The organism is Paraburkholderia sp. SECH4, assembly GCF_030511745.1.
Taxonomy (GTDB): Bacteria; Pseudomonadota; Gammaproteobacteria; order Burkholderiales; family Burkholderiaceae; genus Paraburkholderia; species Paraburkholderia madseniana.
Genome location: NZ_JALOCP010000010.1, coordinates 171,664 through 228,881 on the forward strand (window position 1 = coordinate 171,664; position 57,218 = coordinate 228,881).

Genomic DNA, 57,218 nt, shown 5'->3' on the forward strand with positions numbered 1-57,218 from the left:
AGAAGTTACGCTTCGTTGCAAATCGTCTAAAGTTTTCCGTCCCCCTTTTTGTATTCTTCGACCACCAAAAACAAGGGGGCGTTGTTTCACCATGAGGACGATTCTGAAGACATTGACCGGTTTGCTGGCTGTGCCAGTGATGCTGTCCGGATGTGGCGGCGGTGGTGGAGACGGAGCAGGCCCGGCGACAGGTACGCCTTCACGTCGCAATGACCGATGCGCCGTCCTGTGGCTTCGACCACGTCTACGTGACGGTCGACAAAGTGCGCGTCAACGCCAGCTCGACAGCCGGCGATACTGACAGCGGCTGGACCGACATTGCGCTGCCGGCACCGCAGAAGGTCGATCTGCTGTCGCTGACCAACGGCGTTCTGACCGATCTCGGCCGCGCGCCGCTGGCGGCAGGCCAGTACCAGCAATTGAGGCTGGCGCTTGCGCAGAATCAGGGCAATACCCTCGCGAACTCAGTGGTCGTCAGCGGCACCACGACCGCCTGTCTGGGCTGCTCCGATTGGCGGCACGGCGTCGTTTATCGATGGCAGCGCCTCCTTTGGCGCTGCAGCGGTGGCAACAGCGGCAGGCTGGGCGGAGTCGGCCTTCAGGTAGTGATCGACTAGCGCGAAGAAACGCTGATAGAAAACGCCGGCAGGAATCGTCTCGCTCGCAACCTTCACCATCGAGTCATCGCTCGAGCCGATCGGCAGCGACAGCGATCCGAATACGCTCAGTCCGACGCTAGCCGACGTGTTGCTCTTCTTCAGCGCATAGCGATCCTGCACCGCGTTCACGTACGCCGTACTGCTGGTGCTTTTCGGGTCGTCGGTTGTGCAGACCACGTGGATTTCAATCACTGCGTGCGAATCGCTGGTGGGCTGGAAATTTTTCGATCCATCGACCGAATCGGGCCTCGTCGAACTGGCGATATATCCCTGGCTGAGCAACGCACGGCGGGCGGCTTCACAAGCGGGTTCCGCCTTCGCGTCGAACCTGTGCATATAGGGGCTATCGCCTGCGTCGAACTGTTCTTGCTGGTAAAGCGGCTTCGGCGTCGAGCACGCAGACAGTGCGCTCGCTAGCGCAAGCACGAAAGCCGCGGAGGAAAAGCGGAACTGAGTATGCATGGCTGAATACGATGGATCGGCTTGAGCGGAGCAGCGGGTCTGATGCCAGAAGGTCAGGACGCCCAATGCTCTTTCGCAGCATGAGAGGGACACATCATGCGGCCGATCCGAAAATGAATGGGCCTCGCCATTATAATTTTATTTCCCTACAACAACCTTCGACGTTGTCGTGAGCGCAGGTCCGTCACGTGTACGGCGGATGTGGCAAGCCGATACGAGGAGACGCATGATGCGGATCATACGATCGAGAAAAGGGCGCCGTACCTTTCTGTGTGAGACCTGGACTGAAGCGGATGCGCGACCGAAGGCCACGCGTGTCCTTCGGCGTCCATCGTGCGCCAGGCAGGTGGGATGCGCCCGACAATTAGGTGGGCGCAGGGGTCAATCACGCGCCCGTCAATGCGCAAAGCGCGACTTGAGCGGACTAATCTCAGTTTTTTTTAGTAGTGCATACTGGATAGGTTCGCTGCTTGCCCCAAACTGGACAGCAAGCCATTGACAACGGCGGGTTAATACCATGACCGACATGATTTCGCGGATCGTCCTGGTCCAGACTGGGGCAGCAGCTCTGTTCCCTGACGCTGATACAAGCCAGCGGGAACCACCGCTAACGCATAGCGCCGAGTTTCGAAACCATCGACGCTGAACGCGCGGGGAGAATGCTTCGGATCGCAGCAAGAGACTCTTCGGCCACCGGACTGGGAGTTTGGTGTGGAACGGAAAACACCGGGGTCTTGACACCCAGGTGTTTGCAAACGGCAGAGAGATAAGGTTTGCCGGATCCGGCAAACCGTTCGACTGTAACTGCAATCGCGGAATCACCGACGTGCCGACGCAGCCATTCGAGCGTTCGGCGGTCGCTTTCGGTGTAGACCCTGACCAGATGCTCCATCATCCCGCCAGTGCTGTACAAAAATACAGTACTGTATTTTTGTACAGCTCGCGGGCCAGGAGCAAGGCTTTTCGCTGATAGGACCAGGCCGTCGAGTACGACTTGTCAGCATGAAAAATAGGGCGGGATGTTGAACTCGTTGCATCAGAAGTTAAGAGGGCGGAATTGACCGCGCGTGGGCCAGTCGGCTGAGCATTTTCCGGTCCAGGTTGACACACGCCGGCGGATGGTCCACGTGCCCACAGGACGATTTCTGCCGAAGGGAGGTGGGAGTGAGGCATCTCCGATACGCTGTGTGACAGCGTTTGCGGGGAAGGCGCAGGCCTTCAGGCGATTCGCCACAGTCAATTTATTGTTTTACAATAGAAACTATTGGAAACTCATAATTGAGGCATCAATGACCGCAACAGCGACAACCCGGACCCTGACTGCGCAGGTACCCGTGGCGTTGGCCGAGGAGGTTGACGCCCTGGCCGAGCAGATCGAACGCCCGAAGCAATGGATCATTAAGAAAGCCTTGATCGCGTATTTGGCGCGTGAAAAGGAAAGGCGACGTCTGATCCAGGAGGGCCTGGACGACGTTGACGCAGGCCGTGTGGTTTCGATGGAGCAAGCCGAAGGGTGGGCGGATAGCATCGGGACGCAAAACGAACGGCCGGTGACGCGTGCATGACCGTGCCTGTTGAACTGACCAGCAAGGCCATGTCCGACCTCGGTCAAATCGCTGATCACGTCAAGCTTTACAACGACGTCACAGTGGCGCGAAAGGTAGTAAAGGCACTGTTGGCCGAAGCGAAGAAGCTGGGTGAGGACCACCACCATCGGCTCGGGGAAGAACTGGACGGGTACGACGGCCCGCCGCCCCGCGAGGTTCACAGGTGGGTGTGCCTGGGCGGACGATACGAAATCCATCTCGAAATCAAACCCGCATACGCCGATCCCCCCACCACAATCTTCGTGCTCCGGGTATGGGACACGAGGCAGGACCGCTGACCAACGGGCACGACAAAGCGGGGCATTTGCCCGCTTGCGCGGTGCGTGACCGGGGCAAGTTACCTTGCACCCGCTCATGCGGGCGTAGCCACACTTCGCACATATTAGTGAGGACCCGGGCCCGAGACGATGCCACTGAATGGCATGGGGCCTGTAAGATCGGCGCTGGTGAGCATGCCGACACTTGCGGCGTGGCGTTCATCAGGCCCCCCAAAGAAAACGCCCGCGCTATTCACGCAGGCGTTTCCGTGGCCCCGCTACCGCGCCCCAATGAACGATTTCTCGTCCGTTTCTGCTTCAGGGGCCGGCTTCCGCGCGGCTCCCTTTTAGTATAGGACGCGCAGCAGGATATCCAAGTGGGCGAAACTGGCCTCCAAGAACCGCTGCGTTCCGCAGTTGGACCGTCGTTGGTTCGCATAATTTTGTTCCCGCGCGTGGCCTGTCGAATTGCGGCTGACAGAAACATCGCGAACAAGTTTGCTTCAGGAGGTTTTGCAGAAAGTTGTTCGTCAGACCAACATTTGAGGCGATTTTGCGGCTTTTCCGGAAGGCCCTAAATGCAACGCCGAGTTGAATACTGATGAAAGCACCTGCTGAGGTTGCTGGCGCAATGCGGGAGAAGGTAGGCCTTTGGCATCACGCGGTGCTTGGTTCAGGTCTGGATGCCAGGAACAAAATTCTGCAAAAAACGGGAACAGTTTTATGGAAAACAGCGGTCGAAATAGCTTGACGCCATCTCCAGCATTCGACTTTACATAACATAATTTGTCGTTCGAGCGACGTCTGGGCTAGGTTCAAATGTCCGGTGCCAGCCGCGATAACATCGGTTGAACGAAGCCGCTGACGCGGTAGCGGTTGGTCGGCCGCAGCGATCGTTGATGCCTCAAGGCGTCAAGGCTGGTATGGGCTCCTCAACTGACGATGATCAACCGGTCCGGACGAACGACCGCTTTGAACGTCGCCAGGCGGCAGTGCATGAGTTCTATCAGTCTATTCCGCCCGATCGCAAAACAGCGGCGACTATGGATATACGAACCACGCCAGAGCCTGCAAGAATGCGAGGGCAGCAAGCGCGCCACGATCCGATCCCGCACGGCGCCCCGCAACCTGAGCCAGTAGTAGGAGGACGTCCATGGGCAGCCCTGCCGGATCCCCTGCAGGCAACTGGAGAGCGCGACAGTGCCTGATAGCCACGATGCTGGCGGTGTTCTGCTGCCTGTGCCAGAGCGCCTTCGCGCAATCGGCCGACAATGCGGCGAGCCTGCGCAACAGATACCGGAGTCTGACGCAACAGCTCGCGCACAATCAGTTCCAGCGACCGCTGCACCTCGAATCGCAGGAGTTGCCCTCGGCACTCAAGGGCGATATTTACGGTGTGGTCAACTATCCGTTCGCGACGGTCAACGGCACGCTCAATGAGCCGACTCAGGGCCCCGCAAACTGGTGTGACGTGCTGATCCTTATTCAGGATCAACTTAGGATCGCGAAGAGCCTTGCTGGTCGGGACTTTATGGCTCATTGCTGAGTGACAATATGAATTTCTACCCGCAATTTACCCGCAGATCGCTACCGATGCCTGTAGCGGCGCTTTGAAGGTCCGGCCCGCTCTGATCAAGCATTTTCGAGCGTTGCGAGTCAGCTGTGGGACCGCTGGGGGCAGCGGATAATCAATTCGCAGCCAGCCAGGCGTGTTCGCGCGCATCCGGCCCGCACGTGGCGGGTGGTGGGTTCGGTGCACCTGCAATTGATCCGGTCGCCGCGGAATGGGATCGCCTGCTGCTGGTGATTGCGTGAAGGCGCGCCGATCGGGTAGGGTGGCGACAACACAACCGGTTCTGTCGCAATAAGGCGGTCCGCTATGATGTGCGGAACAAGATTAATGACTAAAAGCTTGATGAAGACGCTGAATCCGGCCGTGGCTCGAGTGCTCAAACGCCTGCATTACCCACTTGATGTAATCCTGACGTGCGTGCGTTGGTACGTGTCTTATGCGCTAAGCCTGCGAAACCTGGAAGAAATGATGGAGGAGCGAGGCATCTCGGTCGATCATTCAACCGTGCATCGCTGGGCCCTCAAGCTGTTGCCGGTGCTGGCGAAAGCGTTTCGCCGTCACAAACGCCCTGTCGGCAAGAGCTGGCGCGTCGACGAGACCTACATTAAGGTCAAGGGCCAATGGAAATACCTGTATCGCGCCGTCGACAAGGACGGTAACACCATCGATTTTCTGTTGCGGGCCCATCGGGATAAGGCCGCGGCGCGCCGGTATTTCGAAAAATCGATCGCCCAAAATGGCGAACCCGAGACGGTGACGATCGACAAAAGTGGCGCCAATCTGGCTGCGCTGGAAGCCATCAACGCCGAGCGCGAAACGCCCATCAAGATCCGCCAGACGAAGTACCTGAACAACGTCATCGAACAGGACCACCGCGCGATCAAGCGGCGCACCCGACCCATGCTCGGGTTCAAGAATTTTCGGTGCGCCCGCATTCTGCTTGGTGGTATCGAGGTGGCGCACATGATCGCCAAGGGGCAGATGAAAGACAACGGCGCCCGACAAATTCCTGCTGAGCAGTTCTATTCGTTGGCTGCATAGGTAGTCCTGTTCACATCAGACTTTGCTCACCTTGAAATCGTTATCGCGACAAAGCCGCCTACAACGTGACAACCCCCACGTGTGTTCAGGTCACCGGACAGTTGACCGTTTTCACATGCATGTCTTGGCAGGGATATGCGTGTGGCCGGCGCGGCGTTTCGTTGCGAGCGGAGGAGTAGGCCGCTCCATTCGGCGAATCTGCGCACCCTGCGATCGATGCGATCGATGCGAGCAGAGCCGAGATGACAATCAGACGGTTTAATGTAGGTAGTCGCGATAACATCAATTGAACCCCAATGGACTGAGTTGACGGACCGCGTCGATTGTTTCCACTGTCGAAAAAGATCGACGATTCCGTTTTTTCCATTGTTGCGTCGTACGCATGAACCCGACATGGCCCGAAAATGACCTTTTGGTAATGTGTGACGTGACCTGGCAGGGTGTTGAAAAGCATCTTGTGGCCGTCGTCCGCAGAGGGGTAAACGCCATCGAATACGACAACATGGTGCACAACGTTGTGTCCATCGATGCCATTCTCGCGGATAGCAGCGAGGCGCGCTTCGAGTCGTTGAAGAATCCCGCACACGGTGCGCGTCTCGAGCGGAGATGATTTATCAAAACCTCATATGGGCTCCGTGTGACGCGTGCAGGGTCCGCGGATACAAGCAGAGGGGCGATTTCACATGCATATTCTGATTGCGGCAGGGCACGCCAGCGTAGTCGACTACGGTGCCATCCGATGTCTGTCGGTTCGAGGTGAGATGGCGCGATTGCGACTGGGTCGCGCAACCGGCTAGCACGATCGCAAACGCAAAAATCGTACAAAGTCGTTTCATGATCTGTTTTATCGCGGTTGGTTTGACGGGAACGTCGAGACGAGTGAATCGGACCGATTCCACCAGCCGCCGCCCACGGCCTGGAACAAGGCTGCGGTATCCGCCAGTCTGGCGGCCCTTGCCTGTATCGACGCAATGCGCGCCATTTGCCAGGTCTGCTCCGCGGTCAGCACTGACAGATAAGACGCTTCGCCTGAGCGCAGCTTTTCACGTTCGATAGCCACACTGCGCGAGGCAGCCTGCTCCGCATTGACGGTCGCCTGCAACGTCTTCGCGTCCGCCTGCACGCTCTGCAATACATCGGCAACGTTCTGAAATGCGTTGATCACCGTTGAGCGGTATTGGGCGCTGGCCTGATCGAATGCCGCCTGCGCCGCGCGCTGGCGATGCAGCAGCGCTCCACCCTGGAAGATCGGCTGGGCGACCTTCCCGACAATGGTGAAGAACTGGTTGTACGGCGTAAATGCGTTCGCGATGGCACTGGGCGAAGTTCCCAGGGCGGCTGTCAACGAAATTTGCGGCAACCGATTGGCGATCGCGACACCCACCTGCGCGCTAGCCGCATGCAATGCCGCAGACGCGGCAAGAATGTCGGGCCGGCGCTCCACGAGGGTCGATGGCAGACTGACGGGAAGATCCTCGGGTAGGTGCAAGGAGGACAGGTCGAAATCGGCCGCGACATCCTCGTTCGGAAAGCCGCCCATGAGCGCGATCAACGCGTCGCGCTGCAGCGCCAGTTGTTTCTCGAGCGGCGGTATCGCGGCCTGCGCCTGCGCAAGCACTGCTTCCTGTTGCAGGACGTCCGCCTCGGCAATTTCACCGAGCATGCTTTCGCGCCGGAGAATGTCGAGGAGTTCGACATGGGCTTTGATCACCTCCTGCTGCGCAGCGATCTGCCCGCGCAGCGAAGCAACGTTGAACGCTGCAAGCGCGAGATTGCTGCTCAACGTCAGATAGGCCGCTTCCAGTTCGAAACGCTGATTGTCGGCTTGCGCGGATACTGATTCGATCATGCGGCGATTCAAGCCGAATGCGTCGAGTGAATACGACACGGTCAGCTCGCCCGTGTAGAGCGAGTAAATGCGCTGGTTGTTCGCGGCGACGGGTGCAAGGCTCGCCGTGGCCGTTTCATTTCTGCTGCCTGACGCGTCGACGCCGATGCTCGGAAAGAGCGTCCCCCTCTGGCTCAGCATGTTCTCACGGGCCACGGCAAGCGCGGACTGTGCGGCAGCGATGGTTGGGCTCGCCTTGAACGCGCGGTCGATCATCGTGTTGAGCTCCGGCGACTGGAACAGCGTCCACCATTGGCCCGGAATATCGCCGCCAACAGCGAATTGCTGCGCCTCTCCCACTGCGCCGGGGGCCGCAGCGGTCTTCGAAGGCAGCGGAGCCTGCGTGTAACCCGCGCCGCTTGGGGCGGCCGGCTGCCTGAAGTCAGGACCTACCGCGCAGGCCGCCAGCAGTAGTGGGATCAACAGCGTGGATGAACGTTTGAGAGCGATCACGTTATAGCCTCCTTCTATCATTCTGCGAATTGCGTTTCGCGCTCGGGGACGTGCGCAAGACGCGCCGTGCTTTTGCGGCGATCGAACCAGGGATAAACGGTTGGCAAAACCAGCAGTGTCAATAAGGTCGCCGACACGAGACCGCCAATGACGACTGTCGCAAGTGGACGCTGAACTTCCGCCCCGGAGCTCATCGAGAAGGCCATCGGCAGGAAGCCGAGGCTCGCTACGGTTGCCGTCATGAGGACAGGCCGCAGCCGGGTCGCGGCAGCGTGTTTCGCAGCCTCGACGGCACTCAGGCCGCGAGCGCGCGATTCGACGATGCTGCTGACCAGCACGACGCCGTTGAGCACGGCAATACCGAAGAGCGCGATAAAACCGACCGCAGCGGAAATACTGAACGGCAGCCCGCGTATCCAGAGGGCGAAAATGCCGCCGATTGCTGCAAACGGCACGTTGCAGAAGATGAGCGCTGCAAGGCTGGCACTGCCGAACATCAGGTAGAGCAACGCAAAGATCGTGACAAGCGAGATGGGCACCACGACGTAAAGGCGCGCCATTGCGTCCTGCAGGTTCTTGAAGCTGCCGCCCCACGAAACCGTATAGCCGGGCGGAAGCTTGACCTGCGTCTCGACCGCACGTTGTGCGGCGACGACGAAGCCGGCGAGGTCGCGCCCTCGCACGTTGGCCTGAACGAGGATGACGCGCCGGCCCTCTTCGCGTTCAATGGTCGATGGTCCCGGCTCCATGCGGATGTCCGCCACCTCCGACAACGGCACTTCACGGCCATCGCCATTGCTGATGCGTAGCGCACCGATTCGCGTCACATCGTTGCGATCCTGCGACTGCATGCGAACCCGGATGCTGAACTGGCCCTCACCGTCGACAATCGTCCCAACCGTGCGCCCGCCCAGCGACTGAACCATATCGAGCACCTGGCTAGCATTCAGCCCGTACCGCGCAACCGCGTCGCGCCTGACGATGACACGCACGTAAGGCTGGCCTATCGTCTGCTGCGCCTGTACATCAGCCGCGCCCGGCACTCGTGAAATCACGGCCGCCACCCGCTCGCCCGTATCGTGCAGCGTTTGCAGATCGTTGCCATGAATCTGCACGGCAACATCGGCCTGAACGCCCGCGATCATGTCGTCCATGCGCATCTGGATCGGTTGCGCCCAATTGAGCGCCAAGCCCGGAACAGCGCGATCCAGCGCCGCGGAGTACTCGGCGACGAGCCCGTCCTGGGTTTGCGCCGTCTTCCACTCGGACTGCGGCTTCAGCATGATGAAGGTGTCGCTTTGCTCCACGCCCATCGGGTCGGTCGGAATCTCCGAGCTGCCGCCGAGCGTGACAGCCGACTGCACTTCGGGAAAGTGCATCAGCGTGCGTTCGACCATGGATTGGGCCTGGACCGCCGACGGCACGGATATGCCGGGCAGTTTCGTCGTCGTGACGGTCAGCGCCCCTTCGTCCAGGCGCGGTAAAAATTCAGCGCCCAGCCTCGTGGCGGCGAAGGCCGCGACCGCGAGCAACGCGACGGCGAGCCCCATCGTTAGCGCAGGCTGTTGCGCGGCACGCGCGAGAATCGGCTCATAGCGCAGGCGCACCCAGTGAAGGATGCGGCTCTCGCGCTCTGCGACCTTGCCGCGCAGCAACAGGCTAGCGAGCACCGGCATGACCGTCAGCGTGAGGACGAGCGACGCGAGCAGCGCGAAGATAACGGTCATCGCCATCGGCCGGAACATTTTGCCTTCAATACCCTGAAGGCTCAGTATCGGCAGGTAGACGGCCGTGATGATGAGGACCGCGAACGTCACAGGCCGGGAGACTTCTTTTGCTGCCTCCTGCACGAGCGGGCGTAACGGCTGATTCGGCGCTTCGGAACGCCGCCGCACGACGTTTTCGATCATCACCACTGCGCCGTCGACAAGCAGGCCGAAATCGATCGCGCCGAGACTCATCAGATTGCCCGACATTCCCGTACCGTACATGGCGATGACGGCGACGAGCATCGACAGCGGAATCGCCATTGCGACGATCAGCCCTGCACGCGCATTCCCGAGCAGCAAAAGCAGCACCGCGATGACGAGCACGGCACCCTCGACCATGTTGTGAGCGACCGTATGCAGCACCCGGTCCATCAGGTCCGCACGGTTGTAGTAGGGCGCAACCTCCACGCCGGGCGGCAGCGTCCGGTTGATCTCCTTGATTGCGTCCTGCACGCGCTGTGCAACGACGCGCGTGTTTTGCCCGATGCCCATCAGCACGACGCCGACGACGGCTTCGCCTTTGCCGTCACGCGTGACCGCGCCGAGCCGAGGCATTGGCGCTTCGTCGATATGCGCCACGTCATGAACGTAAAGCGGCGCACCGCCCGCAGCGGTACGAAGCACGATGTTGCCGATGTCGGTCGTGTTACGCAGCAACCCCTCGCCGCGGATGATCGATTCTCCGCCGTTGTGCTCGATTGTCGCGCCGCCTGTTGCGCCGTTGTTCATCTGAACGGCATTGAAAATGTCGCCGACCGACAGGCCATAACGCGTGAGCGCATTGTCGTCGACCTGCACTTCGTAGGTCTTCAGGAGGCCGCCGTTCACATTTACGTCGACCACGCCTTCCACCTGGCGCAGCTTCGGTGAGATCTGCCAGTCGAGCAGCGTGCGCAACGTCATCAGCGACTGGCCGTGGCCACGTACCTGAAACTGATAGATCTCGCTCAGGCCATCCGACAGCGGCCCCATCTGCGGCGCGCTGGTGCCGGGTGGAAGCTGTATCGTCTGCAACCGCTCACCGACCAGATTGCGGTCGAGGTACAGGTTCGTATCGTCGGCGAATCGCACGTAAATCACGGAGAGACCGTAACGCGAAATTGAGCGCAGGCTCTGCATGCTAGGCAAGCCCTGCAGCGCGAGCTCGACTGGCGCCGTGATCGAGCGCTCGACATCGACTGGCGCGAGCCCGGGCGCCTGGGTCGTCACCAGCACCTGCTGCGGCGAGATGTCCGGCTCCGCATCGAAAGGCAGCCGTTGCATGCTGTATAGCCCGGCTACAATCAGGACGGCAACGAGAATCAACACGGCGGCGCGATTTCGCAGTGCTGCCTCGACAAGTTTGGTAATCATGGCATACGCTCGCGGATTAGCCTTCGTCTGGAATGGAGCCCTTCATGAGCGCAGCCTTCAGCCAGTAGCTGCCGTCGGCGACGACGGACGTGCCGGCCGACATGCCACTGAGAATCTGCGTCATGCCGTCGGCGGCGTAGCCGGTGCGAACGGCGCGCCACGTGAAACGGCCGTTGCCGGAAGGAATGAATACGGCTGTCTGTCCATTCACATCCTGGAGCGCCGTGTCGGGCACAAGCGTCGTGTCCCGACCGAGCGGCGACTGGATCTCGACCGTGCCGAACATGTTTGCGCGAAGTGAGCCATCACCGTTAGGCAACTCGCAGCGGACCGCTACGGTGCCGGTGTTGATGTCGACCTGGTCGGCGACATCGATGACACGGCCGGTGAACTGTCGATTGCCATACGCATCAATGTGGACAAGCACCGTTTGACCGGGGCGTACGTCTGCGGCCTCGCGCTCAGGGACGTTGGCTTGGACCCACATTGTCGAAAGATCGGCCAGCGTCGCAATCGGCGACGACGTGTCGACTATGTCGCCGGCGGCCGCGCCCACGTTGCTGATGACACCGTCGAACGGCGCGACGAGCGCACCTAACGAATCGCCCGGGCTCAGTCGGGCCAGCGTGGCCGTTCCATTGCTTCGATTCGCCGGCGCACCGATCGGCATCAGGCGCTGCTGCATGCCCTGCCACTTCTGCAGGTCTGCTTGCCGCGACTTCAGCATGGCCTGTGCATTGACCACGGCAGCACGGCGGCGGTCGAGCTCGCTCTGCGCGATACCGCCTCCGGTGACGAGCTCGGTGCCGCGCTGCAGTGCTGCATTGGCCGCATCGGCTGCAGCCCGCGCGTCCGCCACCGCGGCGGACGCGCTTGCGACCTGACTACGTACGTCGCTCAGGTCGAACTCGTCGAGCGTGGCGAGCCGTTGCCCCGCACGCACATGGTCACCCGCGGCGACATCGACAGCAACGACCCTTGCCTTTGAAGGAGAGCCTAGCTGCGCGAGCCGCTTCGCGTTGAATGCGACAATGCCGGTAGCGGCAATGGTATGCACACCGGGCCGAAGCTCCGCTTTCGCGAACTGCAATTTGACGTTCGCGAGCGCCTCGGGTGAGAGGTCTACGGTAGTGGGCAACGGCGGAGCCTGATCGACTGCCGTAGCTGGCAGCGCTGACTCGGTAGCCGCGGGGGAAGTCCGCGAGTGAAGGGAAAGCAGGGCACCGCAAAGAATGAGGATGCCCGCTCCCCCGACAGACAGCTGCAGACGCTTGCGATAGCGAATGTTCACGATAGCTCTCGATGTTTGAACAGACCTTAGGACTCTGAGGTATGGCGACGGCTTCCCTCAGTGCTGGAGAGCGTATTGTCGTGTTGCGCGTCTGATTACGAGGTGGCGGGAAGATGTCATTTCGGACACCTTGGGAAGGCACGCGCAGAATGCGCCGTTGGCTTGCCGACGGAAGGCGGACGCGGGCGCGCCATCTTGCGCGGTTCAGCTAACGGAACTCTGGGAGAAAAGGATGCCGCGTGATTGCGCGGAACGGCGACTCAGGGTGTCACGCGGTAACGGAAGGAAAGTAAAGCGTGAAGGTCGTCAAGCCGGCGCGGCTCACGACGTCGACTCGGCCACGATGCAACTCCATGATCGATCGTACGATGGCGAGGCCCAGCCCCATGTTCTTCGCCGACCCTTGCCGCGCAGAATTGATACGATAAAAGCGGTCGAAGATCTTGCCGATATGCTCCGGCGGGATGGTTTGACCGTTATTCGTGACTTCCACGGCGACGTACTCGCCAGACCGGTAGGCACGCAGCGCGATCTCCGATTCGGCGTCGGCATGCGCAAGCGCGTTCGATACGAGGTTGCTGACGGCGCGTCGAAGCATCGACGGATCGGCGCGAACCTGGATTGCGCCGTCGATGCCGAAATGGACGCCCTTGTTTTCGGCCACTCCTTCAAAGTACGAGGTGAGCCTTGCGAACTCTTCATGGCAATCGAGTACGTCCAGCCGAAGCGGTTCCTTTGAGTGGTCCGCTCGCGCGAGGAACAGCATGGTCTCGATCATCCGTTGAAGGCGCTGGCATTCTTCGATGTTCGAGTCGATAAGCGCTTCATATTCCTCGGTGGATCGCTGACGCGAAAGCGTGATTTCGGATGCGCTGATCATGTTGGCGAGCGGCGTGCGCATGTCGTGCGCCAGATCGGACGAGAACTGCGAGAGTCGCTCAAATGCACGTTGAAGCCTGTCGAGCATCCGGTTCACTGGACCCGCGATGTCATGGAGTTCGACGGGACCACCGCCTATATCGAGGCGCTCGCCAAGATTGTGGGCTTCGATGCGCGAAATTCGCTGGCCGATGGTTTTGACCGGAGACAATCCCCGCTTTGCGATGGCGTAGCCAAGCAAACCCATCAGCGCGGAACCACCGAGGAGCACGAGCCATACATCGCCTTGATACTCGCGAAGAACGGAGTCGCGCGTCGCCGCTTCATGTGAGAGCAGCACGCGTATCGCTTCGCCTGAAGGCAGCGTTTCGTCGCCGAATACGCAGCGCGAAGGCCCGATGGACGGGGGAGAGCATGAATAAGGCTGTTGTTCTGCCGGATTGCCCGACCCAATCGACCGCAAGCGCTGGTCCCGCCGGCCCGAGTCGGCCAATATCCTTCCTTGACTATCCAGTATGGCGAATGAGATTGCGGGATGCGCGAGCAATTCCTCTCGAAACAGGTCGCTATTGCTGCCAATCGCCTCCGCCGAGCCGTATCTGCGAGCGGCCGCCAGAAACTCGTCGAGCTTGACCGAAATCTCGCTGTCGTCGCGTTGCCTGAGTTGGCTGGAGAGCGAATGATAGAGGAGGCCGCCGGCCATCGAGAGCACCAATATGGCGACGATAGTAAAAGCGAGACTCAGACGCCTGAGCAGCGAGTACGCTCCATCCACGGCAGTCATGGTCGCTCTTCCATCACATAGCCCATGCCACGGACCGTATGGATTAGTTTCTTCTCGAATGGGTTGTCGATCTTTGTGCGCAGACATTTGACAGCCACTTCAACAACGTTCGTATCGCTGTCAAAGTTCATGTCCCAGACCTGTGACGTGACGATTGTGCGCGTGACCACTTCGCCCTGCCTCTCGGCGAGCAGTTTCACAAGCGTGAATTCCTGCGCAGTCAGGTCGATGCGTACGTTCCCGCGACGCACACGGCGCCTGACGAGGTCGATTTCCATATCGCCGACACGCAGCACGGTGTCGACCGATTGCGTGGGTCTGCGCAGCACCGCGCGAATTCGCGCAAGAAATTCGGAGTAGACGAACGGCTTCGCCAGATAGTCGTCCGCCCCTGATTCAAGTCCGGCGACCTTGTCTTCGACCGCATCGCGCGCGGTCAGGAGGAGCACAGGTGTGCGTTTTTGCGCGCGTAAGCGCTTGAGCACCTCAAACCCGTCGAGGCCCGGGAGCATGACGTCGAGTACGATGAGATCGTAGTCTTCATGGAGCGCGAGAAACAAACCGTCGTTGCCATCGTTAGATACATCGACGATGAAGCTTGCCTCCATTAAGCCTTTGCGAAGATACGAGGCCATCTTCGGTTCGTCCTCGACGATCAGGATACGCATGATGAAAACCCTCTCGCACAGCAAGTCGTGCATTCAATGCAGATAGTACATGACGCTAATTGCGTCTGCACAGCGTATCGCGCTGAGGCAGAGTCAATCAAATGCCGATGCTGGCAACTCTCTTGGCATCGCCTCGGCAGTGCTCTTCGAAATGGCAGACAGATAATTATAGAAAGACATCCTTGCGTCAAGATGGACGGGAAATGACAAAAAAGTCATGAATCGGGACACTTATCCGGTCATGGCTCAAGCGTAGTTGACGACGATAAAGCAGGGACAGGGGCTGGTGGCAATATTACGGCTCCAGTGCCGCAATGAGGCCTGTCCGCTGTCGCAATCAGACTGACATTCGCGGTTGGGCGCTTGCGGCAGGGGCATGATGGTGATCGTCAATCACCGCCACCATCGCGTTGTTGTCACTCGTCACTACGTCTGGTACGAAAAGCCAAACGCATAAATTCACGGCTTTCCGGCCTCGGAGTCAGCCACACAACCAATTTTCTGTCGACAGTTCGTCGGCCTATTGCGACACGTGTGACCTGCCCGCTGTCGTGTTCGGTGAACGTCCGCGTCTCGTAGATGCAAGGAACAAGTGGTGGCTCACTCCGGGCATCCAAATCCAAACATGACGTCGATGTAATGCAAGCGTCAGGACACCTGGATTAAGCCAGCCTTAAAAAGCAGAATGAGCAGTTGCTCGCGGTGCCGCCGCACGCTGCGCCGCCTGCTCCTGTGCGTGCTGTTTCGCGAGATGGTGACCGACAATACATCCGCCTACCGCGCCGACCACCGCGTGATGACCGGCGTAATGACCGGCCACACCACCGACGACAGCGCCCTTAAGGCAACCGGCGGCGTTTGCCGTTCCGACGCTTGCAAGAAGGAGTGCTGCTGCGACCAGCCTGAATTTGCTTCCAGTTTTCATGTTGTTTGTACGCGTGTGTCGGGGCCCAACCCGAGTTGGAGGCGGGTTGCTCAATTTCAACCTTCCGTTTCGCCGCTCTGAAGTAGTAGGGTTGTTGCTTCCGAGGCAATGTTTCGCATGAGTTGAAATTGATTGCCGCAATCGACGGCGGTTCACGCGAGAATCTGAAGTTCTGTTAAACGGATGTCGATGAATCAACTTCGATTGCGCACCAGAGCCGCGGCGATGACTAGCGGACGGACTGCCTGCGGTGCGAAGACAACGGTTACGCGTCCCATTCCGGCGCGAACGGCGGAGTGACGAAACGGTGGTTCTTCGGCAACACCGCAATAGCGTGCCGGTCATCATCGTCGAGTTTCACCGCCAGCGCGTCGAGATTGGATTTCTGACTTTCGCGGCGTTGAGCCTTAGGAATAACGGCCACCCCGTCCTGTTCCAGAAGCCACGCAAGAGCAACCTGGGCAGCGGTCACGCCATGCTTGACGCCGATTCCCTGAAGTACGGGGTCGCTCGCTGCCCTGCCTTGTGCAAGCGGGGCATAGGCGACGAGTGGAATGCCTTTCTGACGCAAGTAGCTCAGCATTTTCGACTGGTCTAGAAACGCGTGGTATTCAATCTGGTGGCAGGCGATGGGTGCGCCGATTTCCTCGATAGCTTTTCGCAGCATCGTCATGTTGAAATTGCACACACCGATTGAGCGGACTGTGCCGTTCTGCAGAAAGCCTAGCATTGTCTCCATGATGGCGCTGAGGTCCATGTCACGCGACGGCCAATGCACCATGTACAGGTCAACATAGTCGACACCGAGCTTTCCGAGGCTGGCGTCCAGCGCGCGCCGGAGGGACTCCGGCTTGAGGTTCTCGTGCCATACCTTGGTCGTCAGATGCAGTTGCTTCCGTCCGAGACCCGACGCGGCAATTGCGGCGCCTACAGCTTCCTCGTTCTGATACATCTCGGCAGTGTCGATGTGTCGATATCCGAGCTCCAGCGCGCTTTCGACTACCGGCTGGCAGCCGCCACCCGGCATACGGTATGTGCCAAATCCGAGGCGTGGCAGTTCAATTCCCTGTGTCTTCAAAGTTTCCATTGATGCATTCCCAAGCCGGTTCAGGTCTGCAGCGAAGGCCGCCGCAGCGTTCAGGAGGACAATTTCTCATTTTTTGATTGTTGAATAAAGTATGTGCTACTCAAATCACTCGTGATTAAACTATCTAAATGAGACGAGCATTGGAGAGGGCATGACGTTTGATGGTCGGTTGTTTTCTGGCATCACCGTACTTGCCGCAGTCGCGGAGAGCGGCAGTTTCGTGCGCGCAGCAGACGCTCTCGGATTGTCGCCATCGGGCGTTAGCCGTGCTATTTCACGTCTCGAGAAGCGGGTAGGCGTACGGCTGCTTGACCGGACGACGCGCTCGCAGACGCTGACCGACGAAGGGAGGCGTCTATTTGACGCGGTTGGTCCGCATCTGACAGGCATCGAGGAGGCGGCTTCGGCGGCATCGGGTTCAGCGAATGTTGTGCAGGGAAAGCTTCGTGTTAACGTTGACCCGTTCTTTTCAAGGACGGTGCTGGCGTCACGATTGCCAGATTTTCTGGCACATCATCCTGACCTTTCGCTCGAACTCATCATGCGCGACGACGTCGGCGACCTCGTGGCAGATGGATTTGACCTTGCGGTGCGCTTTGGGCCCCCGCCGATGGGAACATTGATTGCGCGCAAGCTACTCGAGACGCGCATCATTACGGTCGCCTCTCCACGGTATGTGGCTGAGCACGGGAAGCCAGGAAATCCGCAGGAGGTGGGCAAACATGAGCGAATCATGTTTTATAACCCGGTCACGGCCAAGCCCTTTGAGTGGGAGTTCCATCGCGGTAAGAAGGTCACGGAGATACCCGCGGAGGGCCGCCTCCTTGTGTCGGACGTGGAAACCATGCTCGGCGCGTGTATAGCCGGCGCTGGCATCGCCCAGGTGATGGAGATTGGCGTCGAGCAGGCAATGCGTGATGGCTTGCTCGTGGACCTCTTCCCGGACTGGTCGGACGAAAGATTTCCGCTGTATGCGCTCTTTCCATCCCGGCGCCATCGAGCTGCGAAAGTCGAGGCGTTCATCAATTTCTGCCTCGAGTCATTATCGGCAGCGGCACCCGTTGCGCACGTTCGACGTCGCAAGCAGGATCGTTGACAGCCAGGACATGGGTTTCGACCAGGTTGCCGATCATCCATGGACCAAGAAATCTGAACTTGCCGACTCCGTTCGCCGATTCATCATTCGATGCGGTCATCTCAGTGGACGTCATGGTTCATCTTCGTAACCGTGAAATGTTCTTCGATGAAATGGCGAGACTGTTGGTACCTGGCGGCAGGCTCTTGCTTACCGATGCTGGCGTTATCACCGGACCGATCTCCAACGAGGAGGTTGAGCGGCGAAGTTCCAACGGATACACGCAGTTTGTGCCTCCCGGAGGCAATGAGAATCTGCTCGGAGCTGCCGGAGGCATGCTACGTACGAGCTTTTGCATGAATTCCACCGCCGCAGCGAGGCAAACGCCGCCCACCACCAATATGGCGCCTATCCCAGTTTCGAATCGATCAACGTCGCATCCAGCGGTCCGAAGTGCTCCACTACAACGGCGATTTCGGTCATGCCCAGCAGGATCGCCTCTGCAACCTGCGCTATCAGATCTGCTCAAGCCTGGCGCAGCAGTCAGGCAGGCCGTTCACCGAGGTTGCCGGACTTGATGCCTTCTTCGTCGTAGAAGGAAATGGTGACCGGATCGACGTCGCCTGACGCGTGCGGGAGCGGATGCAGCACTTTGGTCTCCGGCGCGGCGAAATATCGCTCGAACGACCGCTCGTCGCGCATAGGATCTGAAGTCAGAACTTCGGGGGCATGTGTCTTCCGATCAAGTTCGTGACGAGGGAGCATAGAAGGGCTCCCGCTTGGGCGTCTGCGCAAAATATTCGCTGTAGAACGCCTTCACGTAAGGAAACACCGCTGAACCCAATTCACGTTTAACCTGATCCTGCGAGGCGCGCGGTTTCGCCAGTGTCTGCTCGATCTCGCGCAGAATCGCATCGCGATCCACGCGGGTGAAGCGGCCTTCGTGATACACAACCTCGCCCTCGATCATCACGGTATCGACGGCATTCGTCTTGGCGCGCTGCATGAGTGCATCCAGCATGGGAATGTTGTCGTCCTGATACGGATACGTGGCGGTCTTCCAGTTTATCAGCACCAGATCGGCCAGACGTCCGTTTTCCAGACACCCGATTTGTGCGCCGAATGGGGTGGTTCGAGCGCCGTCCTCAGTGGCCATTTTCAATATCTGCGGGCAAGTCGGCACGTCATCGTCCATTCCCGGCGTGCGGTGTACGCGCAGTGCGAGGCGCATCTCCTGCAACATGTCGCGGTCTTCGTTGATACCGGCTTCGTCGAGTCCCATGCCGACCGTCACACCGTATTTCGAAAACGCGTTCAGGGGCGCCACGCCACTGCGCAAGCGTAGATTCGAACTGCAGTTGTGGCAGATGCAGGTGCCGGTATGGGCGACCATTTCGATGTCTGCTTCCGTCAGCCACACGCCATGGCCAAGGGTTAGCGACGGACCGAGCAGACCGAGATCGTTCAGGTGCGCGACGGCCGTCTTGCCCGTTCGGCGGCGCGCGTATTCCTTCTGATAGACGGTTTCGAGCAAATGCATATGCATCGGTACGCCTGCTTTGTCGGCGCGTTCCTTGATGGCAAGCAGTGTGTCATCGCTACACCAGTGCAGGTTAGCAGGCGCAAGCTGAATCCGAGTCAGCGATTGGCCTTCGTTGTCCTGCACTAGCATGTCGAACAACTGCAGATGGTCGGCCAGAGGGACCTGCTGCGCTTTCAGATGCGCAGCGAGCTTCGCTCCGATGTCCGCCGGCAGACGTTTAACGAAGTCTTCGTCGGCTTCGTAGACGAGCAGATTCTGCTCGCGCACGGCGAAGCTGTACGACGCGCGCATGCCGATGTCCTGATACGCTTTGAGAACGCCTGAAGCGGCTTCATGTATCGACGACAACGGACCCGGTCGCCAACCGTGGATGTGCTGCACAGTCGTAATGCCGGACGCGATCATTTCGAAGGCGGAGTACAGGGTATCGAGGTAAAGATCGATCTCGCGTGCACCCATCCGGCTTGCAAACCACAGTTCCAGCGCGTGGTCCGGAGAGCCATGTTGCAGCGGCGTCAGGCCGACGTGATGGTGACTGTTGACGAAGCCAGGCAGCAACACCGTATCGGGCGAGCCGAGACGCGGCACGTTCGGATACTTTGCGATCAGCTGTTGCGCATCGCCGATCTCGACAATCACGCCGTCGCGTTGATACAGCGCACCGTGGCGGATGATGTCGGCGGTGTGCCGGTTGGTAACGCCCTTCACGATCCACCCAGCGACAATCAATGTTTCGGACATGGTTGCTTTCACCTGAATAGAGGAATGGTTCAGAACGATGGCGTGTCATATAGATCGACACGCCGGTGGTCGAAGTAGGTCAGCTTTTCGCGGGTCGCCGCGATGTCTGCAAGCGCGAGCGTCGCGCTGACGATGCCGGGCCCTTCGTTGCCGCGTCGGTGCGCGAGCATCGCGCCGTCGGCAGCGATCACACACGACTCGCCATAGTTGTCGATGCGCGCGCCATCGAGGAATTCGTCTCCGATCTTGTTGGCGCAAACAACCGCCAGCCCATTCTCCCGCGCGTGGGTGCGCAGTTCGCCGACGAAGAAATCCATATCGTCGCCCCCGCTGCCCGCGACGGGCACGAGGACGAGATCCGCACCGGTCGCACGCAACGCGCGCCAGCATTCCGGAAAGCGGCGGTCGTAGCAGACCAGAACGCCGATGCGCCACGAGCCTACCTGCACCACGTGCAGTGCGTCGCCGGGCGTGAAGTGCGCGGCCTCGTCGTAGCCGGGCGGCGGGTCGTCGCCGACTGGCAGGTGAAGCTTGCGCGCAACCGGGCCGGCGCGCAGCGGCTTGCCGTTGGCGTCGAAGCCGAGCACGGCGTTGTGGTACCGGCCAGTCGCGGGATCGACTTCGTAGAACGGTACGAACAGGGTGACGCCACACTCCTTGGCCAGCGTGGAGCAGCGTGCGGCGAGGGGACCGTCGGCGGGCTCCGCCCAGTCACGATATTGCCCGCCCGGCGCGCTTGCGAAGTACGGCACCATGGAGAGTTCGGGCAAGACGATCAACTGGGCGCCTTCAGCGGCGGCGGCGCGCACGGCGGCAAATGCTGCGGCCTCGTTGTTGGCGAGGTCGGTCGTGCAGGGAGGCAATTGCAGTGCAGCGACGCGAAGTGTGCTGAGGGCTACCGACAAATTCATCGGACCCGCTCCTGCTCGGCGAAGGCGCGATCGACTTCATCGCGCATCAGGTCGGTCAGGTGGACGCTGAGATCGTGGAACGCGCGGCTGCGCGTGTCCCGCGGACGAGGCAGATCGACCGGAATGATGGTCTTGATGCGCCCGGGGCGTGCCGTAAACACGACGATACGGTCGGCGAGCGCAATGGCTTCGTCGATGTGGTGAGTGACGAACACCATCGACACGTTGCTTTGCTGCCAGACCTGGGTCAGGAAATCCTGCATCTTCGCACGCGTTTGCACGTCCAGCGCGGCGAACGGCTCGTCGAGTAGCAGTATCTCGGGTTTCAGCGCGAGTGAACGCCCCACTGCTACTCGCTGGCGCATGCCGCCCGAGAGCTGGTCGGGCCGTTTGTCGATGGCTTCGGACAAGCCGACGCGCTCGAGAATTTCCTCTGCGACACGCCGCCGGTTTTCCTTGGGCATGTGCTGCATTTTCAGGCCGAAGGTGATGTTTTCTCCCACGCTTAGCCACGGAAAGAGTGAGGCGTCCTGGAAGACGAGTCCGCGGTCCGTGCCCGGTTCGCGCACCTCCGCGCCACCGCACACGATGCGGCCGCTGGATACCTGTTCCAGTCCTGAGATTAGATAGAGCAGTGTACTTTTGCCGCACCCGCTTGGGCCCAGGAACACGACGAACTCGCGGCGCGCAATATTCAGATCGATGTCACGCAAGGCAACGAACGGTGCTCCGTCTGTCTGCCATGTCTTGCCGACGCCCTTGCAGGTGACGAGCGGCGGTTGCACGGAAGTTGATTCATTCTGGCTCATATCATTTCCCCAGGCCGTTATTCGGAACCCAGAACAGCACTTTGCGCTGGACGATCCGCAACGCAACGTCGAAGGCAAAGCCGGTGATGCCGATCAGCGTCATCGTGAAGAACGACAGGCTCGAGTTGAAGGTATTGCGCGCGAGCATGACAACCTGGCCGAGCCCGCTGCCGACGCCAGTTGCTTCCGCCACCAGCACCACCATCCATGCGCCGAACAGGTTCATGCGCAGCACCATGAAGAGCGATGGCAGGATGGCCGGCAGAATCACGTGGCGGAAAGTCTGCGCGCGTGTCGCGCCCATCACAGCGGCGACGTTGAGATGGGTGCGGCTGACGTTGTCGATCTGACTGATCGTCGAGACGGTCATGACGAAAAAAAGCGAAATGAACACCATGAATACAGCGGGTGCATTACCGATTCCGAACAGGAAGATCGCAACCGGCAGCCACGCGATCGGCGAAATGGGTGCCAGCAGCGTAATAGTCGGTAGGGTGAGGTTGCCGAACAGGCGGAAGTAGCGGATCGCGATGCCCATCGCCACGCTGCAGACGAAGCCCAGCACCAGGCCGCTTAACACCCGCAACGTTGTTGCGACGATGGTCATGGCGAGCGACTTCAGCGCTGTTGCGTTCGAAGTCTCGCCAATTACATCAGTCGGAATGAAGTACTGTGCTTGCGATGCGAAGTTGCGCAGGAAGATATGCGGCGGCGGCAACAGAAGGGGATCTGCCCAACCTGCGGCCCACGCCAATTCCCATGCGGCAATGAAGCACGCCAGCGAGGCGACGCCCCAACCAAGTGGCACGAGTCGCCGGACAAGGTCGGAGCGTGGCCGGCCACTTGCTGCCGGGCGCACCACGCGCCGGTGCGCGAAGAGGGTCGTCGGATCGGCTTTCATGCGGATTTCAGCTTGAGCTGGCCATAGAGATCGCTGTTTTCCTTAATCACCTCATTGAGCGGCCCCCAGTCGAACATTTCGGGGCCGGGCAGCCGCTTGATGTAACGGAGATCCTTGAGGTTCTGCGCGCGCTGCAGGATGAAATTCTGGTTGCTTCGCTGATCGATCATTGCCGGCTGTTTCGAGGCCGCATCGAGTGTGGCGTCATAGCTCGTCTTGAAGTATTTCCCGACGGTGTCCTTGACAGCCGAAGCACGGTCCAGCTCTTCCTGATGCTGGGCGACCATCATTGCCTTGATCAGCGCCTTCACCGCATCGCGGTTTTCGTGTAGCAGCTTGCTGCGCACGGCAAGAACGCAGTCGCTGTAGTTCGCGCCGTAGACGTCAACGCCGTTCGAGAGTTGCACAGAGCCCGGCCTCGCTTTCAATGCCTGCGTTGCGTAAGGCTCGATGTGGCACATCGCATCGACGTTCCCGGCGATAAAAGCCTGCGCGAGTTCCGGCGACGTACCGAAGTAGCGCACCTTGACGTCGGCGAAGCTCATTCCGGCTTTCTTCAGGTAGTCGTAGGGCAACATTTCGAGCGTATCTGCCTGGAATGTGCCGATGGTTTTGCCACGCAGTTGCGCCGCCGACGTGATGCCCGGCTGCGCGACGATTACGCAACCCTGCGCGCCCGAACCTGCAACGATCTTGATTGGTGCGCCGGCATCGTAGAGCGTCATGAAGTTGGTGTACGGAACGACGGACACATCCACCACGCCCGCGCCGAACAGCGCGGCGATGTCGGCGTTCGACGGCGTCGTCACGAAGTCGAGCGTGACGCCCTGCGCGAGATTGCGTTCCTTGACGAGAAAGAATGGGCAATTGCACAGACCCGTGCCGTGCGTCGCCTTGAGGGTCAGCGGGCCGGCCGCCATAGCCTGTGGAAGATAAGCACCACCCAACGCCGCGGCGCCGGCCAGGCACGCGCCGCGCATCAGAAATTCGCGTCGCGTGCTGCCGAGTTCGGTCAATGGGTAACCATCCGGGTCTTGCTGAACAAATTTCCTGAACATCGCGTGGTCCTTAGAGAGGTTGAACGGCAGATGGGGATATGAAAGTTTCCGCAGGCGACTGCGCAAGCGTTTGTGCCAGCAGGTCGAAGCTGAAGATCTCTCCGATCGAGCCAGAAACCTGCATTCGTCCGAGTGCTTCCAGCGACTGGGCACGCGCGAGAATGCACTCGCGAAGCGGGCGAATATCGATGATTGGCGGCTGCGCAGCGATGCCGGCCAGCAGTTCATCGAACGTGAATTCGGGGTAGCGGTGCGCGCTGGCGCGCAGGGCTTCGCGGGGATTGTTCGTGATCGCTTCCTGCGCATCGAGCATCGCGCGCAAGGCCGCGCGGATGATCTCAGGATGTGCGTCAAGAAAGCTCTTGCGGGCGACGAGCAATGTGTCGGGATAGTCGCCGCCCCATGCCTGCAAGCCGTCGCAAAGTACCTCGAAGCCGCGCATCCGAAGGCGGGAAATCCACGGTTCGATCAACGTCAGCGCCGCGAGGCGGCCGCTGGTCAGATCGTCGACCGCCTTGGCGAGCGATGGGTACAGCACGCGTTCGATCTGCACGGGGGCCATCCCGCGTACCCGCAGCGCATCGTGCAACAGGACTTCCATTGGATCGTCGGCGAAAGTCCCCACGCGCTGGCCACGCAGATCGCTCATCGAAAGGCCTGGCAGACCCATAAGCGCCATACCGAGCTTGCCACTGCCGCCGACAATTCGCAGCGGATCGGGCCGGGCATGATCGACCAGCGGCTGTGTAAAGCCTGTGGTGCCAAGGTCAGCCTCGCCGCTTCTCAGCAAGGCGGCGGTGGAACCGAACTGGGCCAGCGGCGGTGCTTCGACCTGCAGGCCATGGCGCTCGAACAGGCCGGCATCGACCGCTACGAACAACGCGAGATTAGAAAGCGCACTGCCGTGCGCGAGGAGCAGTTTTTGCATGACGGGTTCACGGGGGCGTCGGGAATCGCGTCGGCAGATGGGCTGCCGGATGCGAGGGCTTGGCCACGTTTTAGCGAAGACCGTGCCAGCGGGCATCGAGTTGTGTGCACTTTGATGGATCTCTTTGTTTACAGGATGATGGACATATTGTTTTATAAAATTATGGTTGTTTGTACACAATAATGCACCGACGAGCCTTCTGAAAATGCACCGCGATGTTGCCTAAAGGGCAATTTTGCACCGTCATGTCGCGCTAAGCACGCTCAATGGGCATCGCGTTGTGGACCCCTTTCCGGTGCGCTATAGGGAAGCAAATTCGCTTTCGCAGACGATTTGTTTTCGTTATGAAAATACAATTCGCCGTATAACTTGTGTGCAATATGGGCGATAATTCGCACTGTGACTGAGGTGTGCAGTCGGCGCAGTCAACCGCGCGCGTTGCCCTCATCGTGATCCAACTTACTACCAGGACCCTTTCATGCCGACTGATAAGAAGAGGGCAAAGACAGCCGACACTGAAGTGGCTGGCTCCTTTGACGGAGCTCATCGCCACGTGATTTACGAGCGCTTGATGAATGCGATTTCGGAGCATCGGCTGCAGCCCGGCACGAAGCTCGCCGAGGATCGGCTCGCCGCTATTTTTAGTGTGAGCCGTACCACGGTGCGCGCGGTGTTGCAGCAACTGTCGCACGAGCTTGTTGTGACCATCGTGCCGAATCGCGGCGCTTTCGTTGCGAGCCCGACGGTCGAAGAAGCTCGCGAGTTGTTCGAGGCGCGGCGTCAGATCGAATTGCCGATCATCGAAAAGGTGTGCCGTTGCGCCACGAAGAAGGACCTGGCGCGTTTGCGCGCGCATGTGGCACAGGAAGACGAGGCTCGTAAGCGTGATGACCGGCGTGCCACGGTGCGGCTATCAGGTGAATTCCACGTGATGCTCGCGCAGGTGTCGGGTAACCGCTTCATCGAGCGGACCATGCGTGGCTTGCAGATGCTCACGTGCCTGACGATCCTGCTCTACAACGCGCCGACTGCGCAGGCGTGCCTGCACGACGAACACGCGCGTCTGATCGACGCAGTGGAAGCGGGCAACGTCAAGCTGGCGCAAAAGCTCATGGACGAACATCTCGATCATATCGAAGCGACCTTGCGGCTGCATGGACCGGAGGAAGAGAACGACGACCTGGAGGCTATCCTCGTTCACGGCCTGTGATGCCGATGCGATTCAGGGTGCCGTGAGCGTGTCGAGTACGCGCCGCAGAAACTGGTCGCATTCGGCCAGCTGCGAGAGTTCGACGGATTCGTCTGCCTTGTGCGCATCGTCGATGCTGCCCGGGCCACAAATCACCGTGGGGATTCCCGCTTGCGAGAACAGGCCGGCTTCGGTGCCGTAAGTCACCTTGCGTGTTTCAAAGTCATTGCACAGCGTGCGCACGAGTCGCGTGATGGCGGCTTGCTCAGCGCTGTCGAGCGACAACGTCGTGCCGACCTTTTCAAACGAGATCGCCGCGGCATTGGAGACTTCGCGCATCTGTGGTTCGAGTTCCTCGCGGGCATAGCGGGCGATCTGTTCAAAGAACCTTTCCGGATCTTCGGAGGGCAGATTGCGGTATTCGAAGAAGAATTCGCAATCTTCGGGAATCGTGTTGATTGCGACGCCGCCCTTGATCAGGCCGGTTTGTGCCGTCGAAAACGGTACGTCGAATGCGCGATCGAACGGGCCGTTGCGGCGCAGGGTATCGGCCGTATCGCGGATTCGGCAGATCAGGCGCGCGGCGTATTCGATCGCGTTGACGCCGCTCGGCGTGCGCGACGAATGGGCGGCCACGCCCTTCACGCAGCATCGGTAGGCGTTGTTGCCCTTGTGAGCGACGACGGGCCGCATGCTGGTCGGTTCGCCGACGATGCAGCCTGCCGGCCGGATGCCGCGTTCCGCGAGTTCAGTCAGAAGCAGGGGCGCACCGAGACAGCCGACCTCCTCGTCGAAAGAGAAGGCGAAGTGAACAGGCTCGCGTAGCCAGCGCTTCTGGATGTCGGGCAACAGGCCGAGCGTCACTGCGATAAAACCTTTCATGTCGCACGAGCCGCGGCCGTAGAGCCGATCGCCGCGGATGGTCGGATCGAAGGGATCACTTGACCAGTTCTGGCCGGTTACGGGAACGACATCGGTGTGCCCGGACAGCACGATGCCGCCATTCGTTTCCCCGTTAAAGGCCGGCAGTGTCGCGAACAGATTTGCTTTTTGCCTCGCCCTGTCATAGATCAGCAGCGTTTCTATCTGATGGGCTCGAAGGCGGTCCCGGATCGCTTCGATCAGGCCGAGATTCGAGCGGCTGCTCGTCGTATCGTAGCGAATCAGTTCGTCGGCCAACGCGAGATAGGCGGGGCGTTCGTTAGTGTTCAGTGTTGGCTTATCAAACATCACGTGTGCCGTCGGGCCCTCCGAATAACATCGAACGATTGTAGGCGGACGAAATTCGCAATGTGTACGTCAACGTATGCGGCCCCGCAAAGCTGCGCGTCGCAAGCCCGGCACCAGCTGGCATCTGGATTGCCTAGTGCAGGAGTCCGTCGTCGTCAACCGGCCAGTTTCGCTGTATGAGGTTGCCATTCGGCCTGAAGTGCCTGGGCGCGCGCGTAGACCTTCTCCATCTCCGCGCGCAGCGGCGCGACGGATTCATCCGCGAGGTCGAACTCCGCGCCCAATGCCTGATAAGCGGCGTTGATCTCCCGCAGCAGCGCGCCTTCATCGACGCGCGTGAGTCGTCCGTTCCGCATGACTGCCTCGCCCGCAACAAACACGCTGTCGATAGCGGCGCCGCGCTCGGCATACACCAGTTGCCGCACCGGATCGGTTAACGGCGTGAAGCTGATCGTGTCAGTCCGGTAAGCGACCAGGTCGGCGCGATAACCCGGCTCGATTGCACCGAGCTGGCTGCCTAGTCCGAGCGCTGTCGCGCCGCCAATTGTCCCCGCACGCAGCGCTTCAGCTGCGGACAACCAGCGCGAATAATCGTCGCCGCGTATCTTCGACACTGCTGCGGCGCTGCCAAGCACGTTGAGCATATTGACGGTGACCGTCGACGCGCAGCCGTCGGAGCCGAGACTCACGTTGACGCCCGCATCGAGCAGCGCTCGCACCGGTTGAATGCCCGAGCCGAGCATCAGATTGCTCCATGGATTGTGCTGCACGCTCGCACCCGATTGAGCCAGACACGCGATCTCCGCATCCGACAACCAGACCGCGTGGATCAGCGACGTGCCTGGCCGCAGAAATTCCAGTTCGGCAAGGCGCATCACCATGGACTTGCCGTAGAAGGCTTGCGCCGTTACCACCTGCAAGCGGGTTTCCTGAACGTGGATGATGACCGGCAGATCATGCGTGTCGGCGAATTTGCGGCAACGCCTGAGAAATTCTGGCGTGCAGCGTTGCGGTGCGGAAGGGGCAATCAGCATGCCCACCCGATCATGCTGGGGATGGCGGCGCGCCAACTCGCTTTCCAGCAGCGCGAAGAACGCATCGGGAGAGGGCCGCGGCTGCGCACGTAGTTGCGAAAGCAGCGCGGGCGGGAAAATGCTGTCGACCTCCGGGAAGTTATCGACGATCGCGCGATCCATCATCGAGAACCCCACGAGCGCGCGAATTCCCGAGTCCTCGTAAGCCTGGAAGATAGCGTCGACAGCGGCGGGGTCAATGGCCTGACCGAGGCTCACGTCGTCGACGAGCGTGGTTGTGCCGCTGCGCAGCGATTCGAGCGCGCCAATCAACGTTCGCAGATAGACCTGGCGCGGCGTCAGCTTCACGGGGCGCGGCGCGCGCACGTAGTGCATCCACAACTCGAGCGGCAGGTTTTCGAGCCGTCCCTTGTGAAAATGCTCGTGCGAATGTTGATGGCCGTTGATGAGCCCCGGCACCAGCAGGCAGTCGTCAAGCGGTATGCGTTCGCCGTCGGTCGCGCTGCCGCCCGGCACGATAGCGGCGATGCGCTCGCCTTCGATCACGACGTCGACGCGTCGCGGCTCATAACGCTGTTCGGTGCCCTGTAATGCCTTGACGTTGGAAAGTATCTTGCGCACGGGTTCTACCAGATCGAAGGAAGGGTGGACTGCGGCGGCTAGCAAAACTGCCGCGACAAGCCAGCGAGCCGCTCCATCAGCAGCATGGAAATCAAGGTGGCGATAATCAGCACGCCTGAGGCCGCAGCCGCACGGACGTCGAGGCTGTCCTCGATGATATGCCACAGGTGGATGGGCAGCACTTCGGATCGCGCGTCCGACAGGAACAGTGACAGCGCGACGTTATCGAACGAATTCATGAACGCAATGAACGCCCCCGACGCAATGCCTGGTACCAGCGCCGGCAGTACGACGCGGCGGAACGTGAACCAGCCGCCCGCGCCGAGGCATGTCGAGCTATCGAGCAGCGCAGGATCGAGCTGCGCATAACTGGCCGACGTCGTGTACAGCACATACGGTGCGCACAGCGCGATATGTCCGGCGAGCAGACTGTAGAACGAGAGCCCCGCGCTTTCGAGATTGAACAGGATCAGGATACCCAGACCCAGCGCCAGCGACGGAATGGTCAGCGGCGCCATGAAAAACGAATCCAGCAGTCGCGCAGCGAACGTGCGGCGGCGCGCGAGCGTCACTGCGGCGGCTACCGCCAGCACGGTCGCGCAGGCGGTCGCAGCGGCAGCCAGCTTCAGGCTCAACAGCAAATCGTCGATGATCTCCGGCGAATCGAAGATCAGCGCCTGATACCAGCGCAATGACAGTCCCGGCGGCGGAAACTTCAACGAGTAGCCCGATGTGAGCGACGTCACCAGTACGATCAGCGTGGGCCCGATCAGCATCAACAGCCCGATGCCGCCCATCAAGCCCATCACTGCATTGAACGACTGGCGACCTGGCTGGGTGCGGCGCGCCGGCATAACGCCCGGCGCGGCAAGCGTGGATTTAGCCATGGACAAACCCTCTAGTCTTGCGGCCGAAATAGTTGAGCAAGGTCACCACGAGCAGCACGCTCACCAGCAGAATCACGGCAAGCGTCGCCGCAAACGGATAGTTCTGCGTCTGGATGGCCTGTTCGTAGATGTAGAACGGCATGTACATCAGCTGGCCGCCGCCCACCAGGGTTTGAACCACGAACGCGCTGACTGCGCCGGTAAACACCAGCAAGGTTCCGCTGAGCAAACCCGGCATCGCAAGCGGCACTGTGATCTTCCACCAGGTACGCCAGCTGCTGGCGCCCAGCGCATGCGACGCCTCGGGCAAGCGCATGTCGAGCGAACTGAGCGTGGTGACGAGCGGCAACACCATCAACGGCAATTCGATCTGCGCAAGCGAGAGGATCACCGCCAGCGGCGTGTACAGGAGCTTGACCGGTTGGCCCGTGTGCCCGAGCGCCACCAGCAGCGCGTTGACCAGCCCTTCATTGCCGAGAATCACGACCCACGCAAACGTGCGCACCACCGAACTGGTCAGAAGCGGCAGCAGGATCAGCACGATCAGCACACGCCGCCAGCGCGGCGGGCTCACCACGTACAGATGCGCAACCGGATAGCCGAGCACGATCGTCACCAGCGTGGTCGCCACACCAAGCCAGAGCGTTTGCCAGAGGATGCCGCGGTTATATCCGTCGCCAAAGAAAACCATGTATTGGCGAATGCCGAAATGCGTCATGGCTGTGTCGTTGTGCAGGCTGATCAGCGCGACGAGCAAGAGCGGCACGCCCACAAACGCGATGAAGAACAGGCCCAGTGGCAGCACGAGCAGCCAGTCGCGCGGCATCCGGTGATTCGCGTTCATGATGCGTCAGACCTTGATCAGACGGTTGAAACGGTCGATATATTCAGCGCGGCGCGGATTGATGCGTGCCCAGTCGACCTGCACGAACGACGTCATGTCATTGGCGTTATGAGCGACAGCGGCGAGCGCTGCGCCGAACGGCACCTTCGTGTTGGTCGGCGCGACGTAGTAGGGCGCGCTCGTCATCTGCTGCTGCACTTCGATGCTCAACGCGGTGTTGATATACGCCGCGGCGAGATTCGCCGCCTGGGTGTTCTTCACGATATTCATCGTGCTGCGCACCATGCCCCAGTTGCTTTCGGGGCGCGCGAGCGCCACCGGCACGCCCTTGGCCTTCAACGATTCCACGTTGTTGATGTAGTGGCAGGCAATATCCACCTGACCTTGCTGGAACAGCGTGCCGAGTGCGCCCGGATTGGCGGCAACCGCGCCGACGTTCGGCATCAGCCGCTTGATGTAATCGAACGCCGGGTCCATGTGATCTTCGTCGCCGCCCAGCATCTTGGCGAGCGCCACCATCCATACCGTGCCCAAGGTGGAGTCGAGACTCACGAGGCCGACGCGGCCCTTGAATTCCGGCTTGAGCAGATCATTCCAGGATTTCGGCGTGGTCTTCACGCGCTCCGTGTTGTACGCTATCCCATAGACCTGCGCGGACACATAGGCGCCCAGACCCTTCGGGTCGATGAAGTGCGCGGGCAGATTCGCCAGGTTCGGCACCCGGGCTGCCGGAATGGGTTCGAACACGCCTTGCGTGATGCCCTGCAGGTAGGGGCCCTCGTCCATCATGACCACGTCGAACGGCGGGTTATTGCGCGCGGCCACCAGCTTTGTCAGTGTGTCGACCGCTTGCGATGCGGTGAGCACGGCGCTCACGCCCGCAGCCTTGCGAAACGCGGGCAACAGGATCTTGCGTTGCGACTCTTCCCACGCACCGGGAAACGTGGTGGCGGCGAGGGATTCGGACGCAGCCATGGCAAGCGGGCTGCCGAGCGACAGGCCGACAGCCCCCGCTGCTCCCATCAGTTGCAGGAGCTTGCGACGTTGGTGATCGATCAGCGACATAGGACCTCTGGATGGATAGTTGAACAGGATGAACCGGCGATAACGAAGCGGGCGGCGCGTTAGACCAGGACGATTGTGACCATGCGCTAAACACCTGCGTTACTGGGTTGCGCCGCCTTGAACGTGCGCACTCGCGCACCCGACTTGAAATCGAGCGCAACGCGCAAGCCCGGGCGCAAGTCGGCACCCTCGGCGCGCGGCACGGAAATCTTCACGGTCTGTCCGGCATCGGTCTGCAGATCGACTACCAGCGTGGGACCGATCGGCATCGCCAGTTGCACTGTAGCCAGCAGCTGACGCGCGCTGGCGCCCGGTTGGGGCAACTGCCACGCCCATTGCTCGGGGCGAACCGCCAGCAGCGCCGCACCGGCATCGCGCCACGGGCCGGGCTGAGCGACGGCCAGCACGGCGCCATCGTCGAAGTTTGCCAGGCACTGGCTGCCGTGCACGCGCAAGGTGACCGGCAGCAGATTCGCCGTGCCGACGAAGGTGGCGACGAAGGGGGTTGCGGGCTGATCGTAGATCGCGACTGCCGAGTCGTATTGTTCGAGCCGCCCTCGATTGAGCACTGCGACCCGGTCGGCCATGCTCATTGCCTCTTCCTGATCGTGCGTCACCATCACGGTCGTGATATTCAACTCGCGCTGCAGACGGCGGATTTCGATCTGCATATCGAGCCGCAGGTTTTTGTCGAGCGCCGCAAAAGGCTCGTCCAGTAGCAGGATGCGCGGCTCGACGGCGAGCGTGCGGGCCAGTGCCACGCGTTGTTGCTGACCGCCCGACAACTCACGCGGATAGCGCTTCGCGAATGCTTCCATGCGCACCATTTCGAGCATCTGCAGCGCCTTGTGAGCGGCATCACGACGCGCGACGCCGTTGGCTTCGAGACCGTAGGCGACGTTGGCGGCGACCGTCATGTGTGGAAACAGCGCGTAGTTCTGGAAGACGATGCCCACGCCGCGTTGGCGTGGCGCGAGGCCGTCCACGCGTTGTCCGCCAATATGCACTTCACCCTCGGACTGCATCTGCAGGCCGGCGAGAATCCGCAACAGCGTGCTTTTGCCGCAGCCCGACGGACCGAGCAACGCAACCAGTTCGCCTGCGGCAATGTCGAGCGCGACGTCTTCGATAACCGGTACGGTGCCGAAACGATGCTGGATGCCGCGCATCTGCACGGCGGCACCGGTTTGCGAGGCACGCGCTTGCGTAGTTGAAGGGACGAAGGTCCCGGTGCCGGCTGAGTCGTGCCTCGACTGCGAATCGATACTGTGCGGGGTGCTCATGCGCTAGCCCTTTTCCATAGTTGCGTGGCGGCGTGCTTTCCAGCAGCGATGACCGCGTCGGCGTCGCAACGGGTGGGGGCGCCGCCGTCGACCACAATCTCCCCGTCCACGATGACCATCTCGACATCGCGCCCAAGTCCCGTGTGTACTAGCGTGCCCAACGGACTGGGATGCGGAATCAGATGCGCGCGCTGGAAATCGAATATGGCGAGGTCGGCGAGCCAGCCTGTCTTGAGGCAGCCGAGTTCGTCGCCGAGTCCCATGGCCTGCGCGCCGTTGTGCGTCGCCATGGTGAGCGCATCGGCGGGTTGCCAGTCCGCAGCGACTTCGCCCAACTGGATGCGCGCGATGGCCAGCGCCCAGCGCATCACCTCGGTCATATCGGCGTGCATGTTGTCGGTGCCCAATGCAATGCGCGCGCCGGCGGTGCGCAGACGCGGCGTGGGCGCCATCGTGCCGCCCGTTGCGTTGCCCTTGGGGATGTGCGCCACCGTGATGCCGGCCCGTCCGACGCGTGCGATGTCGTCGTCGTCCAGATACAGGCAGTGCGCCGCCACGAGCCTTTCGTTGAGCAGTCCGACCTCGTCAAGCAACTGCGCGGGGCTTTTACCAGAACGCTGCTTCACTACACTAACTTCGGTACGGCTTTGCGCGAGATGAGTCGTCACGCCCAGATCATGTGTGCGTGCTGCGTCGGCAATCAGACACAGAAAGTCGTCGGAGCAGGTGTCGGGCGCATGTACGGCGAGTTGGACTCCGGTGCGCCCGTTGCGCTTGCGATGCCAGCGGCCAGCGAGCGCCAGCGCGTCGTTGAGCGTGCGCTCGCCGGTTGCGGCGTGGTATTCCCAGCGCCCGTCCGCGACGCCGGAGAAATCGACGTCGTGCAGGCGGCCACATGAATACACCCGCAGGCCGAGGTCGGCCATGGCCCCCATGGTCAGATCGGCGTGGACGTAGCTGTCGTTGATCAGCGTCGAGCCGAACAGCATCGCTTCGAGCGCGCCGAGACGCGCCAGCGCGATAGCTTCGTCTGGGCGCACGTCATGGCCGTGTGGAATCCCTGGCGTGTAGGCGGGCGCAAAGCCTAGGTCTTCGGCGACGCCGCGCACCATCGTCAGAATGGCGTGGGTATGGACGTTCACGTAGCCGGGTACGATGACGCGTCCGGCAAGCCGGCGCGTGGACCGCGTGCGTGTCTGCACCGGCAGATCCTGGGCGCGGCCGACAAAGGTGAGACGGTTACCGCGTATGCCGATGGCCGCGTCGTGCAACAGCGGTTGGGCCGGGTCCATCGTCACGACGGTGGCGCCCAGTAGCAACAGGTCAAGGTCAAGCTCGATAGGTGGGGCAGTCATCAGCCAGGTGGTCCGGTTCAGTTCAGGTGTGCAGGTGCTGCAGGAAACGCCGCGTGCGCTCTTCGCGCGGACGGCCGAAGACGTCGCCGGGCGTGCCTTGTTCGACGATGGCGCCAGCGTCCATGAAGACCACCCGATGCGCGACGTTGCGCGCGAAGCTCATCTCGTGTGTCACGACCATCATCGTCATATGGGCCGCGGCGAGATCGCGCATCACGTCGAGCACTTCATTGACGAGTTCCGGGTCGAGCGCCGAGGTCGGCTCGTCGAACAGGATCATCTGCGGCTCCATCGCGAGTGCGCGGGCAATCGCCACGCGTTGCTGCTGCCCGCCCGAGAGTTGCGCGGGCCGCTTGTTGACGTGCTGCGCTAGGTGGACTTTTTCCAAGGCAACTTGTGCGCGAGCGCGGGCCGCGTCGCGCGAGAGTCCCAGCACGCGCTGCGGGCCGGCGGCGACGTTATCCAGTGCACTCAGATGCGCGAACAGGTTGAAGCGCTGAAACACAAAGCCGAAGCGGCTGCGCTGTCGCGCCAGTTCCGCTTCGGGCAGCGCGCGGCCTTGCTCCGACAACCCGATACGCTGGCTGCCAAGGCGGATCGTGCCGCCGTCCGGTCTCTCCAGGAAGTTGAGACAGCGCAGAAGCGTGGTCTTGCCCGAACCCGACGGCCCGATCAGCACCACGGTCTCGCCGTGCCCGACCTCCAGCGAGACGGAGGGCAGGATGACCTTGTCGCCGAAGCGCTTGTGCAGCCCTTCTATGGACAGTAGCGTTGCAGCTCCGCCTTCATGCACGCGCGCGGCGGCGTCCATAGCGGACGCTGCGGTCAGGTTAGAGACGGTAACGGTGGAAGACATGCTGGAACCCGAGCTCATGAAGTCAGTATTGCGGTAGTCGCCGCTCGAGGTAGCGCGACAGCCACGCCAGCGCCGAGATCAGCGCGTAGTAGTAGAGGGCGATCAGCAGGAAAATCTCGAACGGCGAAAAATACGTTGCGATGATTTCCTGACCGGCGTGCGTGAGCTCATACACGGAGATCGCGGACAGCAGCGCTGAACCCTTGATTAGCGAGATCAGTTCGTTGGTGAGCGGCGGCAGGATGCGCCGCCACGCTTGCGGAAAGAGCACGTGCAGAACGATCTGGCCGTGACGCATGCCGATGGATTGCGCGGCTTCAGTCTGGCCGCGATCGACCGACTGCATGCTGGCGCGCACGATCTCGCAGATGAAGCCGCCCGCGTTCAGACTGAGCGCGATGACGCCGGCCCAGTACTCGTTGAAGTTGATGCCGATGACGGGCAGCGCAAAATAGACGAGAAAGATCTGCACGAGCAGCGGTGTGTCGCGCACGAAATCTACGTACGCCAGTACGGCGATGCGAACCGCCCTGAAGCGGCTGAGCGCACCGAAACCCAGCGCGAAGCCGAGCACGATACCAATCGCGATGGCCGCGAGACAAACCTTCAGCGTGGCGAGCAGGCCGACCGCGAGGATCGGCAACGCCATGACGATAATGCTCCAGTCCATGGACGCCGCGCTCTCAGGACAGCACCGGAATTGCATCCGGCAAGTTCATGTCGAAACCAAACCACTTCTGCTGCAGCGAATGCAACGTGCCGTCTGTTCTGAACTTGCGCAGCTGCTGGTCAATAAAGCCGATCAGCGCGGTGTCATCCGTACGTGCTGCGATGCCCGCCCAGTTATCCGCGCCGATGCCCTTGACGATAGCGTATTTGCCCGGCGCATTCTTCAGGACGAGCGAAAGCGTCGGCAACGTGTTGAGCACGCCGTCCACTTTGCCTTCTGCCAGCGCGATATAGGCGGCCGGATGGTCGTCGAAGGTTTTCACTTCCTTGAAACCCGCACCGCCCGCTGCTTTCAATTGCGCATCGAGCTTCGGTTCGAGTATCTGACCCGGCGAGCCGAGCTTGAGTCCGAGCACCTTGCCGTTCATGCCGTTGAGCCTGGTGACGCTCTTCAGATCCGCCGCGCGAATCAGCAATGCCTGTGAGGCCTCGACGTAAGGCACGGAGAAGTCCACGTGTTTTTCGCGCTCGACCGTGTAGCTCAGGCTGCTCATCACCAGATCGAACTTCTTCGTGTAGAGCGACGGAATCACGCCCGACCAGACCGTGTCGATGAACTGCGCCTTGACGCCGAGATTGCGGCAAAACGCGTTGGCGAGATCCACGTCGTAGCCGATCATCGCACCGCTCGCGTCGCGATACGTCAGCGGCGGATAGGTCGCTTCGCAGCCGATACGCAGCACCCCGGCCTTCTTGATGTCGTCAAGCGTGAGCCCGGCGGCCATCGCAAGGCGGGGCAGCCCAATCGACACGAGGGCTGCACCCGCGCCAACACGTTGGAGGAATTGGCGACGCGAAAATCGTTCGGACATCAGGCTCTCCAGAGAAAATCACAGTTCGTACGTTATAAAGACAGCATGTAAAGCGGCGCGGAAAGTGCCGAATGCACTGCGTGTTCCGCGCGAGTCCGCAAGGCCATTCCTACTCGCGATAGACGGCGGGAAAGGCAAAGCGCGGTAGCACCCGGTGAGCGTCAATGCGTGGGTTCAACGGCCGATGCGGTTGCGCCAGTTGCGGGCGCAAGGCCGGCAGGAACTCGCCGCGGCCGCGCGTGCCGCTGGGCTGCACGCCGTCCCACACTACGTCGCCGCGCGACAGCGTCAGCGCCGGCCACGCTTTCATCTGCCAACCCTCGTACGGCGTGTAGTCGACGTTGTGGTGCAACGCATCGTTGGTGAGCGTGAAGGCACGATCTGTGTCCCAGATCACCAGATCGGCGTCGCCGCCGATTGCGATTGAACCCTTGCGCGGATAAAGACCGTAGAGCTTCGCGGCATTGGTTGCGGTCAGTGCGACGAAGGCGTGAATGTCGATGCGTCCGTTCATCACGCCTTCGGACATCAGCAAAGCCATGCGCGTCTCGAGACCCGGTATGCCGTTGGGCACCTGATCGAAGCGCGGGTTTTCGCCGGCCACCTGCTTGCCGTGCGGACCGTCGAAGCGGAACGGCGCATGGTCGGAGGAGAGCACCTGAAACGTACCGTTCACGAGTCCGTCCCAGACGGCCTGGCGATTGCCTTCGTCGCGCGGCGGCGGACTGCAGATACATTGATAGCCGCGAGGGCCATCTTCGAGCATGTCCTCGGTCAGCAGCAGATAGTGCGGACATGTCTCGGCGTAGACTGCGAGGCCATGTCCTTGCGCCCAGCGAATCTGCTCGATCGCTTCGCGGCCGGAGACGTGCACGATCAGCACGGGCGTATCGACCAGCTGCGCGAGACTGATGGCGCGATGCGTCGCTTCGCGCTCGACCAGCATCGGGCGGGACAGCGCATGCCCGATCGGCGCGGTGATGCCTTCCTCCAGCAGCGCTTCGGTGAGCCACGCAATGCAATCGGCGTTTTCGGCATGAATCATCACCATGGCGCCGTGGACGCGGGCCAGTGCGAGCAGTTCGATTATCTGACGGTCATTCAGCTTGAGCGCGTCATACGTCATGTAGATCTTGAAAGACGTATAACCTTCTTCGATCAGTTGCGGCAGCTCCTGGTCGAGCACATGCGGCGTGGGATCGGTGACGATCAGATGGAAGGCGTAGTCAATCACCGCGCGGGCGTCGGCGCGTCGGTGGTACGTATCGATCGCCGCACGCAGCGTTTTTCCCTTCTGCTGGCACGCAAACGGAATTACCGTGGTGGTGCCGCCGCAGGCAGCGGAAACCGTGCCGCTCAGGAAGTCGTCGGCCATCACGCTGTCGTTGCCGGTGTCCTGATCCAGGTGGCAGTGGCTATCCACGCCGCCTGGAGTGACGAGGCGGCCGCCTGCATCGATCTCGCTGGCGCCCCGAGCCAGTCCGCTGCCCAGCGCGACGATGCGCCCGTCTCGTACGCCGATGTCGGCGGTGAAGCGGTCGGCCGCCGTGGCGATATCCGCGTCGCGGATCACGAGGTCGAAGGCCGCCGCGTCGCTCATGCGACCTCCCGAAACAGGCTGCCCCAGCCGGTAACGCGCGACGTATCGATGCCGCTCATCCGCAGCGCTTTCCAGACCACCGTCGAGATGGTGTCGTACACCGGAATGCCGAGTTCGGCTTCGAGCTCTTCAGCGATCGGCGCGCCGCGCAAATTGGTGCAGAAAATCGTAATCGCATCGGGTTTGCTCTTTGCGACTTCACGCGCCATCTCACGCAACGTGTCCGCACTGACTTCCGAAAACGAAAAATTGTCCTGCTTGTTCAGATGACGTTCACCGACACATTCAAAGCCGGCGCTGCCATACGTTGAGATGACCTTTGCCTGCACGTCGTCGCGATATGGCGTGACCAGACCGAAGCGACGCACGCCCGTCATGGCGAAAATCTCGTTGAGCGCGAGCACCGAGGTGCAGGCGGCAATACCGGTGCGTTCTGTGATGCTGTGGCACAGACGCTCGTCTGCCGCAAACCCGAGCCAGCCCGACGATGTCCCGTTCCAGCCGATCACGTCCAGCTTCGCGTCGGCGAGCAACCCTGCCGCGCCGAGAATTTCCTCGTCATCGAACTGGGCCAGCGCCTGTTCGGACAACGCGATCTCGGTCACCCGGAAGCGGCCGAAATGCGCGCTGACGTCGGGCAGGCCCGCGAGCATCGCCGAAGTCACCGGTTCGAGAACCGTGTTGGAAGACGGGGTTAACATGCCAATCAGAGTGCGTTGCGTCATGATTTCCATATCAAGGGTTGCTTCTGGCGTGCCGCGCCGGAAAAAGATGGTTGCTGGATGCTCATAATGCAAACTTTATGCCAACATAAATCATAGTATTTGTACGCAATATAAAAGAGATTGTATGCAATGATGGATGCGCGATCGATAGTGGAAACGGCTGCTTCCTGAGAACCTTCTCTGGAACGAACGTCAATGGAACATGGCGGAATCTACGACACGCGCGCTTGCATGCAGATGGTGCGCGGGCGCACCAAAATCGAATCACTGGCACCAAATGAGGGTTGTTGCACGGGCCAAAAGGCGCCTGCTAAAGAGATCTCCAGGTTGTCAGGCTCGATAAGCGCCGATGGACATTTGTATACAAAAAAATTACAGTATCCTCCGTTAGAACATGGTTTCGATGCGAGCGCTCCACCAAATTTTTGTGTACAAAAACGCGCGTGATTGCTCTATCATCGATCCATGCCCAGTTGCGAGAAGCCCTTTGAGCCGAGCCTCCTCCATGCCTGCCAGTAAAGCTGCCGCGCCCAAGGCGCCGTTTACGAATGAGGAAATCTATGGCCGCATCCAGAAGGCGGTGCTTGAGCATCGCCTTGCACCCGGTACAAAATTGATTGAGGAGCGGCTCGCGGAAGTCTCGGGCGTGAGCCGGACCAAGATTCGCGAAGTGCTCAACAAGCTTGCCCACGAGGGGCTGGTCGAGCTGGTGCCGAATCGCGGGGCCTTTATCGCCAGCCCGAGCGTCCAGCAGGCGCGAGACGTATTTGTCACGCGGCGCATGATCGAGCCGGAAATGGCCAGGCTGTTGAGCCGCACCGCGACATCGGCGCAAGTGCGTGCGTTACGCAAGCACGTGCGGCAGGAAAGCGACGCGCGTAAGCAGAATGACCGGCCCGCCATCATCCGGCTGTCAGGCGAGTTTCATGTGCTGATCGCGGAGATGATCGACAACGAAATCCTCTTGCGGATGATGCGAGAACTCGCGCCGTTGACGTGCCTCGTCATCACGCTTTACGACAAGCCCAACGCCCCGGCGTGCCCGCATCACGAGCACAGTGATCTGATTGATGCAATCGAAGCGCATGACGAAGCAAAGGCTGCGGCGAGCATGCTGGAACACCTGCAGCATATCGAAGCAACACTGAACTTCGACGAGGTGAAAGACGCGTCGCCGGATATCGAAGCGATCTTTTCCTGAGCTAGCCCAGCTTCACTCCGTCGCACCCGCTTGGCGCAGTGCATCTGCCGCCGCCGTATTGCGCTGCGCGATAGCCATTTGCAGCGCGGTGCCGCCGCGCGCATCCACATGGTTCGCGTTTGCGCCGTGCGCCACCAGCACCGGGATCATATCGAGGCGGCGAAACAGCGGCGCAAACGAGAGCGCGGTTTCGCCTGCGTTGTTGGTCTGATAGACATTGCAGGGCATGCCCAACGGTTTTGTCGGGTAGCTGGGCGCGGTTACCCGCGTCCAGCCTGCTCAGAACCGTGCATGGGTCTTTCGATCCACACGGCTCAAGCCTCTGCAAAGGCATCTTTCGATACCCGCGTCCACAACTTACTTCCCGGCATATTGACTTCCATGGTAATCGGGATGGTGCAGTTGAATGTTGCTCGCCGCGCCTGATCCGCCTTCGGTTCTTTTCACAATGAACCGGGTCGCCCAAGGGCTGCCCGGTGCGATCGGTTCCTGACAGGTCGGACACAGGCCATCCTGCCGTAGCCAGACGCGGTAGAGTTTGACCCTGCCCCTTGGCGAGTTCATCGTCTTCTTGCCCCAGCGGGCTTCAAAGTACGGTTCAACCGCAGCATTCCAACACTCAACTGTGAGAGGTGCATTATGAGATCACCGTCGGTATCCCGAGCGGCCTCGTCTTGCCGTTTTTCTTCAGAATAAAAACCGCTCCGAAGCGGAAGGGACGAGTAACCCCGCCTCTTCAACGACGCAATCGCGTTGGCCTTTGCCGCCGGTGTTTTCCACGTTACCTTGTCCACACCGGGGTGTTCCTGCCTTTGTTTTCAGTCACCCGCTTCACGGCTAATGCACGGCCGCTGAACGAGTGGGTCAGCAGCCATTGCAGGGCTTTTACCCTGTTATAGCGGCCGGCCTGTGCGGCCTTCACCATACGTGTCTGCAGCCTTCTTACCTGGCGTTGAACATTGGCCCAATCGATGCCGTCCCACGTCACGCCGGAAGGCGCACGCGCCCGTATTGCTGCACTCATTTGCTTTCCTTCCGTATAGATGGTTCTGCAAACTCTCTGGTGAGGAGAGGCCATGAGGAAGTCTGCCCGCTTTCGCGTCGGGTGATGTATTGCCGTCGACCATCCCCGCTCGCTCGTCACACGCCCCCCCGGATCGCTGCTGCAGGCTGTCCGTCGGCCCGCTGACCCTAAACGTTCCCTCGGCGGCATGCTCACATCGGGCGCGTGGGCCGATGCGCGTTTCCTGAAATGTCAAAAATGACATTTTCGCGCCATGCCTACATCAGACGCAGATATCGATAATGGGACTGGGAACGATCGAGGGCGATAAGTCCTCGCTCTTCGAAAGCGCTCCCTCAACTCGCCATTAGGATGAACACCGTGCTTAGGATTATTGCAATGCTTGGCATCGCAGCAAGTGTGAGTAGTTGCGCAGTCGCACCGGGTTATGGAGACGGTGGGTATGCCCAGCCATACGATTCTGCGTATGGATACCCGTCTGGACCCGTCTACGTCCCGGCGTATGGGACGATCAATATTTGGGGTGGACGGGGAGGTGACCACCATTGGCACGGTTACGAGCACTGGCATGGCGGTGGACGCGGCGGACATGGACGCGGCGGACACGGGGGAGGCGGACACGGGGGAGGTCACTAAAGGCAACGGTGACAAGCATCGCTTGCTCCTGTTTCCCGAGGCGACCTGAGCGGCTTGTCCGAGTTCGCTGTCCCGCCAATGCTTTTCAGGGCTCTGTCACGTTAAATTGCTTGCGACGCAAAAGCGGAGAATATGCACGCTTGCTCAGAAAACGGACGGAACTTGGGTGGCCTCAGTGAAACGATGCCAGGCGGCAAACCGTGCGGCGAGCTGTTTGCGATAGAGTGAGGCGCGTAGCAGATGTCGCTTGAGCGCGAAGTGCTGCCGGATAGGACCGAAGCTCGATAAGAAAGCCTGCGTGCGTTCAGGATCGCGGAAGCCACGCATGCGTCGCTCGCGTTCGCGCGTCGGCTGATGACTGTTTTCCGCCCAGTTGTTGACCCGCGCGCTGGCTTTGACGAAGACGTGCTTGACGTGAGCCAGTGCGGGAATCTCGGCTTTCGCCGCCGGATAGCTACGCAGCTGGTCGGTCACGATCTTGTGCGGTGCCTCAGTACACGAGGCAAGCACGCGCTTGAAAAACCGCTTCGCTGCTGCCTTGTCGCGGCGCTTCTGTAGCAGGATATCGAGTTCGGCACCGTGTTGATCGACGGCGCGCCACAACAGGTAAGGCTCGCCGCGCAACGTCACAAATACTTCGTCAAGGTGCCATGTGGTGCCGGGCCTGCGACGCGCCGCTTTCACACGGTGTGCGAAGCCCGCACCGAACTTATCGCACCAGCGTCTGACCGTTTCGTAGCTGACGATAACCCCGCGCTCGGACAGCAGTTCTTCGATATCACGCAGGCTGAGCTGAAACCTGAAATACCAGCGTACCGCGCAACTGATGACCGCCGCCGGAGAGCGATGACCGTGGTAAAGCGATTTTGCATTCTTCATCACCCGATCTTACTTGACCATCTCTGCAACGTGACAGTGCCCGGGAGCGGTGTAAATCGAGAGGTTTACGCACGGTTGTGTGTCCAGCTAAGGCTGGCGTGTTCAGCAGGAGATAGACCTGCCGGGGTAGAAGTCAGAAGCCCCGTAGCTTGGATAGCAGGGTGGCGGGAAACCAAGACTCTGAAGCCTATCGACGGCCGTCTCCTTGGGGGGCGTGCGAGTCATCGGGCCGTAATGAAGATGAACGTGGATGTGGCCTCGAAAGTGAAGAGACCCGAAGGCCGAGCCCGCAACCGTGAGGGTGAAGGCAGCATGGGTAGCCGAAATCTGACCGATGCGGCTATTCCACTTCGGCGGGGTGGAAGCGACGGCACGATGGCAAGGACATGCTGAGCAACTGGAGAAGCCCTCCTCGCCCCGGCGCGAAATCGCCGGAGCAAGGTAGGTCCTATAACCGGCGAACCCGGGAAGTGGGCCGAAGGCGAGAGGGTGGCGGATGGGTCCGTAGTAGCTGTGAAGCCGGGTATTCAGCGGAGTCCATTTTTCTGCGGAGTGGCCACGATCTCCTGGACAGTTTAGGAAGATCTATCAACGAGATAGCGTCGCCGACTTGCTGCTGGACTGCGCATAAAAATTGGTGTTCTGCTTCTGCTTGTCGATCACCGACACAGCGAAGGAGAACATCATGTGGACGAGCTACTTCCCGAACGTTGACACGTTGAATTTTATCCAACAGACGCCTGCCGAACCTTATCTGGACGGCTTCGTTGTAGCATTGACTGGCACGGGATATAGGCCAGGCACCATTCAGCGGTATCTACGTTCGGCGGCGCATTTGAGCTACTGGCAACGGGGTCGTGCGCGATCATTGGCGGATCTTGAGAAGGCCGACATCGACGAGTTTAAGGAACACTTGCATGCCTGTGAGTGCAAACGGTTCAAGCGTGTAAACGACTATGATTTGCGCGGAGCACGCGCATTTCTGCGACACCTCCGAGAGGCGGGCGTGATCTCCCCGGTGGAGCAAACCGCGACTGGATCGACGATGCCACCGCTGTTCTTGCAGTTTTGCGAGTGGATGCGCCGGCATCACGGGATGCGAGACACGACTCTCAACACATATCGCCGGACTATTCTTGATCTTTTGCAGACACTCGGCAGCAATCCCCGAGATTTTTCGATCGCCGGCCTGCGCGCCTTCGTTCTCGATCGGGCGAGCCGGCACGGAAGGTCGCAAGCCAGAGTGGTGATCACAGCGCTACGCGCGTTTATCCGCTTTCTCATCACCCAGGGTCAGTGCCAGGTTGGCCTGGACGTTGCGATTCCAACCATTGGGGGTTGGCGCCTTTCGGCGCTGCCACGCTACTTGCCTGCAGCAGATGTCGAACGCGTGTTAGGCGCATGCGACTCGGCAACCGTCACTGGAGCCCGCGACCGCGCCATCCTTCTGCTACTGGCGCGCTTGGGGCTGCGTGCGAGCGACATCTATGCACTGCGTCTGGGAGATATCGATTGGGCGCAGGCGACTGTCCGGGTCATGGGGAAGTCGCGCCGTATGGTTCAGCTACCGCTACCTCAGCAGGTCGGGGATGCAATCGCCCATTACCTGGCGACGGCACGCCCCGCGGTGAGATCGGACCACCTGTTTCTACGGGTCGCGTCACCGGTAGGGCCCTTTCCAACGAACAGCACTGCCGTTTCCGCTATCGTAAAAAGTGCTATTCATCGCGCCGGTGTGAGCGCCCCTGCCCATGGCGCGCATCTATTGCGCCATTCCGCCGCCACAGCGTTACTGGCAGAGGGTGCGTCCCTTGAGAGCATCGCCGTATTGTTACGTCATCGCTCGCTGGATACCACGGCCCATTACGCGAAGGTCGACGTGAAGTTGCTACGCGAGCTGGCGCAACCGTGGCCGGAGGTTTCGCCATGCTAACCCCAGCCATCGACGCCTATCTGGCCATACGGCGCTCGGCGGGCTTCGGATTACGGGTCACCGAAGGCTTCCTGCGCAACTACGCTCGATTTGCCACCGCACGCGGCGATACTCACATACGCGAACAGACTGCGCTTGAATGGGCTGCTTTGGCTCCGTCTGCCTCTCAACGCGGTCGCCGTCTTGAGGCGATAAGAATTTTCGCCCGCCACGCACAGGCCGAGGACACGCAGCATGAAGTCCCACGCCAGAATGTATTTCCACGTCAGCGATTACTGTATCGCCCTTTCATCTTCACGGAAGTCCAAATCCATCAGCTTCTGGAGCAAGCCGCACGCTTGCAACCCTCCGACTCCTTGCGGCCGTGGACCTATTGCACGCTATTCTCCTTGCTGGCAGTGACGGGGATGCGGATTTCGGAGGCACTAGCACTGCGATTCGAGGATATCACCGTCGACGGTCTTGTGATTCGTACAACCAAATTCCATAAGAGCCGCCTGATACCGCTACATCCAAGCGCGCAGGCAGGGCTGGAGCGCTATTTGGAGCGCCGCTGGCAACTCGGCGGAGGGGACGACCACGTCTTCATCTCGATGCGCCGTCGTGGCCTTCGCTACTCGGCCGTGCAGGAAACCTTTCGGACTCTGGTGCGGGAGATAGGACTGGAGCCGGATCCCGGCAGACCAGGCCCGCGACCTCGAATCCATGACCTACGGCACAGCTGGGCCGTTAGAGCGCTGGAGAACTGCCCGCCTGGTTACGACTACGTCCGCCAGCATGTGCTCGCGGTGTCCACCTATCTCGGCCACGTGAAACTCACCGGCACGTTTGTCTATCTGCATACCACGCCACAGTTGCTCAGCGGCATCGCCAATCGGTGCGAGGACTATTTCAAAGGAGCCACCTCATGACCCCACTTGCCACCCATGTCAGCGTCTTTCTACGCGAGCGTCTTCCCGTGGAACGTCGGGCCAGCGAGCGTACCTGTGATACTTACGCATTGGCCCTGCGCCTGTTCTTCGAGTTCGCCGCCAAGCGACTGAAGGTCAGACCTTCGGCGCTGGGATTGGAACAGCTCGATGCACCGCTGGTCCTTGATTTCCTAAACCATTTGGAAACCCAGCGTGCCAACAGTCCCGCTACCCGCAATGTTCGCCTGGCCGCGATCCGTGCCTTCATGCGCTTTATCGAGTACCGGGAACCGTCAGCCCTTGGGCAGATCCAACGCATTCGAGCGATCCCCATGAAACGCGCCGACACGCGCCTGGTCGACTATCTCAACCGCGACGAAATGCAAGCCTTGCTCGATGCACCGTCGCCGAACAGCCGTGACGGTATTCGTGATCGCGCCATGCTGTACGTCGCCTACTCAGCAGGGTTACGCGTATCCGAGTTAGTTGGTTTGCGTCTGGAGAACTTGAGTTTTAATCCTCGGCTCAGCATTCTCGTTCTCGGCAAAGGCCGGCGCGAGCGCGCCTTGCCCTTGTGGCGAGAAACGGCCACCGCGTTGCGTGCCTGGTTAGCGCTGCGGCCTACGGGTCAAGCGACGGAGGTCTTTCTCAATGCACGCGGAGCCGCGATGACTCGCTCCGGGTTCGAGTACATTCTGGACAAACATGTCCAAACGGCGGCACAGCGTTGTCCAAGTCTCTTAACGAAGAGCGTATCTCCCCATTGCCTTCGACATTCATGCGCCCTTTCAATCCTGCAATCGACAGGTGACATTCGCAAAGTCGCGTTGTGGCTGGGTCACGCCAGTACCCAAACGACGGAGATGTATCTGCGGGCCGATACAACGACACTGCTCGAAACCATGAACTCAACTATCCCGCCGACCCTCCGGAAGGGACACTTTCGCCCACCCGATCAACTCATTGAACTTTTGATGACACGGTAGACGCACGCAATATTATGCGGAGTGGAAAAGATGGTGCCGACAGGATTTTCCTTGCTTGAGCCATCCCACTCCGCAGAAAAATGGACTCCGCTGAATACCCGTTAGGCGCTGCTGCGCCTAACGGGTAACGCCGGTGGAGCGAAGGGGCCCTGCTGTTTGTAGTTTCCTCGACAACACGGGAGGCAAGGACGAAATGACAAAGGCGTCCAGTAGTTTGCAGGACCTGAGGCGGGGAATATACGTCAAGGCGAAGGCTGAACCGTCCTGGCGTTTCTGGGGTTTGTACGTCCATGTCTGCAAGATGGAAACGCTGCGCGAGGCGTATGCGCTGGCCAGGAAGAACAATGGGGCTCCGGGTATTGACGGGGTGACGTTCGAGGCCATCGAGACGCAAGGCGTGGAAGTGTTCCTCGAGCAGATACAGGACGAACTGATCGGGGGCAGCTACAGACCGCTACGGTCACGGCGGCAGGAAATACCGAAGGACGGGGGCAAGGTCCGAGTCCTGTCGATTCCTGCTATCCGTGACAGAGTGGTTCAGGGTGCGCTCAAGCTCATACTGGAACCGATCTTCGAGGCAGACTTCCAACCGGGGTCGTACGGCTATCGTCCGAAGCGTACCGCGCACGAAGCAGTGCATCGGGTAGCGACGGCGATCGTTCAGTGCAAGACCCGCGTCATAGACCTGGATTTACGCGCCTACTTTGACACAGTTCGGCATCACCTGCTGCTTGAAAAGGTGGCGCGTCGGGTCAAAGATGACGAGGTCATGCATTTGCTGAAGTTGATGCTGACGGCATCGGGTAAACAGGGCGTTCCGCAAGGCGGGGTGATTTCGCCCCTGCTCAGTAACGTCTATCTCACCGAGGTAGACCGGATGCTGGAGCGGGTGAAAGGTTCCACGCGAAGCGGGAAGTACACCTACGTCGAGTATGCCCGATTCGCTGACGATCTTGTCGTGCTGATCGATGCTCATCCGCGCAATGCGTGGCTGCTGAGGGTGGTGAGCAGGCGCCTTCGGGAAGAGTTTGCGAAACTGCAGGTCGAGGTGAATGAAGAGAAAAGTCGCACTGTGGATCTGGAACGCGCGGAGAGCTTCGGCTTCCTGGGGTTCGACTTCCGACGCCTGCGCAGCATCGGGCGACAGGTGTGGCGCGCGCACTATACGCCCAAGTTAAAGAAACGTACGGCGTTATTGCGCAAGCTCAAGGAGGTGTTCCGGCGATTCCAGTCGCAGCCGGTGGATCGGGTGGTGCAACTGATCAATCCGGTCCTGCGGGGCTGGGTGAACTACTTCGCCGTAGGCAACTCCAGCGAGTGCTTCAGCTTCATCAGGGACTGGGTGGAAAAGAAGATCCGACGCCACATGGGTCGATCCCGGAATCGACGGGGCTTCGGCTGGACGAGGTGGAGTAGGCGCTGGCTGTATGAAGAACTGAAGCTGTTTAACGGCTATCGGGTTCGTCGTGCTGCCGCACCGAAAGCGTCTCCAGCGTGATAGGTCTCATAACCCTTGACGTGAAGCAAACAGGAGAGCGTAGTGCCGGAAATCGGCAAGCTGCGTTCGACGTGGCGGGCGCTGGAAACGTGACTATGGTAGCCGGACTGAGGTCCACCGCGAAAGCGGTGGGAAGACCACCGGAGCCTACCGTGCGCGCGCCAGTTCTCGACCCTACCTGCGAGAGACTCCGGGTGAAGTTCCTTGGGTCTACTCACCCCTATATCGAGGTTAGGGGCGAATGGAAGTACTTGTATCGGGCCGTCGATAAGGCCGGCGACACAGTTGACTCCCTGCTCCGCGCCAAGCGGGACAAGGGCGCGGCCCGGCGCTATTTCGAAAAGGCGATCGCTGGAAACGGTGTACCGGAAACGATGACGATCGACAAGAGCGGGGCAAATCTCGCGGGGCTAAATGCGATCAATGTTGATCGCGAAATACCGATCAGAATTCGACAATCGAAATATCTGAACAACGTTGTGGAGCAGAACCATCGAGCAATCAAACGCATCGTAAGACCGATGCCTGGATTCAAGAGCTTTCGTTGCGCCCTCATCATCTTAGGCGGTATCGAACTCATGCACATAATAGCGAAAGGGCAGATGAAGAGCGATGGTGGACGGAATCGTTCACCCGCCGAGCGGTTCTACGATCTTGCGACATAAGCATTCCTATTCTTTCCGCCCCGACTCTTCCTTATTTCCTTACTGCGACAGAACCTCATGAGCGTCCTGCGACCGGAGGCCGGCAATGTCTCGCACGCGAGCCTCGCGCTCGCCGTCACGGCGCACGAGGCAGCGGCAAGCGCCGCAAACGCCCTGTCCCATGCAGCCGACGTTCGCGGTCAATGCGTCGCTGCGCGCGGCCACCTCTATGATTTAAAGCGTCGGCTCTACCTCGACGGTGCGCCCGTCGATCGCAACGGTAATGGACGCGCACGCAGTCTGATCGCCAGCAGCTTGCAATTTAACGCCGCCAATGGCCGACGCCCTCACTGATGCGAAAAACCAGTTGTTCGCCGTCAGGAAGAATCTCCGAATTCGGACAAACTCCTGGACCTGCTGGCGGCAGGCTCAGCGCGGAACTCGCAATCTAGTGAACCGTTTGATGGTTCGGGAATGACAACCAGGCGCGGCACGGCAAGCCGAGGCATCCGCGCGAGCTGGCCGACCACGCGTGTTTGCGTCTCGTCAATCTTTCGATCACGCCGCATTGGGAGCTGGTCGACGGCAAGCAGGTCTAAACGCTCGACCCGACCGGCCCAGTGGTCGGAGACAACCCGGAGGTCGTGCTGCACAGCGTGCTGAGTGCGCTCGGCATCGCGAGGTTGCCCCGCTATGCGGTCGTCGACGCGTTCCGCAAGGCACGCTCGTGCATGTGCTGCCGCGCTGGCGGTCGCGTGAAATCGGGGTGTTCATGCTGATTCCGTCGCGCCGGTTTCTGGAGGTGAAAACGTGCGCGTGGCTTGAGCTACTGAAGGCCGATATATCAGTGGCGCTCGAGGGCGACGCCGGTTTTTTCAATCGCGGTGCGGGCGCAAAGAGGCTTTCGTTGGCGCAGGCGTCGTGATCCTTGTCGGCGACCGTGGCCGGGGCTGCAGGTCATTCCGCGGATAGCGTCTGCGCTATCTCGTCCCAAGCCGCCGGATGGTTGGCGAGCGCAGGCTCGAGAAGTTTCAGTGGCCGACTGCCGCTCCTACCGGACCGATTGCAGCCCGGCGAAGCGGGCTGCTTGCCGCTCTTAAACGCCCGCCAACGCCGGTAAATCAGAGTCGCACGACGAGCGCTCCCACTGTGACCCGGCACGCAACAGGTGCAACGCGTTGTTGACGCTCGCTGCGCTTTCCCTGCGCGTCGCCAAGCATACCGGATAGCGCGCGTTCTTTTTCTCGAGAATGGCCTGGCTCAGGAATTCCGCGCTGTACGCTTTGAGCAAATGCGCATGGTGGGCCTCTATGTACGCGGCGATGCGCTCCCGTTCGCCGTCGATGGTTGCGAGCGACGTGAGGGTGCGCTCGTCCCAGCGAAACCGCAGACCCAGTTCCGCGAAAGCGGTGTTGTATGCGCAAAGCTGCGCCTGCATGTCCTGGTCGCGCTCGGTTTCAGGTGCGCTAACGCGTGAGTGGCCCATGATCGTCTCCTTCGGGCGGATAGCTTGCTAGAAGCATAGGATCGGCTATAAATAAACAACAGTTAAAGTTATTGTGAATAACCATAAATGTTTGCTTATGTTTTGAGTGAAGCCGACGCCGGCACGCTGCGCCCTGACTTTCGATTATCCCTTGGACTGACCGCGCAGCAGATCGGCGTCGACGTGAGTGATCTGCGCGATCTGCGTCGCGCCTTCGCCGATCAAGAATTCCTTGAACGCAAGCGCGACAGGGGGCAGGCGCTTGCTCTTGCGGTGCACCACGTACCAGTGGAGCATCACCGGAAAGCCTTGTACGTCCAGTACGGCGAGGTGACCGACCTGCAGTTCCAGGCCGATGGTATGCGCGGAGAGGAAGCTGATGCCCATGCCTGCAATCACCGCCTGTTTGATCGTTTCCGTGCTCCTGATCTCCATGGCGACATTGAGCCTGGTGACTCCTCCCGCAAACCCGTCTTCCATCGAATGCCACGTGTCCGAGCCTTTTTCGCGGACGATGAACGGCTCTTTTGCGATCGTCGACTGAGGGATGCGCTTCTTGCCCACAAGCGGGTGTAGGGGCGGCGCGACGATCACATAAGGATGAGGCGCAAACGGTTCGTTATGTGTATCGAGGTCCTGCGGCGGCCGCACCATGATTGCGAGATCGGTTAAGTTGTTCGCCAGTTGATGCAGCAGTTCCTCGCGATTGTGCACCGCCAGCTTGAGCTTGATGTCGTCATTGCGGCGCACGAATTCGCCCACCACTCGCGGGAAAAAATAGTCCCCCGCACTGATCACCGCAACGTTCAGTTGACCGCCCGCAATGCCCTGCAAGCGGGCCATCACTTCGTCCATTTCGCGGAACTGCTCGATGATCGAGCGCGCGTAAGTGAGCATTTCGGAACCCGCCGGCGTCAGATAAATTTTCCGGCCGAGCTGCCCGAACAGGGCCAGGCCGGCGTGCTCCTCAAGCTGTTTTACCTGGGTTGAGACGGCGGGCTGCGTCAGGTACAACTCGTCGGCCGCGCGCGAGAAGCTCAGGTGCCGGGCAACCGTTTCGAAGATCTTGAGTTGGCGCAGAGTAGCGTTTTTCATGGCTGAAGTTCGTTGAGGCATCGACGTATACAGGACGCCTAATGCAAACCATAAAATGTTTTAACTTTCACTGATGGCTGTTCTCGCGGAGCATGCTCCCAGACTCCGTGAAGACGCAACCACTTTTACCAGACCGTTTTGCGCACCCCCGCCGGTCTTTTGTTGTTGGTGCGATCTCCATCTGACCGACCATTAGCGTTTCATTGCCGACGCGCACGCAAGCGATGAGTGATTCGGTTACACGATTCAACGCAACGCGCCGCTCGAGCACGACGAATTCTACAAAGGAGATGGAGACATGGGATATTCCAACGTGGCCGAGCCGCGCAGCACGGCGCTACGGTATAACCGGTGGGTTCAACTGGCGGTCGGCATCGTCTGTATGGGACTGGTGGCGAACCTGCAGTATGCGTGGACCTTGTTCGTCGTGCCGATGGACGCGGCGCATCACTGGGGGCAGGCAGCGATTCAGACTGCGTTCACCATCTTCATCGTCACGGAAACCTGGCTTGTGCCAGTCGAAGGCTGGCTCGTCGACAAGTTCGGGCCGCGCCCGGTTGTGATCGCCGGTTCGCTGTGTGCCGCACTCGGCTGGATCATTGACGCACACGCAAGCAGTCTGGGGGCACTGTACGTCGCGGCGGTGATTGCGGGCATCGGTGCGGGTTGCGTCTACGGGACCTGTGTCGGGACGGCACTCAAGTGGTTCCCGGATAAACGGGGCCTGGCGGCGGGTCTGACCGCGGCCGGCTTCGGCGCTGGTGCGGCGATCACAGTGATCCCGATCGCCAACATGATCCAGCGTTCCGGCTACGAGCATACGTTCATGTTCTTCGGTATTTTCCAGGGCGTCTGCATTCTGCTTCTCGCAACCTTGCTGGTGCGTCCGAAGCCGCCGGCGAATGCGGTCGCGGCCAAGCGCGTCGTGGCCACCAAGGTCGACTACACGCCCAGCCAGATGATCCGCTCGCCGCTTTTCTGGGTGCTTTACCTGATGTTCGTGTTCGTCGCAGCCGGCGGCATTATCGCCACCGCACAGCTTGGGCCGATCGCGAAGGAATATGGCTTCGCGAAGCTGCCGGTCAGCCTGATGGGCGTCACGCTGCCGCTTCTGACGATGACGCTGTCGATCGATAACATGTGCAACGGCTTCACGCGTCCGCTGTGCGGCTTTCTTTCGGACAAGATCGGCCGCGAGAATACGATGTTCATGATCTTTCTCGGCGAAGGCATCGCGTTGCTCGGGCTGATGCAGTTCGGCCACAATCCGTACGCATTCATGTTCTTTGCCGCGGCCGTGTTCCTCTGCTGGGGCGAGATTTTCTCGATCTTCCCGGCGACCTGCGCGGACACGTTCGGCAGCAAATACGCGGCGGCCAATGCGGGCACGCTTTACACCGCAAAGGGTACCGCGTCGATGCTGGTGCCGATCGCTTCGGTGTTGTCGGAGCATGGCTCATGGAACACGGTGTTCATCTGTGCGGCGGTCGTGTCGATTACAGCGGCGGTGTCCGCGAAATTCATCCTCGCGCCGATGAGACGGCGGTGGATCGACCGAACGGTCGAGGCCGGCGCGCTCGCAAAGGGATATCTCTGAGCACCCGATAGGGACATTGGCGCCCCGTGAATGCCTTAATGCGTCGTTTCGGGTCTTATCTCAATCACCTCGATGCATACCCCGGTAGTCTGGATTAATACAATAGCTATCACGGAAATATCCAACTGTCTTGGGCACTTGGGTCGCCTTGTCTTGCGCGTGACTTAAGTGTTCTCATCGGATCGAAATAGCTGTTCGGGTCACGGAATTTATTTTTTTGTTTTGTAGTAATACTAATTAATATCGGAGGAGATGATGGGAATAAGAAATCTGAAGCCGCGTCATGCGGCGGCTTCGCTATGCCTGTTTGCAGCTGGCAGCGTGACCTGTTCGGGAGGAGCATTCGCTCAGGCAATTGCGGCAGATGACGACAAACAACAGATCCAGTTGTTGAAACAACAAATGGAAGCGCTCAATAAGAAGCTCGATGCGCTTGTGGCAAAGCAAGCCCAAACAGCGAACAGTCAGCCAGCGGTCAGTCCCGCTGTCGCAAGCACAAACGCAGGTACTAGTTCAGGTACAAGCGCAAACACGGGTACAACCTCAGGCGCGCAAAAAACATCGGATGCCGACGCCTCAGGGTGGGGCGCCGGCATGCCGCCCAAGCTTAAGTCGTTGCTGGCCGCGCTGGGGGATATGGAGTTCTACGGCAATCTCGATCTTTCCGTGGACTATGCGACCAAGGGCCTCAAAGACTCGTATGTCACGCCGGGGGGGACTGTCGTCTCGCCTAGAGGGCATATGGGCTGGCAGCCCGACGTCTCATCCAATCTTTCCTATGTCGGCGTTCGCGGCAAGCGGCCATTCGGTTCCGACGCCAGCCTGGCCTTCGTCTATCAACTGGAAACCCAACTGGACATTTCGGCAACCTCAGGGTCTTCCAATTCGAACTCCGCTCAGGATTCGACCGTCAAGGGCGCCCTGACGTCGCGCAACAGCTTCATCGGCGTAGCATCGTCCACCTGGGGCGCGTTGAAGATCGGCAAGACCGATGCGCCCTACAAAACGTCGACCGCACGCATGAATCCGTTTTCCGGCATGCTCGGCGATTACTCCGTGATCATGGGTAACACGGGCGGCGACAATCGCGTCGAATTCGGTACGCGGCTGGACCATGCGATCTGGTATGAGTCGCCCAGTTTCCATGGCTGGTCTCTCAACGCACTGGTTTCGCCCGGGCAAAACCGCGGTTACGAAAATTCGGTGCAGGCTTCGGGTGAGTCGAGTTGCACGGGCGGCAATGTCCCTGGTAGTGGTGGAAATCCAATTGCGTGTAACGACGGCAGCTACGGGTCGGCCTACAGCGCGAACCTCGCCTATAGCAACGGCCCCCTGTACTTTACGACAGCGTATGAGATACACCTCGGCGTGAATCGCTCAAGCGATGTCACGAACACTCCTGCTGCACTGGCTTCGCCTGATGGGACGGACCCCAACGATATCGGCAACGAATGGGCATTCAAGGTCGGTGCGCAATATAAATTTCCCACTCTGACCACGGTGAGCGCAATTTATGAAGTGATGCGCAGACAGATTCCGGCCTACCTGCAAACACAGAACGAGCGCAGCCGTAATGGCTTCTGGCTCGCTCTGACGCAGGAAATCACTCCCAAGGACAGCGTGAGCGTCGGTTGGGCGCACGCCAATCGCACGCCGGGTGACCCGGGGCAACACAACACGGCTCCAGCTGACCCGAACGCTATTGGCATCCCGAATCCTTCCAACGGCGCCAATATGGTCACTGCGATGTACAAGCATGCGATCGACAAACATGCGACTGTGTATGCCGACTATGCCTTGGTCATCAATCAAGCGGCGGCGCACTATGCGCTGGGTGCAGGCGGGCGAAGCGTCACCGTTGATTGTCATGACGGCAGCTCGATCTCGCAGGGTGCGCCGTTTTGCTACGCGGGCGGCAGAGAAATGGGCTTCTCCGTCGGGCTGAATTACAAGTTCTGAGGGCGCTGGCAACCTGGCGGAGGGCAGGCATAAGTGGCCGGGGGCGTCTCGGTGTACCCAGGGTTCGGATTTCGTACGCCTGGGTACACTCCAAGTTGATCATCGCCGGCAGCTCGTCGTGCCGTCCGTTTCCGAGCCGCCTACGGACGCCGCGCCGTCCGCCAGCGCCCTTAAAGGGCGGGTCCGTGAGCGTCGCGCCCATCACTGGCGCCCGTCGCCTCGACTGTTTCTTTCCGGTCGCCTTCCATCGCTGCAGCGTCACCGCCTTCCGCTGCCATCCCACACCTTCCAGCGCACTTCGCTGACGATTACAAAAAGCGCCTTGAACTCTCCATATACGGAATATAATATTCCGTATATCTAAGTTGCGGGCGGATGGCATATCAGGCCGCGGCAGCCACACGGGAGGGCAGCCGCGCCGGCCTGTCGGCAGAGGATTCGGGCGGCGGGCCCGGCAAGACCGTCACAATGGGTTATCCGAAACTGGGGGAGCAAATTATCAATGTCGGATGATACGCAAACCGATGTCCGCCCAGCGCCTCTCACACTGGCGCTAGTACCGATCAATGCTTCGGCTTCGTTGCGCGATCAGGCATACGCAAAGCTGAAGCAGGCCATCGCCGACGCCGACATCTATCATTCGCGCGAGGAAATCCGGATCGACGAAAAGGAACTGACTGAAGCGCTCGGCGTGAGCCGCACGCCAGTTCGCGAAGCCATGACGCTGCTCGAGCAGGAAGGTTTCCTGCGGACGGTGCCGCGGCGCGGAATCTATATCCAGCGCAAGACGAAGAAAGAAATCGTCGACATGATTTGCATGTGGGCGGCGCTCGAAAGCATGGCGGCCCGGCTTGCGACGCTGCGCGCGTCCGATGAGGACATCGCGGCGCTGAGGCATATGTTCGACAATTTTCGCGACACGACGCCGGCCGAGCACATCGAGGAGTATTCGGAAGCGAACATCGCGTTTCACCAGTCAATTGTCCAGCTGTCGCAATCGCAGATCCTCCTGGACACGATGAAGAACCTGTTCGTGCATGTGCGCGCGATCCGGAAGATGACGATCGCGCAGAGTGGCCGCGCGTCGCGCTCGATCGTCGATCACATGCGCATCATCGAAGCACTCGAGAAGCGCGACACCGAGCTGGTCGAGCGGCTCGTGCGCCAGCACTCGCTCGATCTCGCGGCGTTCGTCGAAGCCAACTGCGACTTCCTCGACTGACGACGTAAAGTCGTTTGGATACTGAGTCAAGAGGGCAACCGGAGCACGCCAACCCGAAGCACCGGAACGGAGCAGCGCTGAAACGCCCGACGCGTTGCAGCGCTGCTCTTTCTCGCCCTGCACCTTGTTCACACGCGCTTACCGAGCGCCCCTCATCGCACACGAACCATCGTGTCGCCCAACGCCGCCGGTGAACCGGCCACGTAAATACCCGCCGGTTTCATTGCGTCGATCTTTGCGGCCGCCGAGCCTGTGCGGCCGCGAGATGATCGCGCCCGCGTGGCTCGCGCGCGTGCATCTGCGCCGGGTTCGAGCGCCGACGCGCCTCTGGGTGTCTGGCAGCGCGTCATCTGAAATACGAAATATTACATTCCGCTGACCGCTCGATTGGCACACCCATCGATGCGGGCTCGTCAGCATTCGACGCTCGAAGGCCAATTTCGCCGTTGTCGAAGCTTTGTGCGTCGCAAATCAATTTCCGTGAGTCGCTCTTGAATTCGGGCGATTCAAGTCCATCGCAGCGCAGCAAAGGCATCACGACGTAAAAATACGGTTGAATAAATACTGTGTGTGGAATATTGTATATCACGACGCACGCAGCGACCCAAAGAGGAGAGACGTCATGCCAGAACCCGGGAACACCCCGCCGCAGAGCACCTCATCGACTGCAACGACGGCCGGGTCGAGGAAGGCTTGCACATCCTCCGCGTCCCCCACCTGCGGGTTGCCGCGCACGTCGCCGTAACGATGGCCCGCCGCGCACCGCAAGTTCAATAGAAGGCGAGACAGCGAGACATCTCAAAATGACAAACGACGCGAAAGCTACCGAAACGACCGACGGGTTTCATCTCGTCATCGACGCGCTGAAACTGAACGACATCAGCACCATCTTTGGACTGGTCGGCATCCCGATCACCGACCTCGCGCGACTTGCACAAGCGGAAGGGATGCGTTTCATCGGTTTTCGTCATGAACAACACGCGGGCAATGCAGCGGCCATTAGCGGTTTCATGACGCAGAAGCCGGGTATCTGCCTGACAGTGTCGGCGCCCGGCTTTCTGAACGGCCTGACCGCGCTCGCCAACGCGACCACCAACTGCTTCCCGATGATCCTGATCAGCGGCTCGAGCGAGCGTGAAATCGTCGATCTGCAGCAGGGCGATTACGAAGAAATGGATCAGTTGAATGCGGCCAAGCCGTATGCAAAGGCCGCGTATCGCGTGCTGCATGCGGAAGACATCGGCATCGGCGTCGC

At 60.3% G+C, this 57,218-nt stretch carries 48 protein-coding genes and 8 pseudogenes (1 of these 56 running past the window's edge); 22 read left to right on the forward strand and 34 right to left on the reverse strand.

The genetic code is table 11. The features are described from left to right. Positions 1-91: 91 nt before the first annotated feature. Positions 92-488 (forward strand): annotated as a pseudogene (locus tag M0D67_RS16475) (DUF4382 domain-containing protein); the annotation flags it as partial. A 93-nt stretch (positions 489-581) separates the two neighbouring features. Here M0D67_RS16475 and M0D67_RS16480 read toward each other — a convergent pair. Next, positions 582-1,121, reverse strand: a pseudogene (locus M0D67_RS16480) (DUF2242 domain-containing protein); the annotation flags it as partial. Between the two features lie 1,289 nt (positions 1,122-2,410). Between M0D67_RS16480 and M0D67_RS16490 the strand changes: the two are divergent. The 6 genes and pseudogenes from M0D67_RS16490 (at position 2,411) to M0D67_RS16515 (ending at position 6,209) form a co-directional block, all read left to right on the forward strand. Then, entirely contained in the window at positions 2,411-2,686 is a 276-nt protein-coding gene (locus tag M0D67_RS16490) for a CopG family ribbon-helix-helix protein (RefSeq protein WP_154567051.1), read from the forward strand. Then, the gene (locus tag M0D67_RS16495) at positions 2,683-3,006 is read left to right on the forward strand and encodes a type II toxin-antitoxin system RelE/ParE family toxin (protein WP_154567052.1); all 324 of its coding nucleotides are present in this window, start codon (positions 2,683-2,685) and stop codon (positions 3,004-3,006) included. The genes M0D67_RS16490 and M0D67_RS16495 overlap by 4 nt, the downstream gene beginning before the upstream one ends. A 580-nt stretch (positions 3,007-3,586) precedes the next feature. Next, entirely contained in the window at positions 3,587-3,736 is a 150-nt protein-coding gene (locus M0D67_RS16500; protein WP_154567053.1) for a hypothetical protein, read from the forward strand. Positions 3,737-4,201: 465 nt separating this feature from the next. Continuing rightward, positions 4,202-4,468, forward strand: a pseudogene (locus M0D67_RS16505) (hypothetical protein); the annotation flags it as partial. A 432-nt stretch (positions 4,469-4,900) separates the two neighbouring features. Continuing rightward, positions 4,901-5,599, forward strand: coding sequence for an IS6 family transposase (locus M0D67_RS16510; protein WP_154565363.1), 699 nt, complete (start codon positions 4,901-4,903; stop codon positions 5,597-5,599). 382 nt (positions 5,600-5,981) lie between these two features. Further along, entirely contained in the window at positions 5,982-6,209 is a 228-nt protein-coding gene (locus M0D67_RS16515; protein ID WP_154565334.1) for a hypothetical protein, read from the forward strand. 234 nt (positions 6,210-6,443) lie between these two features. On the opposite strand, the gene M0D67_RS16520 is transcribed toward M0D67_RS16515, so the two are convergent. From M0D67_RS16520 to M0D67_RS16550, 7 genes are all read right to left on the reverse strand, one after another. Next, a complete protein-coding gene (locus tag M0D67_RS16520; protein WP_168435900.1) occupies positions 6,444-7,940 on the reverse strand; it encodes an efflux transporter outer membrane subunit in 1,497 nt (498 codons plus the stop codon). A 17-nt stretch (positions 7,941-7,957) separates the two neighbouring features. Continuing rightward, on the reverse strand, positions 7,958-11,062 hold the full coding sequence (locus M0D67_RS16525; protein ID WP_154565336.1) for an efflux RND transporter permease subunit: 3,105 nt from the start codon (positions 11,060-11,062) through the stop codon (positions 7,958-7,960). A 16-nt stretch (positions 11,063-11,078) separates the two neighbouring features. Beyond that, entirely contained in the window at positions 11,079-12,200 is a 1,122-nt protein-coding gene (locus tag M0D67_RS16530) for an efflux RND transporter periplasmic adaptor subunit (RefSeq protein ID WP_166618276.1), read from the reverse strand. A gap of 421 nt (positions 12,201-12,621) precedes the next feature. Further along, positions 12,622-14,016 carry a heavy metal sensor histidine kinase gene (locus M0D67_RS16535; protein WP_266239190.1) on the reverse strand — a complete coding sequence of 465 codons (1,395 nt, stop codon included), beginning with the start codon at positions 14,014-14,016 and terminating at the stop codon, positions 12,622-12,624. Then, positions 14,013-14,684 carry a heavy metal response regulator transcription factor gene (locus M0D67_RS16540; protein ID WP_266239191.1) on the reverse strand — a complete coding sequence of 224 codons (672 nt, stop codon included), beginning with the start codon at positions 14,682-14,684 and terminating at the stop codon, positions 14,013-14,015. The genes M0D67_RS16535 and M0D67_RS16540 overlap by 4 nt, the downstream gene beginning before the upstream one ends. A 673-nt stretch (positions 14,685-15,357) precedes the next feature. After that, positions 15,358-15,609 (reverse strand): hypothetical protein, encoded by a 252-nt coding sequence (locus M0D67_RS16545; RefSeq protein WP_166618277.1) that lies wholly within the window; start codon positions 15,607-15,609, stop codon positions 15,358-15,360. A gap of 265 nt (positions 15,610-15,874) precedes the next feature. Then, positions 15,875-16,696 carry an aldo/keto reductase gene (locus M0D67_RS16550; protein WP_154565340.1) on the reverse strand — a complete coding sequence of 274 codons (822 nt, stop codon included), beginning with the start codon at positions 16,694-16,696 and terminating at the stop codon, positions 15,875-15,877. A gap of 151 nt (positions 16,697-16,847) precedes the next feature. On the opposite strand from M0D67_RS16550, the gene M0D67_RS16555 reads away from it, so the two are divergent. The 3 genes and pseudogenes from M0D67_RS16555 to M0D67_RS16560 all read left to right on the forward strand — a co-directional run bounded on the left by M0D67_RS16555 (position 16,848) and on the right by M0D67_RS16560 (position 18,398). After that, positions 16,848-17,792, forward strand: a complete 945-nt coding sequence (locus M0D67_RS16555; protein WP_154565341.1) for a LysR family transcriptional regulator — start codon at positions 16,848-16,850, stop codon at positions 17,790-17,792. A 59-nt stretch (positions 17,793-17,851) separates the two neighbouring features. Further along, positions 17,852-17,968, forward strand: a pseudogene (locus tag M0D67_RS42100) (class I SAM-dependent methyltransferase); the annotation flags it as partial. A 256-nt stretch (positions 17,969-18,224) separates the two neighbouring features. Then, positions 18,225-18,398 carry a hypothetical protein gene (locus tag M0D67_RS16560; protein ID WP_266239192.1) on the forward strand — a complete coding sequence of 58 codons (174 nt, stop codon included), beginning with the start codon at positions 18,225-18,227 and terminating at the stop codon, positions 18,396-18,398. Here the strand turns inward: M0D67_RS16560 and M0D67_RS42105 are convergent. Genes M0D67_RS42105 through M0D67_RS16590 form a run of 7 tightly spaced genes read right to left on the reverse strand, consistent with a single transcriptional unit; the run spans position 18,315 to position 24,662 of the window. After that, entirely contained in the window at positions 18,315-18,536 is a 222-nt protein-coding gene (locus M0D67_RS42105; protein ID WP_171928552.1) for a hypothetical protein, read from the reverse strand. The genes M0D67_RS16560 and M0D67_RS42105 overlap by 84 nt on opposite strands. Further along, positions 18,514-20,055: an amidohydrolase family protein gene (locus tag M0D67_RS16565; protein WP_154565342.1), complete on the reverse strand. Its 1,542-nt coding sequence runs from the start codon at positions 20,053-20,055 to the stop codon at positions 18,514-18,516. The genes M0D67_RS42105 and M0D67_RS16565 overlap by 23 nt, the downstream gene beginning before the upstream one ends. A 29-nt stretch (positions 20,056-20,084) precedes the next feature. Continuing rightward, positions 20,085-20,966, reverse strand: a complete 882-nt coding sequence (locus M0D67_RS16570; RefSeq protein WP_154565343.1) for a carbon-nitrogen hydrolase family protein — start codon at positions 20,964-20,966, stop codon at positions 20,085-20,087. Continuing rightward, positions 20,963-21,775: an ABC transporter ATP-binding protein gene (locus M0D67_RS16575; protein WP_266239193.1), complete on the reverse strand. Its 813-nt coding sequence runs from the start codon at positions 21,773-21,775 to the stop codon at positions 20,963-20,965. Before M0D67_RS16575 ends, M0D67_RS16570 begins: the two co-directional genes overlap by 4 nt. A 1-nt stretch (position 21,776) precedes the next feature. Next, positions 21,777-22,676: an ABC transporter permease gene (locus tag M0D67_RS16580; protein WP_154565345.1), complete on the reverse strand. Its 900-nt coding sequence runs from the start codon at positions 22,674-22,676 to the stop codon at positions 21,777-21,779. Next, on the reverse strand, positions 22,673-23,734 hold the full coding sequence (locus tag M0D67_RS16585) for an ABC transporter substrate-binding protein (protein WP_199203072.1): 1,062 nt from the start codon (positions 23,732-23,734) through the stop codon (positions 22,673-22,675). The genes M0D67_RS16580 and M0D67_RS16585 overlap by 4 nt, the downstream gene beginning before the upstream one ends. 10 nt (positions 23,735-23,744) lie before the next feature. Next, a complete protein-coding gene (locus M0D67_RS16590; protein ID WP_171928555.1) occupies positions 23,745-24,662 on the reverse strand; it encodes an ABC transporter substrate-binding protein in 918 nt (305 codons plus the stop codon). A 553-nt stretch (positions 24,663-25,215) separates the two neighbouring features. Here M0D67_RS16590 and M0D67_RS16595 point away from each other — a divergent pair. Then, positions 25,216-25,872 carry a GntR family transcriptional regulator gene (locus tag M0D67_RS16595; protein ID WP_266239211.1) on the forward strand — a complete coding sequence of 219 codons (657 nt, stop codon included), beginning with the start codon at positions 25,216-25,218 and terminating at the stop codon, positions 25,870-25,872. A 12-nt stretch (positions 25,873-25,884) separates the two neighbouring features. Here the strand turns inward: M0D67_RS16595 and argE are convergent, their stop codons facing one another. The 12 genes from argE to M0D67_RS16655 form a co-directional block, all read right to left on the reverse strand. Continuing rightward, positions 25,885-27,081, reverse strand: a complete 1,197-nt coding sequence (argE, locus tag M0D67_RS16600; RefSeq protein ID WP_154565348.1) for an acetylornithine deacetylase — start codon at positions 27,079-27,081, stop codon at positions 25,885-25,887. 155 nt (positions 27,082-27,236) lie between these two features. Next, complete coding sequence (locus M0D67_RS16605) at positions 27,237-28,736, reverse strand: amidohydrolase family protein (RefSeq protein WP_168435901.1); 1,500 nt, start codon at positions 28,734-28,736, stop codon at positions 27,237-27,239. Positions 28,737-28,774: 38 nt separating this feature from the next. Then, on the reverse strand, positions 28,775-29,623 hold the full coding sequence (locus M0D67_RS16610; RefSeq protein WP_266239194.1) for an ABC transporter permease: 849 nt from the start codon (positions 29,621-29,623) through the stop codon (positions 28,775-28,777). Then, entirely contained in the window at positions 29,616-30,467 is an 852-nt protein-coding gene (locus M0D67_RS16615) for an ABC transporter permease (protein ID WP_233465029.1), read from the reverse strand. The genes M0D67_RS16610 and M0D67_RS16615 overlap by 8 nt, the downstream gene beginning before the upstream one ends. Positions 30,468-30,473: 6 nt before the next feature. Beyond that, positions 30,474-31,532, reverse strand: coding sequence for an ABC transporter substrate-binding protein (locus tag M0D67_RS16620; RefSeq protein ID WP_154565349.1), 1,059 nt, complete (start codon positions 31,530-31,532; stop codon positions 30,474-30,476). A gap of 86 nt (positions 31,533-31,618) precedes the next feature. Beyond that, positions 31,619-32,815: an ABC transporter ATP-binding protein gene (locus M0D67_RS16625; RefSeq protein ID WP_233465030.1), complete on the reverse strand. Its 1,197-nt coding sequence runs from the start codon at positions 32,813-32,815 to the stop codon at positions 31,619-31,621. Beyond that, complete coding sequence (locus M0D67_RS16630; protein WP_233465031.1) at positions 32,812-34,170, reverse strand: amidohydrolase family protein; 1,359 nt, start codon at positions 34,168-34,170, stop codon at positions 32,812-32,814. The genes M0D67_RS16625 and M0D67_RS16630 overlap by 4 nt, the downstream gene beginning before the upstream one ends. A 22-nt stretch (positions 34,171-34,192) precedes the next feature. After that, a complete protein-coding gene (locus tag M0D67_RS16635; protein ID WP_154565350.1) occupies positions 34,193-34,981 on the reverse strand; it encodes an amino acid ABC transporter ATP-binding protein in 789 nt (262 codons plus the stop codon). 67 nt (positions 34,982-35,048) lie between these two features. Continuing rightward, positions 35,049-35,696 carry an amino acid ABC transporter permease gene (locus M0D67_RS16640; RefSeq protein ID WP_266239195.1) on the reverse strand — a complete coding sequence of 216 codons (648 nt, stop codon included), beginning with the start codon at positions 35,694-35,696 and terminating at the stop codon, positions 35,049-35,051. 13 nt (positions 35,697-35,709) lie between these two features. Next, on the reverse strand, positions 35,710-36,567 hold the full coding sequence (locus M0D67_RS16645; protein ID WP_154565352.1) for a transporter substrate-binding domain-containing protein: 858 nt from the start codon (positions 36,565-36,567) through the stop codon (positions 35,710-35,712). 109 nt (positions 36,568-36,676) lie between these two features. Next, positions 36,677-38,167, reverse strand: a complete 1,491-nt coding sequence (gene hydA / locus M0D67_RS16650) for a dihydropyrimidinase (protein WP_266239196.1) — start codon at positions 38,165-38,167, stop codon at positions 36,677-36,679. Then, entirely contained in the window at positions 38,164-38,892 is a 729-nt protein-coding gene (locus M0D67_RS16655; RefSeq protein ID WP_266239197.1) for an aspartate/glutamate racemase family protein, read from the reverse strand. The genes hydA and M0D67_RS16655 overlap by 4 nt, the downstream gene beginning before the upstream one ends. Before the next feature lie 505 nt (positions 38,893-39,397). Here M0D67_RS16655 and M0D67_RS16660 point away from each other — a divergent pair. Continuing rightward, positions 39,398-40,093, forward strand: coding sequence for a GntR family transcriptional regulator (locus M0D67_RS16660; RefSeq protein ID WP_154565355.1), 696 nt, complete (start codon positions 39,398-39,400; stop codon positions 40,091-40,093). 12 nt (positions 40,094-40,105) lie between these two features. On the opposite strand, the pseudogene M0D67_RS16665 reads toward M0D67_RS16660, so the two are convergent. Both M0D67_RS16665 and M0D67_RS16670 read right to left on the reverse strand, forming a co-directional pair. Beyond that, positions 40,106-40,315, reverse strand: a pseudogene (locus M0D67_RS16665) (ankyrin repeat domain-containing protein); the annotation flags it as partial. A 559-nt stretch (positions 40,316-40,874) separates the two neighbouring features. Continuing rightward, entirely contained in the window at positions 40,875-41,117 is a 243-nt protein-coding gene (locus M0D67_RS16670; protein WP_233465032.1) for a reverse transcriptase N-terminal domain-containing protein, read from the reverse strand. Positions 41,118-41,652: 535 nt separating this feature from the next. Here M0D67_RS16670 and M0D67_RS16675 point away from each other — a divergent pair. After that, positions 41,653-41,802, forward strand: coding sequence for a hypothetical protein (locus M0D67_RS16675; protein WP_154565356.1), 150 nt, complete (start codon positions 41,653-41,655; stop codon positions 41,800-41,802). Positions 41,803-41,897: 95 nt separating this feature from the next. Here M0D67_RS16675 and M0D67_RS16680 read toward each other — a convergent pair whose 3' ends face one another. Then, positions 41,898-42,635 carry an IS6 family transposase gene (locus M0D67_RS16680; RefSeq protein ID WP_233465033.1) on the reverse strand — a complete coding sequence of 246 codons (738 nt, stop codon included), beginning with the start codon at positions 42,633-42,635 and terminating at the stop codon, positions 41,898-41,900. 682 nt (positions 42,636-43,317) lie between these two features. Here M0D67_RS16680 and M0D67_RS16685 point away from each other — a divergent pair. The 5 genes and pseudogenes from M0D67_RS16685 to M0D67_RS16705 all read left to right on the forward strand — a co-directional run. Then, positions 43,318-44,565, forward strand: a complete 1,248-nt coding sequence (locus M0D67_RS16685; RefSeq protein ID WP_266239198.1) for a tyrosine-type recombinase/integrase — start codon at positions 43,318-43,320, stop codon at positions 44,563-44,565. Beyond that, the gene (locus tag M0D67_RS16690) at positions 44,559-45,476 is read left to right on the forward strand and encodes a tyrosine-type recombinase/integrase (protein WP_266239199.1); all 918 of its coding nucleotides are present in this window, start codon (positions 44,559-44,561) and stop codon (positions 45,474-45,476) included. The genes M0D67_RS16685 and M0D67_RS16690 overlap by 7 nt, the downstream gene beginning before the upstream one ends. Next, positions 45,473-46,462 (forward strand): tyrosine-type recombinase/integrase, encoded by a 990-nt coding sequence (locus tag M0D67_RS16695; RefSeq protein ID WP_086909898.1) that lies wholly within the window; start codon positions 45,473-45,475, stop codon positions 46,460-46,462. The genes M0D67_RS16690 and M0D67_RS16695 overlap by 4 nt, the downstream gene beginning before the upstream one ends. 193 nt (positions 46,463-46,655) lie before the next feature. Then, a complete protein-coding gene (gene ltrA / locus M0D67_RS16700) occupies positions 46,656-47,960 on the forward strand; it encodes a group II intron reverse transcriptase/maturase (RefSeq protein WP_266239200.1) in 1,305 nt (434 codons plus the stop codon). A 221-nt stretch (positions 47,961-48,181) separates the two neighbouring features. Next, positions 48,182-48,625, forward strand: a pseudogene (locus tag M0D67_RS16705) (transposase); the annotation flags it as partial. Between the two features lie 83 nt (positions 48,626-48,708). On the opposite strand, the pseudogene M0D67_RS16710 reads toward M0D67_RS16705, so the two are convergent. The 3 genes and pseudogenes from M0D67_RS16710 to M0D67_RS16720 form a co-directional block, all read right to left on the reverse strand. Beyond that, a pseudogene (locus M0D67_RS16710) lies at positions 48,709-48,838 on the reverse strand (ferredoxin); the annotation flags it as partial. Between the two features lie 862 nt (positions 48,839-49,700). Beyond that, a complete protein-coding gene (locus tag M0D67_RS16715; RefSeq protein ID WP_154565359.1) occupies positions 49,701-50,090 on the reverse strand; it encodes a hypothetical protein in 390 nt (129 codons plus the stop codon). Positions 50,091-50,234: 144 nt separating this feature from the next. Then, positions 50,235-51,185 (reverse strand): LysR family transcriptional regulator, encoded by a 951-nt coding sequence (locus tag M0D67_RS16720; protein WP_266239201.1) that lies wholly within the window; start codon positions 51,183-51,185, stop codon positions 50,235-50,237. Between the two features lie 298 nt (positions 51,186-51,483). On the opposite strand from M0D67_RS16720, the gene oxlT reads away from it, so the two are divergent. The 3 genes from oxlT (at position 51,484) to M0D67_RS16735 (ending at position 55,963) form a co-directional block, all read left to right on the forward strand. Beyond that, positions 51,484-52,782, forward strand: a complete 1,299-nt coding sequence (gene oxlT, locus M0D67_RS16725) for an oxalate/formate MFS antiporter (RefSeq protein ID WP_154565361.1) — start codon at positions 51,484-51,486, stop codon at positions 52,780-52,782. A 255-nt stretch (positions 52,783-53,037) separates the two neighbouring features. After that, positions 53,038-54,741: a porin gene (locus M0D67_RS16730; RefSeq protein WP_166618281.1), complete on the forward strand. Its 1,704-nt coding sequence runs from the start codon at positions 53,038-53,040 to the stop codon at positions 54,739-54,741. A gap of 502 nt (positions 54,742-55,243) precedes the next feature. Further along, positions 55,244-55,963 carry a GntR family transcriptional regulator gene (locus tag M0D67_RS16735; protein ID WP_154565362.1) on the forward strand — a complete coding sequence of 240 codons (720 nt, stop codon included), beginning with the start codon at positions 55,244-55,246 and terminating at the stop codon, positions 55,961-55,963. 152 nt (positions 55,964-56,115) lie between these two features. Here the strand turns inward: M0D67_RS16735 and M0D67_RS16740 are convergent. Next, a pseudogene (locus M0D67_RS16740) lies at positions 56,116-56,245 on the reverse strand (succinate--CoA ligase subunit alpha); the annotation flags it as partial. A gap of 521 nt (positions 56,246-56,766) precedes the next feature. On the opposite strand from M0D67_RS16740, the gene oxc reads away from it, so the two are divergent. After that, positions 56,767-57,218, forward strand: the 5' portion of a protein-coding gene (gene oxc, locus M0D67_RS16745; RefSeq protein WP_266239202.1) for an oxalyl-CoA decarboxylase. It continues 1,261 nt past the right edge of the window; 452 of the gene's 1,713 nt are visible here — the first part of the coding sequence; it begins with the start codon at positions 56,767-56,769; its stop codon lies off the right edge, out of view.

What these genes read in the sequence shown, in the direction of transcription:
- M0D67_RS42105 (WP_171928552.1), bottom strand. Translation starts at nt 18,536, where the DNA reads ATGCTCCCTCGTCACGAACTTGATCGGAAGACACATGCCCCCGAAGTT.
- M0D67_RS16735 (WP_154565362.1), top strand. Translation starts at nt 55,244, where the DNA reads ATGTCGGATGATACGCAAACCGATGTCCGCCCAGCGCCTCTCACACTG.
- M0D67_RS16610 (WP_266239194.1), bottom strand. Translation starts at nt 29,623, where the DNA reads ATGGCTAAATCCACGCTTGCCGCGCCGGGCGTTATGCCGGCGCGCCGC.
- M0D67_RS16660 (WP_154565355.1), top strand. Translation starts at nt 39,398, where the DNA reads ATGCCTGCCAGTAAAGCTGCCGCGCCCAAGGCGCCGTTTACGAATGAG.
- M0D67_RS16490 (WP_154567051.1), top strand. Translation starts at nt 2,411, where the DNA reads ATGACCGCAACAGCGACAACCCGGACCCTGACTGCGCAGGTACCCGTG.
- M0D67_RS16575 (WP_266239193.1), bottom strand. Translation starts at nt 21,775, where the DNA reads ATGAGCCAGAATGAATCAACTTCCGTGCAACCGCCGCTCGTCACCTGC.
- M0D67_RS16570 (WP_154565343.1), bottom strand. Translation starts at nt 20,966, where the DNA reads ATGAATTTGTCGGTAGCCCTCAGCACACTTCGCGTCGCTGCACTGCAA.
- M0D67_RS16625 (WP_233465030.1), bottom strand. Translation starts at nt 32,815, where the DNA reads ATGAGCACCCCGCACAGTATCGATTCGCAGTCGAGGCACGACTCAGCC.
- M0D67_RS16545 (WP_166618277.1), bottom strand. Translation starts at nt 15,609, where the DNA reads ATGAAAACTGGAAGCAAATTCAGGCTGGTCGCAGCAGCACTCCTTCTT.
- M0D67_RS16540 (WP_266239191.1), bottom strand. Translation starts at nt 14,684, where the DNA reads ATGCGTATCCTGATCGTCGAGGACGAACCGAAGATGGCCTCGTATCTT.
- M0D67_RS16525 (WP_154565336.1), bottom strand. Translation starts at nt 11,062, where the DNA reads ATGATTACCAAACTTGTCGAGGCAGCACTGCGAAATCGCGCCGCCGTG.
- M0D67_RS16640 (WP_266239195.1), bottom strand. Translation starts at nt 35,696, where the DNA reads ATGGACTGGAGCATTATCGTCATGGCGTTGCCGATCCTCGCGGTCGGC.
- M0D67_RS16515 (WP_154565334.1), top strand. Translation starts at nt 5,982, where the DNA reads ATGAACCCGACATGGCCCGAAAATGACCTTTTGGTAATGTGTGACGTG.
- M0D67_RS16645 (WP_154565352.1), bottom strand. Translation starts at nt 36,567, where the DNA reads ATGTCCGAACGATTTTCGCGTCGCCAATTCCTCCAACGTGTTGGCGCG.
- M0D67_RS16555 (WP_154565341.1), top strand. Translation starts at nt 16,848, where the DNA reads ATGACGTTTGATGGTCGGTTGTTTTCTGGCATCACCGTACTTGCCGCA.
- oxlT (WP_154565361.1), top strand. Translation starts at nt 51,484, where the DNA reads ATGGGATATTCCAACGTGGCCGAGCCGCGCAGCACGGCGCTACGGTAT.
- M0D67_RS16720 (WP_266239201.1), bottom strand. Translation starts at nt 51,185, where the DNA reads ATGAAAAACGCTACTCTGCGCCAACTCAAGATCTTCGAAACGGTTGCC.
- M0D67_RS16655 (WP_266239197.1), bottom strand. Translation starts at nt 38,892, where the DNA reads ATGACGCAACGCACTCTGATTGGCATGTTAACCCCGTCTTCCAACACG.
- M0D67_RS16510 (WP_154565363.1), top strand. Translation starts at nt 4,901, where the DNA reads ATGAAGACGCTGAATCCGGCCGTGGCTCGAGTGCTCAAACGCCTGCAT.
- M0D67_RS16620 (WP_154565349.1), bottom strand. Translation starts at nt 31,532, where the DNA reads ATGTCGCTGATCGATCACCAACGTCGCAAGCTCCTGCAACTGATGGGA.
- M0D67_RS16690 (WP_266239199.1), top strand. Translation starts at nt 44,559, where the DNA reads ATGCTAACCCCAGCCATCGACGCCTATCTGGCCATACGGCGCTCGGCG.
- M0D67_RS16670 (WP_233465032.1), bottom strand. Translation starts at nt 41,117, where the DNA reads ATGAGTGCAGCAATACGGGCGCGTGCGCCTTCCGGCGTGACGTGGGAC.
- M0D67_RS16685 (WP_266239198.1), top strand. Translation starts at nt 43,318, where the DNA reads ATGTGGACGAGCTACTTCCCGAACGTTGACACGTTGAATTTTATCCAA.
- M0D67_RS16495 (WP_154567052.1), top strand. Translation starts at nt 2,683, where the DNA reads ATGACCGTGCCTGTTGAACTGACCAGCAAGGCCATGTCCGACCTCGGT.
- M0D67_RS16550 (WP_154565340.1), bottom strand. Translation starts at nt 16,696, where the DNA reads ATGGAAACTTTGAAGACACAGGGAATTGAACTGCCACGCCTCGGATTT.
- M0D67_RS16635 (WP_154565350.1), bottom strand. Translation starts at nt 34,981, where the DNA reads ATGGACGCCGCCGCGCGCGTGCATGAAGGCGGAGCTGCAACGCTACTG.
- M0D67_RS16615 (WP_233465029.1), bottom strand. Translation starts at nt 30,467, where the DNA reads ATGAACGCGAATCACCGGATGCCGCGCGACTGGCTGCTCGTGCTGCCA.
- hydA (WP_266239196.1), bottom strand. Translation starts at nt 38,167, where the DNA reads ATGAGCGACGCGGCGGCCTTCGACCTCGTGATCCGCGACGCGGATATC.
- M0D67_RS16585 (WP_199203072.1), bottom strand. Translation starts at nt 23,734, where the DNA reads ATGTTCAGGAAATTTGTTCAGCAAGACCCGGATGGTTACCCATTGACC.
- M0D67_RS16695 (WP_086909898.1), top strand. Translation starts at nt 45,473, where the DNA reads ATGACCCCACTTGCCACCCATGTCAGCGTCTTTCTACGCGAGCGTCTT.
- M0D67_RS16580 (WP_154565345.1), bottom strand. Translation starts at nt 22,676, where the DNA reads ATGAAAGCCGATCCGACGACCCTCTTCGCGCACCGGCGCGTGGTGCGC.
- M0D67_RS16535 (WP_266239190.1), bottom strand. Translation starts at nt 14,016, where the DNA reads ATGACTGCCGTGGATGGAGCGTACTCGCTGCTCAGGCGTCTGAGTCTC.
- ltrA (WP_266239200.1), top strand. Translation starts at nt 46,656, where the DNA reads ATGACAAAGGCGTCCAGTAGTTTGCAGGACCTGAGGCGGGGAATATAC.
- M0D67_RS16565 (WP_154565342.1), bottom strand. Translation starts at nt 20,055, where the DNA reads ATGTCCGAAACATTGATTGTCGCTGGGTGGATCGTGAAGGGCGTTACC.
- M0D67_RS16715 (WP_154565359.1), bottom strand. Translation starts at nt 50,090, where the DNA reads ATGGGCCACTCACGCGTTAGCGCACCTGAAACCGAGCGCGACCAGGAC.
- M0D67_RS16630 (WP_233465031.1), bottom strand. Translation starts at nt 34,170, where the DNA reads ATGACTGCCCCACCTATCGAGCTTGACCTTGACCTGTTGCTACTGGGC.
- M0D67_RS16730 (WP_166618281.1), top strand. Translation starts at nt 53,038, where the DNA reads ATGGGAATAAGAAATCTGAAGCCGCGTCATGCGGCGGCTTCGCTATGC.
- M0D67_RS16590 (WP_171928555.1), bottom strand. Translation starts at nt 24,662, where the DNA reads ATGCAAAAACTGCTCCTCGCGCACGGCAGTGCGCTTTCTAATCTCGCG.
- argE (WP_154565348.1), bottom strand. Translation starts at nt 27,081, where the DNA reads ATGTTTGATAAGCCAACACTGAACACTAACGAACGCCCCGCCTATCTC.
- M0D67_RS16500 (WP_154567053.1), top strand. Translation starts at nt 3,587, where the DNA reads ATGAAAGCACCTGCTGAGGTTGCTGGCGCAATGCGGGAGAAGGTAGGC.